Source organism: Myroides sp. WP-1, assembly GCF_014145635.1.
In the GTDB taxonomy this organism is placed as follows: Bacteria; Bacteroidota; Bacteroidia; order Flavobacteriales; family Flavobacteriaceae; genus Flavobacterium.
Map to the genome: position 1 here is coordinate 1 of NZ_JACHTC010000005.1, position 57,671 is coordinate 57,671.

Below are 57,671 nucleotides of genomic sequence, written 5' to 3' on the forward strand. Positions count from 1 at the left end.
AAAACCCACATAGGTTCCATAAATAAAATCTCCTAGTTTTCTTTTCGAGACATTGATTTCTAAAGGAGGTAACCACTCCAACATACTAAGAAAAGCTCCACATGTTTCACATACTTTTGCGACTCCTGTTTGATAATTCATTTCCCTTTGTTCTCCATAGGCAAATTCTGAATTCTCGAATAAATTATTTTTTATTATAAAATAGGGCATCATCATTCTATTAAATTAACGTTTGGTATTCTATTTTTCAGCCAAGGTTGTTGATGGAGATTATGAAGGTATCTATCAAATTGTATAGGTGTTGCTGAAGGATTACTTTGAAGCCATTTAACAACTGTTGCATCATATTCCCTATGCCAAGTTTGATATCCTCTATGAGACGCATCATCTGAAGCTTTATAAATATATTTAGCATTCATTCTGCTATAATCAAATGCATTCTTCAAGGTAGGGTGGTTATTTAAAACTCTTGTTATTCTATTCCCTAGTAAATGATGAGCTTGTCCGGTAGCTATCGTACTTTTCCCACCCCCACCAACGGTAATTTCATCTAAAACCGTATTGGGAATAGTAAGTGGACCTCCCTGAATACCACCATCGACTACCGATAAAGGTACAACTTTTGTTGTACTATTTTTCACTTGATTGGTATAGTTCAAATCGGGAACGCTCTTTGCGTTTGTGGCAGTACTGAGATTTACTTCCGTTTCTTGCGAGACAACACCTGCGGGGTTGATCGTTACAGGCAGTGGATGTGCGATAGGTGCAGCACCTGTCCAAAAGTTTCGTCCATTCAATAGGGCAAGTATACCGTTAGAGAGGCCTCCTAATACACCTCCGAACCCAACACTGGTATAAAAATCTTTTGCAGAGATCATGGGATCGCCTAAATAGAAGGAATTACCTAAAGAAGTTATCCCCACTTGAGTTGCTGTTCCAATGATACCAGATCCCATTCCTGCGAGAGCTCCTCCAGCAGCACCTCCCATTAACCCAAAAGCCACACCACCAGTAAGCATTGCTACTGCTCCTCCTGTTGCTCCGATACCAAAGGCTAGGAGTCCGTCCTTATCCATTTTAAAACCGTGGATGCCCCAGTTAATCACTCCTCCAACTACAGCCGCTATAATAATTGGCACAAAGAGGAGTTCTCCATCCTGATCAATATAGACTAACGGGTTATTCCACACATAGCCGTAGCGATTAAAATTTTGCGTGTAAGTGATGTCTTGTACAAAATTATCTGGTGCTAAGAAGCGATGCACCGTTGGATCGTATAAACGTCCATTCATTTGCACTAAAGACACCCCTTGCAAATGCTCATGCCCCGTGAATCCTCTGTCTAAAACGGTCAATCGGTTGCGCTCATTTCCTTGCCCATCTTCGGCAATTACCAAATTTCCCCAAGCGTCAAAATGGCGCTTTTCAACCAGCTCTCCTCTTGCATTGGAAATCGCCAAAATGCTACCTAAATAATCTCGATGAAAAAAATGGTGTACCAAGCGATTATCTCCTTTCTCCATTTTGGCTATTACTGTTGCGGAATACGCATCGCCATCGAGATAGAAAACGAGGTCGATTTGATCTGCCTCAATATCGTAATTAACCTCAATGGATCCATCGGCTGAATAGTAGCGTCTAAAAGGACTCTGTTCCTTACTTGCGGCCAAATCTCCGTGGTACATCACACTCCTTTGATTCAGCGGATTATAATCAAAGTAGATATTTTCCTTTCCCTCTTCTTTAATCCAAACTGGTTTTTTAAAAGCATTGTACAGGACTTGCTGTGTAGGATGTACTTGACCATACGCATGAGCTTCGGGATTTAAATCAATTGAAGCTACTTGATACGAACTTTCGCTAGGATATTTGTATGTTCCGATTTCATTGCTGAGAATACGTCCTTTGCTATCATACTCTTGGGTTTCTTGGATACCTTCTCTATTGGTGAAGGAAGTCACTCGATCTAACTGATCGTAAGTAAATGTTTCCGTTCGATTGAACATTCCATTTGTTCTACTCAACAGATTTCCTCTTTGAACATCGAATTGATTCGTTAATTGATACAAATCTATACTGTGAAAGTCTTTTAGTTTATGTCGTATCAAATAGCCATAAGCATCGTAGGTATTGTTAATTTTCAATCCGTTTCCCAGTTCGATTTGGGTTAATTGACCATAGGCATTAGCCTCTACTTTGGTAATTAGTTTTAAACCAGTGGCAACATCAACTACCTCACTGTGAAAGCCATTTTTATACTGATGACTGATCTTAGTTTCCTTTGTTCTTCCGTGGGTTTGTACTCCTATAGTTTCTTCGAATTCCCTTCCGAACGCATTAAAAGTCAACTGTTTGATAAACGTCGCCACTGGAGTTGTTTCTGTTGTTTTGATCAATCGATGCAAGGTATCATACACATAATCATAGGTATAACGATCGTCATTTACTGTTGCGGTTATGTTGTCAAGTAGTTTGCTCCCTTCCGCATAGGTATAGGTGATTTGCGTATTGGTTTGCTCACCTGTTGTGTTTTTTTGGATGAGTTTCCCTACTGGATCCAGAGTAATTGTCGTTATTCCTTTAGGGGTTGTTTCTTTAATTAGCTCCCCTAACGCATTATACTCATAGGTATACGTTCCTGCAGAAGGGTCAATTAACTTGGTTTTTCTTCCCCAACCATCTTGTTCTAGAGACACAACAGCTCCATCATACGCGGTTGATTTTAAATTGCCATTGGAGAAATACGCATAGTTAATTTCACCTCCTGCATCTTTTCTAGTCACAACATCACCTGCGGAATTGATTCTTGTTTCTTTGATCGACACTCCATCATCAACTTTTGTAGTGGTAACGGTATAGGTTGTTGAAATGGTTTTGTCTTTGCTGCTTGTTGTTTTATATACTCTACCTCGTTTGTCATATTCTATAGTATTCCACAACGGCAAAATTGTCCTATCATAGGGTTCACTTTCTTTAATCAAACGATTAAAGACATCGTATTCAAAAGACTTCCAAACCAAGTCATTTCGAATATCAATAAAAGCACTTTGCGTCTTATTTCCACGCGTATCGTATGTTTCTCTCTGCCATCCACCTTCTCCATCTTGGGTTGTAATTTCAAAACCCTGATCCGTTTTAACGTACTCTGTTTGAGTTGTTTTTCCGAGAAAATTTGTTACTCCCGTGGGTTGTCCCCAATTGTTATAGGTATATGTTGTTGTACGTCCAAATACGTCTGTTGTTTCAGTTAAGAGTCCTCGAAAACTTTGGTATTTATAGGTTGTTTTCAACCCCTCAACATCTGTTTCTTCTGTCAGAAAACGTCCAAAATATCCATATTTATACCCTTGTTTACGTTCGGGTAAATCGCCTGCTTTAACGATTTTCTCAACTACATTACCATACGTATCATATCTGTTTTTTTCAACGATAGAATCCGAAGTATTATTTCCTTTTTTAATCGCTAGTATTACTCTTCCTTTATCATCATAGCCATAGCGTTCTTCTGTTGTAAATTCCTCTTCTCCTGTTCGGATTTGCGTTTGTTTAGACGCTGTAATGCGACTTCTGAAATAATTGGCTTCTGTATCGTTACTATAAGCATATGTTATTGCTGTTGTTTCTGTTTTATCCGTAATTGTACGAGGACCACTTGGTTTTGCTACGGCCAAATTGCGTTTGTACACTGAAGACTCCTGTACAATATCATTAAAGGCATTGTAGGTATTGGTCGTTTCCTTTATGAAAGAATCAGCAATCGCCATTCCTTCCATCACTTGATTCACTACCTTAGTCAGTTGAGGAATAAATACCTTATCTGCGGTAACCTGTGTATGATAGGTATAATTTGTAATGGTTTCGTATGCTTTAACAGCAGTAATTCCGCTAGGAGATGGTTCTTCTATAAACGCTTGCCATTGATTACCTGTAATCACACTTTCTCTCTTCAACAACCCTCTGTTTTGCACTTCCATTTCTTGGATCTTCTTAAACATATTTTCTGTTGTGTCGTACCAATTGGTGCGTACAACTCCTTTAAAACCTAAAAATCCAAGTCCCTGAAGATCTATAACAGGCGATGCGTAAGCGAAGGTTTGTTTAAGTGCTGTAGCTTGATTATTTGTTACTTGTATCGACGTAACGAGATAAGTATTGAGTAAAGTATTGGGTTCTATCAAGGGATATTTTTCCTTAACAGTCGAGTACTTCATAAAAGAAGGGAAATCTGTTTGATCTTCTGGATTTTCATTTTTCACCCCATATTGTCCATACGTTAGGTGATAGGTGTCATCTCCTTGTTGAATGGAGGTAATCAATCTGTTTTTGGCTTGATTATACCGGTATTCAAACGTATACATCCCTTGGTTAATGAATAGCCCCATTCGAAAACTATTGGTGGTATAAGCCACTTTACTAAAAGGAGATAGGTAAATAGGAATGGGAATGTATTGAATCGCTTCGTCTTCTGATTGAATGGGCTTAAATACCGAATCAGTAGAATAGGCATCTATTACAGCAGCCGTATTAAAAACGGAATTCCCTTCATTTTTGACAAAATCAATCATAAAGAGCGTACCTCCCTTTTTAAACCCTTCGTGATCTTTGGGAACAACGAAATATCGAAATTCGATCATATCTGTTTTCCCGTCGTTATTAAAGTCCGCCGCAATGTGATTGACATATTCTAAAACGGGAAAATTGTTGTTGTAGTGATCCGTAGTTACATAATCTTTGAAAGTATAAAATCCTCCTTTTACTTCTACTCGTTCAAATCCAGTTCCTGTGCAATAAAATATCCAATTAGCCCCTCCCTCTGCAGATAGCATGACATCTGTTTTTCCATCGCCATTAAAATCTCCTACATGAACTTGATTACCTATGCGAATATGCGTGTTTTCATAGTCAAACACTTGGGTAAACGCTGTTCCTGTATAAGTATACAGTGTCATTTTTGTATCGTTCATGACTAAGACATCCGTCTTACTACTACCTAAAAAATTACCTGTAACTACTTTGGTGTCTTCCTTGTAATCTCTTATAAATCCCGAATCCGTAGGTTGTGTTGTATTTTCATTTAAATCGAGTAAATAAGCATCCCCTCCAGGTAGATTGATTTCTTCATAACTTATGGATTGCGTAGTACAATTAGGTATTCTAAAATCAGCTGGTTTTTGAATTGCTAAAATATCGGTTAGTCCATCACCATTAAAGTCTCCACTGTAATAGTCATTAGGCAATGTAAAGTCATAGGATTGATGACAATTTTCTGGTGTAGGCTGAATTTTAAACCTAGGAAAATTATAACTTCGAGTAAATTCACTTTTGATCATTCCGTCCATCAATGATCGAGCTTGAAAAACATAGCCTGATATTTCCAGCCATCCTTCATAAGATAAAACTTCGTTAGTGGTACTTTTTAACTGAATGGGATAAACCGCATCGAAAACTGCGCCAGTACCAACATTGTGGTGTGCATACGTTCCCTCTTGTTCAGCTGAAGAATAGTATACCCAATATTCTTTACGATCTTTTTTATAGACTAAATAGTCTAAACTGCCATCGCCGTCAAAATCACCACTAATTGCTCCAAACTTATTCGCTGTTACATCTCCTTGTAGATTTGTGGGAATTTCACGTTGTAATACTGTCGTGTTTTCAGATTCGCTTTCTTCTTTATAGCTTAAAAGAATAGGTTGTAATTCTTTTGTATCAAATCCATTGTATTCTTTAATGCTCTTCAACAACTTAAAATGTAAAGGTGTTGTTAAGTAGTCTAAAAAGTATCTTCTAAATAATACACCTTCACTTTTTACTTCTATTTGACTGAGGTAATCTAAGTTTTCAAATTTTTCGCCACCTACATAAAAAGTTTGCTGACCAGCCTCCAACGTTTGATAGACAAATTCAATTTCATTTTCATATGCTGCATAAATGGGATCAAGAGTTGTTGAGAATTGTTGCAAATCTCCTTCTTCTATAGTAGGTAAAAAATCGCGAATACGCGAAACATATTGAATTGAAGAAATCAACTGCATACCTCCTCTTTCGATATAGTGATACACTATTTTATTTTTGGAAGGATCCTGAGTACTGCTAATTGCAAAGGCTAACTTTGAACGAGAATCAGCTGTTGCTCCATATAGAGAAATACTTCCATCTGGATGTTGCACTTTAAAATAAGCAGGACCATACTTAACGCCATACGGAGAAACGCCATGAGAGGTAATTTTCAAATTGGAGTAGCGTTCGGTTTGATATTCTGCTCCATCTCCACCATACGTTCCTGATTTCAAAAGCAAGCGTTGTCCATCTAAGGTAAATCGATCCGTTTCAGAAAAATTAACCCCACTTATTTCTCCATCATGATATTGGGTTGAGGCAATTCGATTAATTGTAGAAACGCCCGCAACAGCCCACCCTAATCCGACTACTCCGTTCCCTGCTTGACTATTATACACAAAACTGAGTTGAGGTGTTAAAGCATTTACTCCTTTTGCAACTTGAAGAGGAATCGTGTACAGAGCACCTCCTGTTGGTCCTACCTCTAATTGTCCCTCTGTTTTACCAATAGGCCATTCATCAGAAGGAAACGACTTGGAATCAATCCTTTCCTCTATTGGTTGTCCATAACACATTAAGGTTGTTAGTATATAAAACAGCCATAGAATATTGTTATACTTCATTTCCCTACTGTTTTATGATTGTACCATTTTCTTTCGTTCCATCAGCATACTGTACAACCATAAAATAAGTCCCCTTAGGTAAGGCTCTTACATCAAATTGGGTTTGTTCCTTTGCAAGCAAATTTTCATTCTTGCGAATCACTTGATAATTGGAGGTATACAAAAAAATCGCAGTAACCTCTTTAACTGTCCTATCCCATAGAATAAACAACACCTCTTGGACGGGATTAGGATAATACTTTAGTTTCGATTTCTCTTTCTGTGCTGTTTCCTTCAATAAGGGTCCTTTATTGATATTTTCCAATAAGGAACGAGAAGTACTACTGTCTTCTACCACTCCTCTATAAATCTGATTCCCTGCTCTATCATAATCAAACACAAGTTGTTCTGGTACAGTTTGCGAAGTTGCATACCACGGAAAAAGAAGTACTAGTAGTTTTACGTTATTCTTCATATCATAATTTTTGGTTAATTATTTAACAAAAACAACAATTAATGCACCAAAAAAATGATAGTACTTTACCAAACTAACTATTCAAATAGATATGTTTGAATAGTTAAATAAAAAGCTAAACAATTAACAATCAAACCTTATATCACCTATTGTCCCCATTGAAAAAGAAGAATAAAAATTCTCAATACATCCTGTTCGCCTATTTAGTTTTGCTCACAGGATATAAACAAAAAAGAGCGCCCCTTAGGACGCTCTTTTGCTATGATTTAGTATGCTTTAATATTGATTTGAATTGCGTTGTGGTTCTTTAGCAACGGGCCATTGTTGCTGTTCTCCTTGGTCATTTGTTGGTAAAACAACCTTTTCTCTAGATACTAATTCCTCTTCTTCACTGGCTTTATAAGCTAAAATAGCCAAGAGAATCGCATTATTTTGAACATCGTCAAATACAATTTTATCTGCTGTATCTCTATTGGTATGCCAGGTATAATTTCCATATCCCCAGCTTAGTGAGCTCATCATAAATCCGGGGATATCCTTACTAACAAAAGACACGTGATCGGATCCACCTCCTGATGGAGAACCTGGGTAATGTGTTTTAAGATCCTTTTTATAAGTCTCTGGTACAGCGGATAACCATCTGCCTAAAAAATCATACGCATGTAAAAATCCTTGTCCTGCAATATTGGCGATACGTCCAGTTCCGTTATCTTGGTTGAAGACCACCTGAATCTTATTTAGCAATTCGGGATGATCCGCGACAAAAGCACGAGAACCGTTTAGCCCTTGTTCTTCACTTCCCCAGTTTCCGATTAAGATAGTACGTTTAGGATTAGGTAAAACCGTTTTTAGGATACGAGCAGCTTCCATCATAGTAATAATTCCCGTTCCGTTATCTGTTGCTCCCGTTCCGCCATCCCAACTATCTAGGTGAGCGGATAAAATTACATATTCGTCTGCTTTTCCTGTTCCTTTTAATTCAGCGATGGTGTTATACGTTTGTGTGGTTCCCAGATTCTTCGATTGTACATTTACGTTGATTCGCGGTGCTTTTCCTCCTTCGGCTAAACGATATAAAAGTCCATAATCTTCTAGGGCAATATCAATGGTTGGTACTTGTGTGGTTTGTGCGCCAAAGATGCGATTCGCCCCCATAATTCCCGTCCAATAAGACATGACCACTCCTGCTGCTCCAGCTTCTTCTAGTACTTTAGGCAATTCTTTTACTGTATATCCTGTATTTTCAATGCGTTGATTCCACGCTTTTTCCGTTGCTACTTTGTCTTTTTTATAGCGCTCATAGGAAGCGTCGGTAGCGTATTCTTTCCATTGATACTCAGGGCGTCCACTCGGTGGCAACTGAGAGATCATCACGTATTTTCCCTTTACAGTAGGCAACCAGGCTTGAAAATCAGCCGAACTTTTAGCATCTACTAATACAATTACTTCTCCTTCAACTCCATTTTTCTTTGTAGCTGGACTCCAAGCTAATTGTGTTCCCTCTAACGATTTAATACGGGGAGCAGTCATCGTAATTTGTGAAGTTCCTCTTTCCCAAGATTTCCATGTTCCATAGGCTTCATTACGCGCTTCCAATCCCATTTGTTCATACGTGTTTTTTACCCAATTGTGCGCTTGCATCATTTGTGGTGTTCCTACTAAACGCGGTCCTATAACATCTAACAATTCAAAAGCATATGTTTGAAGTTGAGAATTTGAGGTTCCCTCCTTTACAATAGCATCTATAATGGGGTCTTGTTGTTGTGCAATACTTAAACTACTCGTAATAAGAGCTATCCCCAATAAACTATGCTTGAGGGTTTGATTAATTGTTGTGGTAAACTTCATTTTTTTTGGTTTTCGTTTGTTTATGGCAAAATACTCGAATATCTACTGACACACAACATTTTTATCGGATAAACCAAATAAAAAAATAGGCGGGATAATCCCGCCTATCTCAACCAAATTAACACATTCACTTCATGAAATGACTTTACGTCATCTCGACTTACTTTATTTTTGTGCTCTTGCTTCTACTCTAAAGGTTTTAACTGTCGTGTATACACGTTGAAACATATCTTTTGTTCTCACCTCAACCTGATGACTCCCCACACTTAAATTTGCTGGAATTCGCGCACTCCATAAATGGGGACTATTTACTGGATTTGATGGTCTTTTCCCGTCAACAAGGGTTTCGGATAAATCGTATTTTTGCACTTTGGCGTACAGCGCAGGATCCAGTGTCACTTCTCGATTCATCTTCTTCCATTCTTGTTGATCAATACGGTATTCTACCTCATCAAATTCAGTTCCCATAAATATATTGGCATAGACATATGAATTCCCACCTTTTTTATCTGCTACGACTTGGGGTAAAAACACTTCCATGCGGTAATCTTCTGATTTTCCAGCTACTTTATAATCCAACTCATAGGTATTATCCTTGACTGATAATATAGCGTATCCCTTAGGAGTACCATCTCGCATGGTCGCTACAGGTACATTTTCTTTATTATATTCTCCAGAATACCAATCTCCAGAAGTGGTTCCTACGTTATATTCGTGAAGTAATTTAGCCTTATTCCACCCCTGTTCTTTTCCGTAGAATTGATGGGTTTGTGTATGCATATGAGCTGATAATAATAAAACGTTGTCAAATTCTGCCAATACATCCAATAGTTCTTGTCTTGCTTTAGCCTCAAAGTGTTTCTCCTCCCCCACATATAAAGGAATATGGAAGGAAACAACGATTAAACGATCTTTATCTACTAGTTTTAAGTTGTTTCGCACAAAGTCCAATTGATCTTTTCGAAATCCTCCCCAATATCCTTTTTGCGTAATAGGATGTGGATATAGAACATCATCCAATACAATGAAATGCGCTTTTCCGTAATTAAAAGCATAATTAGCTGGTCCAAAATTGCGCTCAAAGGTTTCGTCTGAATGAATATCTTCTGTTGCATCGTAATTCATATCGTGATTTCCCAATACATTATACCATGGCAATCCAATCTCTTTCATGACTTCCTTGTAAGGTTGATGTAAACTTAGATCATCACCTACAATATCTCCTAAACTAATTCCAAAAGAAATACCTGCTGTTCGCTCCTTTGCTTCGTCGACAATTGCTCTTTTGTAATATTCCATTTCAGCCATTGTATAAGGTTGTGGATCACCAAAAACAAAGGCTTTAAACTCATTGCTCTCTTCTTGTGGAAGTAACCCAAAGTTGACTTCCTTTGGCAATTTCCCCGTTGGCTCTATTCCTTTATACTTCAAGTGTTTGGGAGATCCTTTTGGCTTGTGCATATAATAATAGCGCGGTAAATTATATTCATCCAATAAAAAACCATAACCCGCAGGCTTGATGACAAAAATAGGATTGTCATCAGACAAGGGCAATTCATATTTACCTTGTGCATCGGTCAAAACGACTTCTGTTCCATTGCTTACGGCTACATTGGCTAATGGTCGTTCTTTTTTTTCTCTTTTGCCATTAGCGTTGGCATCCTCAAAGACATAGCCAATTACTTTCGTTTGAGCCCCTACAACCAAAGAAGTTAAAAGGGCAATACTTACTACAATATTTTTCATTTTTATGTTTATAACTTAATTAATCGATCTGATATTTTAGCTGCAGAAACGTAGTTCCACGAAACGATAGGTTCTCCTAATTGAACGGGTGATTGCCCATACCAAGGTGATTCTTTCCCTGTCAATTGCAACTCATCCGACTCTATTTGTACGTGCGCCCACAATGGATCTTTGTAATATCCCATATTGCGTAAATAAGGGTATTTACTATAAGCTTCTTGTGAAAATGACGTATTATTATAAGGTTCCCCTAGCCATCGATATACGGCACTGTTAATTTGTACATAGTGAATTTCATTGATTACATTGGTATAATCCATATGATGATGTCCTGAAAACACTACTTTCACCTTGGTAAATCCTGCTTTTTTATTGCAATTATCCAATAAGATACGCACCGCTTCTCTATTGTGAACCCCATTGTGATCCAATCCTTGGTGGATAAATACAATGGTAGGCAATGATGTGCTATTGATGTCATATTCTAACCATTCTAATTGTTGCTTGTGGAAATAGGATGGATAGCGAACCCCTTCGTTACCAGGTATTTTCCCATTACCATCTAACACAACAAAGTGATAACCTTTGCGATCAAAGCTGTAATAATTTTGTTTTAGGGAAAAGAAATCCATTATTTGTTCTAAGGATTTACCTTCGTCAAATTCGTGATTTCCAATCACGTGAAAGGTATCCCCTTGAAAAGAATTCCAAATATCTAAAATGATTTGATTCTCCTTTTTAGGAACACAAAAATCCCCCAGTTGAATGATAAAATCTACTTTTTTTCGATTCATTTCATCTACAAAAGCTTGCAATCGCATTGGAGCATCAAAAGTCAAATCCTGATGTAAATCGGTAATAATTCCAAAGCTCAACGTCTCTTTTTTCTTTGCTCCTTCTACCGTATTAGCCTGAATATCAAAAGGAATAGCTGTAGCTAAAGTTCCTAAAGCAACGGCTCTTAAAAATTCACTTCTTTTCATTACTAATTAATCCACCAAATTTTTGAATCCATTTTATCTCCTCCTATACGTTGACTTGCTTCGGAATAATTCGTAGGATTATATACTTTTTGATCCGAATGATAGAGTAAGCGATACGGCATTTTCCCTTCATTTAACATAGAAGAAGTTGTTGGTAATACAGGGAATCCAGTACGTCTATATTCAGCCCATTGTTGGAAATCTGTAAAGTAGAGTGAGATGTATTTTTGCAACATAATTTGCGCCAAACTACCGTCGTATTTTACTATATCTTGTTCTAAATAAGTACCTTCAGCGGGTTTTCCAGTTACGAATAAAATAGCACTTTTTATTCCATTGATATAGTATTGCTCCGCCTGACCGCTATTGTAATAACCGCGTTGGGCTAATTCCGCTTTAATGAATTCCACCTCTGCATGCATTAGGATAGGAATACTCATAGGAGCAACCACTTGTTTATTATTCATATATGAAGGAGAAAATTTAAATTGAGAATTATCTCCTACATAAGCACTTGGTATTCCAACATATCCGATTGGTTTTCCCTCTAGGTCTTTCGCTTCTGTAGCATATACTCCAATACGAGGATCTTTCAACGCGTTGAGATGGTCAATAAAAAAAGCAGAGGCTGACTGATTGGTAGAGAAATCTAGCGCTCTTGACCAAGGTGATAAATTAGGGGTAATTCCTGTTACCTTTAAAGCTGCACTTTGTGTAAAATCACTAATGATGGGGTATTTATCTTCTTGGCTCAACATCGTAACCATTTCTCCAAACGCTTGTGGATATACATTAGAGATTCTCAACAACAAACGCAAGCGAAGTGAATTGGTAAATCGCTGCCAATTTTTAGTATTGTTGTCAAATAAAATCTCTTTTCCGTATAACATGGGATTCGTGTGATTATACAGGGCGTTAGCCTTTTCTAGATCTTGCAACAACGTCATGTAAATCTCTTGCTGGGTATCGTATTTGGGTTTAAGCCCACCTTCATCTCCTTTAGAAGCCTCTGAAAAAGGGATGTCTCCAAATGAATCGGTTAGGTTAGAATACACCCAAGCGCGTAAAGTTAAACCAATGGCTTTATAATTAGCATCGTTGGGATTCGCTTCTGACACGGCTAACATTTCACGGATATTCTTCGCCCATTTATAACTGGCATTCCACTGAGAATTTCCTGTATTATCTAAAATTTCATAGCGGTGTTTTCCTCCATAAAAACTGGGATAAGGCAATTTTACCTGCATGAGTTCTGCTGTGATATCATAGTAATTTCTCACGTTGTTATTTGCCATGTTATAGATAACCTCATTCAATAAGGTACCCGGACTAATTTGATCAATTAAATTGGGATCTGTATTAACTTCTTCAAAATTTTCTGTACAAGAGAGAAAAAAGAAAACTGAAGCAACTAAGTAAATTATTCTTTTCATGTGTGTTGATGCGTATTAAAATTCTACTTTTAAATTAAATCCATACGAAGCGGTAGAAGGCATTTGCCCTGTTTCCATTCCGGGAACAATGACACTTCCATTCATGGTTGCTGCTTCTGGATCATAAATTGGGAAATCGGTAAATGTTTTTAAATCGCGTCCATATACAGTTAGTGTCAAACTTTCTAATCCGATGCGTTTCAATTGTTTCTTCGCAAAAGAATATGACAACGAGATTTCTCTAATTTTCAAGAAAGAAGCATCAAAGGTATTGGACTCGACATTTTGGTATTCATAGTATTTTCTATAGTAATTATCTACGCGAATTGGCGTTGTATTAGGTGAGTAAGTTCCATCGGCATTTAACACCACTCCTTCCCCTATTAATTCTCCTGCTTCACGTCCATTCAGTGTATGTTTCAATTGTCCTGCTTCTGTGGCTTTGTGGTGTGTATGAGAATAAATCTTTCCTCCATATTGACCATCAATTGTAAATCCAAAATTCCAATTCTTATATTTGAAATTATTGACTAATCCCGCTTTCCATTTTGGAGCTACATCACCAATATACTCTGGGTCAGCTCCTAATACAGGAACACCATTATTATATACTATTTGTCCTTCTGGGTTGCGGACAAATTTTCGCCCATATAAAGCTGTTGTTGTTCCTCCCACCTTCGCAATTAATCGTCCATTAACTACTGTTGCCAAAACTTGTTCTTCTAAGTTATCTTTTAACTCTAGTACTTCGTTTTTATTTGTAGACCAGTTGGCAGAGACATTCCATGAAAAATCAGTATTCTTTATTGGCGTTCCATGTAGCACCAACTCCACTCCTTTGTTTCTCACCTTTCCGGCATTGATAACCTGAGAACTAAATCCTTCAGCTATATCCATTGGCAAGACTAAAATCTGATTCTTTGTATCTGAGTTATAGAAAGTCACATCAAATCCCAATCGATTTTGCAACATCTTCATTTCCACTCCTGTTTCCCAACTGGAGGTAATCTCGGGTCTTAAATTTGCATTGTACAACGTGCTTGGCATAACAGCCGAACTTGGAAAATTACTTTGTGCATAATATTTGGATACTTGATATGGATCTGTATCACTTCCTACTTTTGCAAAGGATACTCTGTATTTCAAATAATCAATCGTTTCAGGTAAAACAAACATATCTGATAGAATAGCACTTGCACTTACCGAAGGGTAGAAATACGAATTATTTCCGCTTGGTAGTGTACTAGACCAGTCGTTTCTTGCAGTTACATCCACGAATAAGAAGTTGTTGTACCCCACCGTCATCATTCCATAGGTGCTGTTTACTTTTTTCAAGGCATCAGACGTATTGACAATCGGATTATTCACGCCATTAGACAACTTATACACTCCTGGTACCACTAAAGCATCCACAGATGTTCTGACATTTCGATGGGTATATGACATATGGTTTGCTCCTACCATGACTTGATAATCTAATGCTTCTGAAATTTTATCCTTGTACGTCAATAAGAAATCGGCATTTATTTCTCTACTAGATATATCTTGACGAGCATAGAATCCTTCTGCATGGCGTTTACTTGAGAAGCCGCGTTTGGTCTCTCTGAATTGAGTGAGGTTATTAATGGCTAAACGCCCCATAAAGTCCAATTTATCTGTCAGTTTAACCTCAGCTTTTGCGTTTCCGATAAACTGACTGCTATCTAGAGTATTTTGATCGACATTTGTAATAAAATAAGGATTACTAGACCAAGGTGAAAAAGGGTTTAACTGTTCTCGATCTTCTTTTCCATTTTTCCACATGGGTTTATACCAATTAACATCTACGTTGGGCAATAAGAACATCATGAAATAAGCCAATGACCCGTTATTATATCCCAAAACGGGTAAGTTATCACTCTTCCTGTTGTTGTAATTCATCACTGTGGATAATTTAACGCGATCTGAAATCTGGTAATTTCCATTGAATGAAGCCCCGTATTTTTTATACCCCGTATTGGGAACAATCCACTTATTATCTGTGTGTGAAATATTCAATCGCATGGATCCTTTGTCGTTTCCACCTTGAAAAGCGATAGCATTATTAACCGTTACTCCTGTTTCAAAGAAATCTTTTCTGTTGTTTTTATAAGGCCTCCATAAAGTACGTTCTGGAGTTTGTCCTTGAGTAGCAGGGTCATATTGATAAAAATATTGATCTTGAAATTTAGGTCCCCAAGCTTCTGGGTGATTTCCAGTATCTGGGCCATCAGCTGAATTTCCAAAAGAGTAGTATGGATTTCCATTCTTGTCAAAATACCCTCCTGATCCTTGTCCATATTCATATTGATAATCGGGCCACTTATTAATTACATCAAAAGCTATTGAGCTATTATAAGCAATGCCAAAACGATCGTTTTTCTTTCCTGATTTTGTCGTGATGATTAAAGCACCATTTGCTGCTCTAGAACCGTATAATGCCGCAGCTGTTGGTCCTTTTAAAACCGTTACACTTTCAATATCATCTTGATTCAAATCAGAAATAGCATTTCCATTATCTACGGGAGAATCATTTCCAAAAGCTGCGGTATTATACCCATTGGAATTAATTTCTTGATCCATCGGCACTCCATCAATAACGATTAACGCGTAGTTTTTGCTAGCGTCTAAAGAGGTATTTCCCCTCAATTGAATGCGTTGAGAATTAATTGGTCCCGTTCCTCCTGATGCAATATTCAATCCGGCTACTTTTCCCTTTAATCCACTCGACCAGTTATTAGCTACTGCAGTAGATAACTTTTCCGCATTAACCGTCTCTTGCGCATACCCTAAACGCTTCTCCTCTCGTTTGATTCCCAATGCGGTTACCACTACCTCATCTAAACTCGTCTGATCATCTTGTAAAACAATGTTTAAATTTTGTGCAGCTCTAACCACTTGTGTTTTATAACCTATAAATGAAATCTCTAAATCATCTACCCCTAGATTAACCGTTATACTAAATGCTCCATTGATATCTGTAGCAACTCCTTTATTGGTTCCCTTAATCACAACAGTAGCCCCAGGAATAGTGAAACCATCTTTATCTTTCACCACTCCTTTAATCTGTTGATAATTTTGTTGTTCTTTCACTGAAATCGTAGTACCTGAGATCTGATATGTAAGTCCATATTCACTTGAAACCTCATCAAGTACATCCGTAATTTTTCTGTCTTTTACGGCTATAGCAATTTTTTTATTGGTTTTCAATACATCGTCAGAAGCTACAACTGTATAATTGGTTTGTTTTTTAACGTCTTCAAATACTTCCTCAATGGACAATCCATCTACATAAGAAGGAAGAGACTTCTCGTCTTTTTGTGCGTGTACACTCAGACTGAACGTACTGCTCAACGTTAGGACATACATCCATGTTGGGTAGGATTTACTCCTACGTTTTACTAATTTTCGGTACATTTTATTATCTTTGGTTTTTAGTTAATCAATATTCTTTTGATAATTAATGGAATACACCTGTTTATAGCTGCAACTATAAGCAGGTTTTTTTATTTCTATTTTACACTTATTGCTATGGTTCCATCTGCTTTTTGAGCATAATTAATACCATACAAAAAATTCAGACTGTTGAGTATTTCCTCTATACTATTGTATTTAAAATCTCCCGTAATTGTCAACGTTGGTACTTCCTGTCCCTCCCAAATTATCTTTCTATTTAACCTTCTATTAAGTACGTGAATGACCTCTTGAATAGTAGCTTTTCTGAATTTTAGATGGCCTCGATGCCATTGATCCAAATCTTTTTCTTCCATCGCATAGGATACAAATTGTTGTTTTGAAGTTTGAAAATCTACTTTCTCATTGGCTCTCAAGATTACGTTCTTTGATTGCTCCGCATTGCTTACTTCTACCTTTCCTTCATGTACACTTACACTTATAGTTTCTCCACTCACATCATTGACGTTGAATTTTGTTCCCAATACTTTTACATGTAAATTTTTACTTTCTACTCGAAAAGGTTGTTGAGGGTGTGTTCGCTTCACTTCAAAAAAGGCTTCACCTTGTAAATAAACGAGGCGTTGATCTTCATCGAATTTACTAGGGTATTGGATGGAACTCCCTCCACTGAGATAGACTAAGGTAGAATCACTTAGATGAAAGACGAGTTGTTCTCCTTTTTGTGCTTGCTGGGTGATCCACTGTGGATCTGTTTTTACAAAAAAGAAAAAATATAGTACACCTACACTGGCCAAACAAGCAGCAAGTGAAGTATAACGCAAGAAATACGTTTGAAATATTGAAGGTTTTGTTTTGGAAGAGATGGTGCGATGCAGTCGATGGTATAACGCTTTATCGCGTTTTACTTCTTCTGCGGTGATTCCATCCACTTGAAGAGCATTGAAAAATTGATTGACCACAGCTCGTTCGGATACTGAAGCTGTTTCTTTGTTGTATTTAGCTAATAGCGTTTTAAATTTCTTATACATTATAGTCTTGTGATCTAGTACTATAATGAAGTACGCTAAAGGGTGGTTTTCCCCTATGCTAAAATTAAGGCTTAATCATTCCTTAAAACACATAATATTTAGGTAATATTACTCCATAGGAGTAGAAGAATAGCGCCAGAAATATCGGCTACATAAGGCGTAGATTCTTTGAGCATTCGCAGTGCTTTCGTAATTTGATTTTCAACCGTACTCTCCGTAATACCCAAACATTGGGCAATGTCTTTGTAGGTACGCTGTTCATAAAAACGCATTTTAAAAATCAACAGACAACGATCAGGAAGAATAGCTAAAGCTGTTTTTTCGATTTCATCTAAGAGCATCGCTTTCACTTCATCGTATTGGGCATCCTCTAAATCGGGAATGAGCGTTGCTAGTTTTTCCACCTGAACGGAATCAAACCGGCGATTACCCAAGGCTTTTGCACATTGATTTCTCGTTGCCTGAAATAAATAAGCACGTGGCAATTCGGCAGAGACTTGCCTATTCCAAAAGTCGATAAATACTTCTTGTACAATATCCTCTGCAACGGCTTTGTCTCGCATTACATTATAGGCAAAACTATATAGTTCAGCCCAATGTTTTTGAAAGATCCGATCAAAATCAGCGTTATGGCTTACCATTTGTATATGAATTAATAAATTTATTCAAACAAATGTAGCGGTAAAGAGCACGTTGAATTTTAATTCACTGTTAAGTTTTAGTAATTCCTAAGCACCCATTTACTCATAATACTCATATTCAAAAAAAGTTGTACTATATGTTTGATTATATTCATCATACACCTCTTTTTCAATAATATTACCCTGAGAATCAAATACTTTATTTTTAAAAGTTAGTACCTGAGTATCTCCATAAGGTTGAAGTGTTTGCTGTTTAAACTGAATTTCATATCCCTTTGTGTCATATTGATGAAGAGATTTCGTTTCAAATACAATATTCCCATCTTCTTTGTTGGTGATGGTTAAATGAATTTCTTTCACTTGTGCTTGAGGAGTAAACAACAACAGCATGGTTCCTTTATTCTTCGGTTTATTAAAATACGTGTAGGTAAATTCACAAGTATTATTCTTAGACCATTGCTGAACAATTTCAGTAGCTTTCGTTCCATTTGCATTCAAACTCAAGCTGTGGCGTATATTATTTTGATACTCAAAAAACTGAAGCTCTCCTATTTTGGTATAGACCATAGGGACTGATTCTTTCTCTTCTTGTACGCCGATATAAATCTCTTTCAACGTAAAAAACCCTCGTTTATCAAAATGTACGATTTGTTTTTTCGCTTCTTTTCCTTCACTAGGATAGTCTATACTAGTTAGTGTCTTTACTTTACCTTTGACATTTTCCATCTGCCAATCCGTCAAAACTTGCGCCTGACTTTGGTTATATCCGAACCATACGAAAAGAAGAAATAGATAGTGCTTCATCATTGTTTAAACTTTTATCAAAACTCAAGCTAATCGTTTTTTAGCTCCTGCAGTAAAAATACATTTTTTACTAAAAAAAGAAACAGAAAGAAGACGTAATCTATTATCTGATTCTAACTTAATTGCGAAACAAATTAAAGAGTTGTTTTTTATTTGAAGGAATAACTATCGAGATTTCTAAGCAAAGCCATTTGTAATTACAATGTTGGCAATAGTTCTATCTCAATCTTTCGCCCCATTTAGAAGCTGTATCTTTGCGCGGAATTTTTATATTTTTTTACAATGAAAAACCTGAAAGGAATTTTGTTCGCCTTAATTTCCTCTGGTACATTTGGATTGGTTCCGTTGTTTTCGCTACCACTACTTGTACCGAGTTTGCGACCAGAAGGAGTGGCGGCTATCGGCATACCGACCATTCTATTTTATCGATTTTTGTTTTCATCCGCTACCATGGGTGCTGTTTGTATCTACAAAAAAACAAGTTTAAAAATTTCTATTAAGGATTTAGCAGTCGTCTTTTTCTTGGCTTTGTTGTATGCCGCTACCGCCAAGTTTTTGGTTGACTCTTACGAATATATTGCTAGCGGATTGGCAACAACCGTTCATTTTTTATATCCTCTTTTCGTTAGTATTGTTATGATTCTCTTCTTTAAAGAAAGAAAATCAACGGTATTGATTGTAGCCTCTATCCTCTCACTGCTTGGTGTTGGTATGATGTGTTGGCACGGAGAAGCTTCTCCTGCTCTTTTCAAAGGATTGATCTTATCTGCTTTGACCATCTTTACTTATGGACTTTATATCGTGGGGTTAAACAAATCAAGAATTTCTAATATGAACTTTGATTCTCTAACTTTTTACGTCTTATTGATGGGGTGTTTGATTTTTCTTTTTTACGCTTTATTAACAACGGGAATCGATACCATCACACTCAGAGCCGATTGGATGAATTTGATTTTATTGGGATTCTTTGCAACATTTATCTCGGATTTGTGTTTGGTTTTAGCTGTGAAACACGCAGGCTCAACCATTACTTCTATCTTAGGATCTATGGAACCTGTGGTAGCCGTCGTAGTGGGAACACTTTTCTTTGGTGAATTCTTTAGTTGGATGTCGGCCCTTGGTTTGTTCTTCGTGCTACTTTCCGTTACCTTGGTTATTGCTTTTACAAAACAAAATGCTACATAAAACAAAAAAGTCTTTAGTACAATACTAAAGACTTTTTTTATTTCAACAAGAAAAGTATATTATTTCTTTACATCTACATTGTGTTGACCATGCGCACCATGTCTATGCTCCACTACTTGTAAATTCTCATCTACAAAATAAGCACTTCCGAATCCATTCACATAAGATCCTTTGATTGGTTTTAAATTGAACATGATAAAGTCTTCTAAGTTTCCTAAAACCTCGATTACTTTTCCGTGTCTCTCTCTCAAATCAACCATTGCTTGTTCATATAGAGGATTTTCCTTTTCAACTAGCTCCGCTTCTGTCTCGATAGTCAAACGGTGTCTTGCATATAATTGTTTTGAAGTACTCTCATCTTCTACAAACATAAAAGATACTTTTTTGCGATCTCTTAAGTTCTTCGTATGCTTCGCCATGAAAGAAACTAAAATTTGGAAATCATTCCCAACTCTAGAATAAGGAGCTGTACTTACTAAGGGAGAACCATCTTCGTTTATTGAAGCAATCATCACTGATTTGCACTCGTTGATAAGCTCTTCAACTTTAGGTGCCTTTGGCTTAACTTTGTGTTGATCGAAGTTTGGATTAAGTGTATCTGTACTCATTGTAATTGTATTTATATTGTCGCGCTAAGATACAAAATTATTTAAACTAAATAAAAATAATACATTAATCTGTGTCTTCTAGCTCAAATAAATCTTCAACCTTTACTTGGAGTGTTTTCGCCAATTTTAACGCCAATATCGTGGAAGGAACGTAGCGATTTGACTCAATGGAATGAATGGTTTGCCTTGAGACTTGAATCGCATCAGCCAATTCTTGTTGGGTAAAATAACATCGCACACGTTCTTCTTTTACTTTATTCCGCATCGAAACTATTTTTTATTTTTCGGTATTCTATTTCGTACATTAAATTAATAAAAATCATAATTTTCATCACAGCTCCAGCTGTATTTTCTGCAAATGCGCCAGGTTCAATACAGTTCCATATCGCTTCGATAAATATACTGATAATAAGTAGCAATACACCCCCTGCTAAGGTTTTCAATCGCATTAAAGCGAGCATTTCGTCATCCTCTTTTCGCCTCGTAAAAAAATACATCAACAAACCAAGGTTAATCATGTTCGTTGAAATGGCCTTTGCCGCTTCGCGATACTCCCACAGATAATCTTTAAAGACAAAACTCAGTACGACAGCAGAGATTATAAGTGCTAAGCCAATCCATTTGAATCTACTCGGTAATAAAGGAAATTGTTTCATATTTTCTTCGTTTATTTAGTTGATTCAAATGTAAAACAAACTTTACACTAATGCAAAGTAAACTTTACATAAATGTAAAACAAACTTTACTTTCAGAATTTTATAGTTTTCACACTAGATAATTACATTAATTAGTGTTAATTTTGCAAAAAATTTAGTTAATTAAACATGAAAAAATATTTCATTTTATTAATTTCTTTGGTGCTAAGTCTTACATCTTGTAACCATTCGGATGATGATGCTACACCGGAATCTACTCACGTGTACACCAATAGAGTAGAAATCACTTCTTATCAAGACGAAAAGACTAAGGAAATTGATTATAACCATTTCTTTGAATCTACCTTAGATTTTAAATACAATAAGCTCAACCAGCTTTATGAAATTAACAATGCCATTACCTATAGAAATATATGGAGTATTGATCCAGAAACAGAAACTTTTCCAAATCGTATAATCAATACCACAACCACGCGTTCTTTCAAATACGATGGAAGTAACGAGCGTATTTTGGAAGAAAAAACAGTAAAAGATGGCAAGACTACAATAAACTTTTTTACCTACAATGACGCCAAACAGTTAATAGCCATTCGCAATGACGAAAAAGAAACGGCGTTTAACTACACGACAGCTGGTCAAGTAGAATCTATCACAACCACATATACCAAAGCCATTGAAAACAACTCTGTTCAGAAGTTAACCTTTGACAATAATAATAATCTAGTATCGCTAGAATACATCGATACCTCATCACCATCAACAACGTACTATTTTAAATACAGCGACCTTACAAGTGTTTATGTAGGTAATCCTATCAATTATACATTACGTGGTGAATATAATGACTCACCGTCTATTATTGGGACTGTTCAATTTATTAAAAGCTATGATATAAACTTTTTAGATTACATCGAATTTGTGTACAAGGGCTTTCACTTAGTCTCTGAATTAACAGACATTGATGAATCAGATTATATTTTTCACATACGTTCTATGGAATCTCCTTATAAATATGAGATAAAAAGAACTTTTAAATATGAAAATTTTTACTACAAAAGTTCAATGATCGTAAAATAAAAAGAGGAGGGAATTTGCTTTGCAATTCCCTCCTCTTTTTATTCAACCGTATACCTTACTGTTTCAAAAAGTAATACGAATCCCCAAAGTATTTATTTTGCTGTATATAAGCCGTTTCACCAGCTATATCGATAATCCAATTAAATCGATGAATAAAATCTGCACCGACATAACTTGTGGTTTGATTTTTTATTTCTCCAGTGAATACATTGACAGGTACTGCTGTAAAACGGAAGGAGTCTACTGCAACCACGGGCATCTCAACAATTAAATTCGTCAACTTCTCTCCTGCTGAATTCATCAGCGTTTTTTCGTCTAAACGCGGTAGTAGCTCTGCTAGTTGATTGTCATCTCCCACTTGATTATTGTACAACAGCATGCCAGAAAATCCCGATTGTAAAAGAAACTTTGTTTTGATTTCTTTTTCGTTTAAACGACTTGATATTTCGATAAACAGTCGTCCTTGTTCATGAGTTAAAGGAAGGGCAACAAATCCACTTGTATCAGGTAAATGATCATACAATTCAAACTGCCCTTGATCAAAATTAATTGCAAAAATCTTTCCGTCAAACAACTGTGTTCCGATCTTTCCTTCTGCTCCATTGCCAGTGTATTCTTTATCCCATATCCAGATTTTATTTACGATTATATTTCCAACCTGAATGCGATTGTCTTTACTCAACCCTTCAGGAAAATCAGTTGTATCAAAAACCACAGACTCCACCTTAGTCTTTCGATTAGACGCTAAAGAAGCTTCTCTCATGGCAATCTGGAACATCAACACTACACTATCCCGTTGATTGATTAACCCATCAACCAATATATTGTAATGTTCATTTAAGCGAAAGGGAATTTTTTCCTGACTTTTTACGGTTGAAAAAGAAAACAGGGAAACAACAAAAACAATCAAAAAATTTGTTTTCATACTTTTATTTTATTGGTATCGAAGTCTACTCGATTTCAATCTGATAAATATAATCATCCATCACATAGCCGTTCCCAATATCGAAAGTCTTCGATTCTATGCACTGTAATCCATTGCGTTCATAGAATTCAATCGCTTTAGCATTGTGTTTATTTACTGTTAAATAAACAGAACTTGCATTATGTTGACGAGCAAAATCGAGTACATGGGCTAACATTAACTTCCCTAATCCTCTTTGTTGTTGGTCTGTATCCAAATAAATTTTAGATAAAAATACGCGATTGTCTTCCATCAATTTATAGTCTAGATACCCTAAAACTTTTCCCTCTACCACAAGTAATTCCCATACATATCCTGCTTCAATTTCATTTGTAATTCGTTCGTGACTGTACATCATTGGCAACATATAGTCAATTTGTGCAGGATCTAATAACGGTCCATAAGTTTTTTGCCAAATTTTTTCCGCCAATGGGCGAATTAAATGCATGTTTTCAGGAGTTACAGCCTGATATTCTATTGAGATATTCTCCATTTTCACCTTGTTATATCATGAGATAAAAAAAGCAGTAAATCGAAACTTACTGCTTTCATATAAAAATCAAATATAAAAAACTATGCTTTATAATTTGTTAAGTAATCAACTAAAGTACGGATTCCACTTCCAGTTCCTCCGTTTCCTTTGTAATCTCTAGGTGCATCCATCCAAGCCGGACCTGCAATATCAATATGTACATAAGGTGCTTTGGCGAAATGCTCTAAGAATTTACCTGCTGTGATTGTTCCTGCGAAACGACCACCGATATTTTTCATATCTGCAACACTCGATTTCAACAAGTCTTTGTAATCGTCCCAGAAAGGCAATTGAGCCAAACGTTCATGCACTTTATATCCTGAAGCAATAATTGCTTGCATTGTTTTTTCGTCATTCCCCATAATACAAGAAGCGATATCTCCTGCAACTACTAAAGCAGCACCCGTTAAGGTAGCGGCATCAATAATTACTTCAGGTTCGTATTTTGCTGCAAAAGCAATCGCATCTCCTAAGATCATACGTCCTTCTGCATCCGTATTCAATACTTCTACTGTTGTTCCATCGAACATCGTGATCACATCGCCAGGTGCATAAGCATCTCCTCCTGGGCGGTTATCTGTTGCAGGAATTAATCCAATCACGTGAACGTTTACTTGGTTTAATGCTGCAGCGTAAATTGTTCCCGCCATACAAGCAGCTCCTCCCATATCACTCTTCATCGAATCCATTGATCCTGCTGTCGGTTTCAAACTCAATCCTCCTGTATCGTAAACCACTCCTTTACCTACTAAAACAATTGGCTTTTTATTGATTGGATTCGCAGGTTTGTATTCCATAATTGTAAAAGTAGGTTGCTCTACTGATCCTTTGTTAACAGCCAACAAACCACCCATTCTCAAGGCTTCAATCTCTTTTTTGCCTAATACATTAACCGAAAACTGCGCTTCATTTCCTAGAGCTTCAATCTCTTTTGCTAATTGCGTTGCAGTTAAATAGCTTACAGGCTCATTTACCATCGTACGCGCCCAATAAACAGCTTTGATGGTATTGTTTAAATCACTGATTTGCTTAGTCTCAAAATTTCCTTTTACTTCAATGTTTTCCAACGCATATTGCATGGTTTCTCTTTCTTTGAAATACTTTAAAAATTGGTAGTTTGACAACGCTACACCTTCTGTCAAAGCTAACGTAGATTCGCCATTTCCTACTACCGTTAAAGTAGCTGCTTTTTTATCTAATTGTTTGCGGATGTTGAATCCAGCCAAACGCATTTTTTCTAAATTTGTATTCTCTTTAACGAAGAAGTAGTATTGAGTTCCAATTTTCGCAAAATCCTCTTCTTTTTCACCTGCTTCAAAAGCCTTTACAAAGTCATTCAATAGAGCAGGAACCTCAACAGTGTTGTCATTTCCTAAAACGAAAACAATATTTCCGTTTGATTTAACGTCATTTACAAGTTGTATCATCTTTGTTGTTTTTATAAGTACAAATATACATTTTTTTAGACTTAGCTAAAAATCTCTTGCGAAAAGATTGAGATCATTTCCGAGTAAATTTGATCTTTTATCCCTCAAGTAAAACTAAAATCCACCAATAAATCGGAACGCTTTCTACCCAAAACAAGCTAAAATAAGTACTTCGCTTGGGTGAAGCTAACTGAATAAAAAGTAGGGTAATACTGACAATAATCAAATTATTCCACGCCTGGATGGGTTGAAATCCCACTTTAAAAAATTCAATCACAAAAAAGGGAACCAACAAAAGAGCGAGTAGGATTTTGGTTTTACGCGTACCTAACAGTTGTGGAATGGTTTTCAAATACTTTTCATCATACTGTAAATCGACAATTTCGAATATTCCAATAAGAATCAGAACCAAAATAAAGCGTTGTAAGAACTTGATCCATATATCTAGGGATAGCTCAACATTTGCATTTAGAATGGGGATAATCAGGGTTACTGTTGCCCAACATAAACAGACGATATACACCTTTAGCCCCGACCAATTGCGCAGATTAGGTATGCGTTTGGAAATGGGAACAGCGTATAAAACGGCCAATACCAATAAAGATACGGTTACCAACTGTGCTTGGGTATTTAAAAAGAAAAAACAACCAACCCCCACAAGTAGCGCTAAAAAGCTCATATAGGTAATTGTTTTCATCTTAGGGGACAAGTTGCGACGATGAATCGCCACAAAATCGGCATATTTAATAAAGTTATAGGAAAATAACGTACCTGAAAACGCGAGAAAGGATACGGTCCAATCGAAGGGTAAACGACAAAAATAAAAAGTCATTTGCACCAAGGCGAACACAGCGAAAGAAACGTGTACGCTCGCTTTGAGATAAAAATCAAATCCTGTTGTAAGGGCTTTTCTCATCCTGTTTTTTTGAACCTAAAAAGGCAGAATATTTAGATTAACAAAATTACTAGGAATATACTTAATATATCTCAGATTTATGGTTATTTTTGTATGCTTATACACAACTTATTATTTTGCCCAAATGAAAACAAATGCATTTGCTTTAAGACACATTGGCCCTCGTGCTGAGGACATGGCACAAATGTTCAAAACTGTAAAAGTTGATACTATTGAACAATTAATTGATGAAACTTTTCCAACTTCAATTCGCTTAAAACAAGATTTAGCTCTTGCTCCAGCAATGACAGAATATGAGTATTTATCTTATATTCAAAATTTAGGGAACAAAAACAAAATCTTTCGTTCTTATATTGGATTAGGATACAACGAATCTGTTAGCCCTGCTCCTATTATTCGCAACGTATTTGAAAACGCTGGTTGGTACACGGCTTATACGCCTTACCAAGCTGAAATTGCACAAGGTCGTTTAGAAGCGCTATTAAATTTCCAAACTACAGTAATTGAATTAGCGGGAATGGAAATTGCAAATGCTTCTTTATTAGATGAAGGTACTGCAGCAGCTGAGGCGATGATGTTATTATACGATGTTCGCACGAGAGATCAAAAGAAAAATAAAGCGTTGAAATTCTTCGTTTCTGAAGAAATTTTACCTCAAACTCTTTCTGTATTACAAACGCGTTCAATTCCTTTCGAAATTGAATTAGTAGTAGGAGATCACCAAGCCTTTGATTTCTCAGAAGACTTCTTTGGTGCAATCTTACAATACCCAGGAAAATATGGTCAAGTATATGATTATGCTGACTTCATTAATACAGCTAAAACAAAAGATATCAAAGTAGCCGTTGCGGCAGATATCTTGTCTTTAGTAACATTAACTTCTCCAGGTGAAATGGGAGCTGATGTAGTGGTTGGTACAACACAACGCTTCGGTATTCCATTAGGATTTGGAGGACCTCACGCTGGTTTCTTTACTACGAAAGAAGAGTACAAACGCAGTATGCCTGGTCGTATCATTGGTGTATCTAAAGATGCGGATGGAAACAGAGCTTTGCGTATGGCTTTACAAACACGTGAACAACATATCAAACGCGAAAAAGCAACGTCAAATATTTGTACAGCTCAAGTATTATTAGCTGTTATGGCGAGTTTCTACGCTGTTTACCACGGACCAAATGGCCTTCGTTTTATCGCTAACCAAGTACATGCAAAAGCAAATACTGTAGCAGAAAACCTAGCTAAATTAGGTATCGAACAAACAAATACTGCTTATTTTGACACAATCGTTGTGAAAGCAGACGCTGCAAAAGTGAGACCTATCGCTGAAGCGAACCAAGTAAACTTCTACTACATCGATGCCAATACAATTTCTATCTCTTTAAACGAGACAGTAAATGTAAACGATATCAATACAATCATCGCTATCTTCGCTCAAGCAGTAGGTAAAGAAGCCTTTACTATCACAGCTTTAAATGAAGAAGCAGTAAACTACCCAGCTAAATTAAAACGTACTTCTAAATTCTTAGAGCATGACGTATTTAATAGCTACCACTCTGAAACAGAGTTAATGCGTTATATCAAGCGTTTAGAGCGCAAAGATTTAGCGTTAAACCAATCGATGATTTCATTGGGTTCATGTACAATGAAATTAAATGCCGCTGCTGAAATGTTGCCTTTAAGCAACGGTCAATGGAATAACATTCACCCTTTTGCTCCACTAGACCAAGCACAAGGTTATATTGAAATGTTGAAAGACTTAGAGCATAAATTAAATATTATCACAGGATTTGCTGGAACAACTTTACAGCCAAACTCAGGTGCACAAGGAGAATACGCCGGATTAATGGCTATTCGCGCTTACCACCACTCAAGAGGGGATTTCCAAAGAAATATTGCTTTAATTCCTGCTTCTGCTCACGGAACAAACCCTGCTTCTGCAGCAATGGCTGGAATGAACGTTGTAGTTACGAAAACAACACCAGAAGGAAATATCGATGTGGCTGACTTAAAAGCTAAAGCTGAGTTACACAAAGACAACCTTTCTTGTTTAATGGTTACTTATCCTTCAACTCACGGAGTATACGAATCAGCGATCATGGAAATTACACAAATTATCCACGATAATGGCGGACAAGTATATATGGATGGTGCGAATATGAATGCACAAGTTGGATTTACAAACCCAGCTTCTATTGGTGCTGACGTTTGTCACTTAAACTTACACAAAACATTCGCTATTCCTCACGGAGGAGGTGGACCTGGAGTTGGACCAATCTGTGTGGCTGAACATTTAGTTGAGTTCTTGCCTTCTAACCCTTTAGTGGCTGTAGGTGGTAAAAATGCTATTACTTCTATTTCTTCTGCTCCTTATGGATCTGCTTTAGTATGTTTGATCTCTTACGGTTACATCTCAATGTTGGGAACGGAAGGATTGAAAAAAGTAACACAAACGGCTATCTTGAATGCCAACTATATGAAATCTAGATTAGAAGAGCACTATGCTATTCTATATACAGGTGAAAAAGGACGTGCTGCACACGAAATGATTGTTGACGTTCGCGAATTCAAAGAAAAGGGAATTGAAGTAACTGATATCGCTAAGCGTTTAATCGATTACGGTTTCCACGCACCAACAGTTTCTTTCCCTGTAGCAGGTACTTTAATGATCGAACCAACAGAAAGCGAAAGCTTAGCTGAAATCGATCGTTTCTGTGATGCGATGATCTCTATTCGTCAAGAAATCGAAAATGCAACAATCGAGAATCCAGTAAACGAGTTGAAAAATGCTCCACATACGTTAGCATTATTAACTGCAGATAATTGGGATCTACCTTACTCAAGACAAAAAGCAGCTTATCCATTAGAGTACGTTGCTGAAAACAAATTCTGGCCTACTGTACGTCGTATTGATGACGCTTATGGAGATAGAAACTTAGTTTGTTCTTGTGCACCTATCGAAGCATACCTTGAAAACTAATTCATTGTAATATACTAGAAAAACGCCATCAAAACTGATGGCGTTTTTTTTTGATTACCTTAGGTAATACAATACAAGTAAATTTAAAATTTAAACTGTACCCCAAAATATAGCACTCTTCGTTGAAAATCTTGATAATACACTTGAGTGTAATCTGAGGTATAATATGGTTTTCTTTGATTCTTTCTGTCCAATAAATTTACAATCGAACAGTAAGCAATCAAATAATGCGTTCCTATTGGAAACAATCGATTTACGGTTAGATCCATCCGAAAATACGAGTTCATATGTTCTTTTTTTAAAGATTTCACTTGAGGTATAAATACATTTAAATGAGGTTCATATGCAGTCGCTCCAAGGGGAATATACGTATCACCTGGGTGACTCGTACAGACAATCGAAGCTGTTATGTATTTTGGATTCGAATAAGTCAACTGTACTTTGCTAAATAACGTCCAATCGAGATATTGTTCTTCGTTGATTCTTTGTTCTCGGCTCAAAACAGAATTGGAGATCAACAAGGAAAAAGAGCGATTGAATATATGTGTATAAGACCATTCAAAACCTAAAACCTCCTGATCTGATACTTGTTCCAGTATAGAATGTTGTTCTGTTCCTTTATCTTTTTTCCAATACAAAGCTCCCGTTAGGCTGGTATTCCCTTTTTCATAGTAATAATCAACCGCAAGTTGCTTACTGCTCATTACGTCAATTTGATGATTGTAATAATTTGGAAGGGTATAGCTGTGATACGTTCCTATCCCAACAATAAACCGATGATTGGCATTTACTTTATAAAAAGCAGAAACTTGATGACTCCAATAATCAAATCGCTTCTTGTGGGTTCCTGTATTTTTGCGAATTCCAAAAGACACACCTAGGCGATTACTAAACTTGTAGTCTGTATACAGATACAAAGAACTTGCCTCAAGTTGCCTATTTTCTTGTTGAGCAATTGTGGGATGATCTTCATCCATCGCGTAGTAATAAAACGGCTTTACTTCTTTATAAGCATAGTTGTTTTTTAGAAATGCTGCACCATATTGAAGATTCCAACTGTAGGTAAGGCGATATTTATGGGAAATCCCCAAGTATACCCTTTGCTTTTTCACTTGAGAATCAATGGTTTTAAACTGATAAGATGTCGTACTCCAATCGCCCAAACTCACCAAATTAAACAGGGATTTTGAACGAGTATACTCCAGTGTATTTACCGTAAAAAAACGACTTTGATCTGCCTGTGCATCAGCCTGATACATCAGATTATAACTTTTAGAATCATAACGTTCATCAAGCGCATAACTATAGCTATTAAATACTAATTTTGGAGTGACCTTAACCCTGACATTCAATCCACCATCTTTGGATTGAAAGGAATTTAAATCCTCTAAACTTCGTTTGTTTATTGCTTTAAGTACATCCGAAAACTGCGTATTGGCATAAAACTGAACAAAATCAGTTTTGTTTATTTTTTTATTGATTTGCACTCCCAATGTAGATAATGCTACAACAGCTTGATAAGAATCTCTTTCTATTGCCTTTGAACTTTCGATGGAAACAATTCCTGCACTTGAATTTCCATACGTTAAAGGAGGATTACTCGCATAGACATACTGATTATCGACCATTTCTGCATTAAACAGAGAAAAACTCCCTACGCCATCCTCTTGGGCATGACGAATGGGATTGAATATAGGTGCTCCATTGAGATACACAAGTGATTGATCTGCCCGTGCTCCTCTCAACATAGGAGCAGCACTTTCACTTGTATTGGTTGAAAGTGGCAAAATTGTTATTGCCTTTAATGGATCTCCACTGGAAGCAGGATTAAAATATACGTCCATTTTATTGAGTTGAATACTTGCGTATTTTTCAGCGATCGGATTTGTATTGACAATAACGATTTCTCCTAAAGCTTGAGGTAAAGAATCTGTTGTGCTTTCTTGTGCGTACGAAAACAAACAGCTCCCACTCATTACCACCGTTAATCCGAGTCTCTCAAAACGGAAAAACATAGTAAAAAAACAACAGTAAAGGCGTAGCAAAACAAAACCACGCTCCAGCAATTGACGCACAACTCAGCAAGAAAAAAATACTATACAACAGCTGTTTTAAGGTAATTTTTCCCTTAAAAAAATTAAAAAATTCGAAAGCGGATACGCGAAACAACTGCTCTTGATTCAGCCAATCACTCAATACATAATATCCGTCCGTTTGTGGCAAAAAAACATTCAAATTAAACAAAGAACGAATGAATACAGAGAGTAACATGGAGTAACCTATAAATACCAAAACAGGAACTTGATCTCGAAAACAAACTATACTTCCCAAAATAAACAAGACAAAAAGCACATCAAAAACAAATCCCCCCGCATAAATCAACATTCGATGTCTTCTTTCTTTAACTTGGCGGATAAATAGTTTATTGTAAAACACAGGAATCACAAATAGCAGAAATCCGATACCAAAAACGGAACCTTTACCCCGACAGCGTTTATAGAAATAATAGTGTCCTAGTTCATGAATAACCATACTGAGCAAAGCCCCTAAATAAATAAAAATAAGCAGGTTACTAAAAGCATAAGGAACTAAATACAAGGTTTGCTTATAATGCTCAACAAAAGAAAAAGGATGTGATAGTAAATACAGTAAAATGGCAAAAGCCAAACAGATAAGAGTAAGAAGAACGACATCTTGTACGTTCTTATTTTCTCCTAGTCGCTCTAAACGTCGATGAGTAAAATCTACTATTAAAACTTCCCATATCGCTTTTTTTCGTTTTCCTTTGATCTTAACTATGGGTGTAGGCAATACTGTGGCGGGATCAACTAGAAGTTTCATCTGTAGCGCTAAATCTAGTAACACATCTAACTGTTTTTCAGTGATAAGAATCCGATCTTCAAAGAAATGAATAACCTCACTTTTATTTAAGGTACAACTATAATGAGAAATAATCTCAAATTCTATTTTAGACAGCTTAACCAAAGGCGTAACATCTCTCAGCTGGAGTACTAAATAATCTTCATTTTCCTCCATGTACACAATATCATTGAGTTTCATTCTTCCGTTTTTTTTAGATTGCCAATAGCCATACACAAAAAAGGTTGATGCAACTTACTCTTCAATTCAAGTAACTGATTCAATTGATTGCTCAAAACACCGCCAAAAGCACAACAACCCAGTTCTAAAGCAGCACCTGCTAGGTAAGCTGCATGAACAAATTCGCCAATTTCAATGAGCGATAACACAACTCCAAAATCTTTATACTTAAAAGAGTGTTTATTCAATACAGACGAGAACACAACAAAAGCAGATGTTTGTTCAAAATCTATAGCTGCTGTTGAAGTTTTCATGATCACTTCATAAAATTCATTCATAGATTCCTTTGTCTCCAAAGGTTTAATTAACTCCAATGTAAAATCAACAACATTATAGCGATAAGCTCCGAACGGCAACTCTTGTATTCTATGGTTAATCAGGTATATTTCTGTAGGGTATAAAGCCCCACCTGAGGCGATATTTCTCGAATATTTGGTTATTTCAGTTCCTTTAAAATTAACTATTTCACACCCTGTAAGCGTGTAAAACAGCTGTAAGAAACCACTAATATCTTGTAGTGTTAAAGGCTCTGGAGCAAACACTCGACTGCTTTTTCTCCTCTTGTTGAGTTTATTCAATGCTACAAAAGCAGCAGATGGGTGAAGCACAGAAGGGAGAGAAAAAGTTGGGCAAAATCCAACATCATAACAAGCCTCATGTATTCTTTTTTGGAGTTTTGGATTGCTGTTGATATAACTAATTAAGTTAAACTTATCCCTAGATTCCCTATCATATCGCTTAAACTTAATTTGATCGAGAAAATCTAAAGTCGACGTACTCAACTGATGTTCCGCCAACAAATTTAAAATATCTTCTTGTCTCATAACACTAAAATTGAGTAGAATACTTTTTCTTTACTTCTTCTAGATCCGATGTTCTGCCTTCTAATTCATAATACTGGATCAAAAGTGAATACAACTCTGCACGTCCCCAAGAAGGACTATAGGGGGTTACATCTAATGCATTCGGGCAGGCTAAACCTTGTCGCGCGTACTCCTCTACCTTTTCCATGCCTCCAAACATTTTTGGAGTATGAAAATTATGAGAAGCCAGAACCCAATATGCCCGCATATTTGCCTTATTTAAGGTTAGTGATTTTTGTGCATAAGCAAGAACATTGGAAGAAACCTTACTCAATTTAATTATGTTGACATACTGAATAGAAAAAGAAGTACAAGCAGCTAACAAAGCATAATACTCTGAATTTTCATACGTTTTGGCCTCTAAAATAGTTAAAGCAGCATCAATGGCCTCTTCAGCTTTTTTCTCTTTTTTTACTATAGTTTTGTAGTAAACGGCTTCGTAATAGTGTAAATAGGCTTTCCAATATGCCTTATAAAACCCTTGAAGTTCTACATCGTTTTTTCTTATCGCTTTAGTCAAACCTTGAATATCGTGGTGCTGAAACAATTGGTCAACAATCTTATCCATTCGTTCTTGATAAACTGACTGTTCTTGTGATTCAGTACCAATCGCAGGGCTGAGCAAAAAGTAAGTCTCCCAAGGACACACAACAACACCTCTTGTTGTACTTCCTCTACTCGTTGCGTTCCAGAATAAAATGAGGAGTAACCCCCCTACCGACAGAGGCAGAGGAAATCTATTTTTTAATGATTTCATTGTTTTTAAATTAAGGAAATGGATGAGGAAACTCTGTAAACAAATCCGCTTTCGAATCAAACAATCCGAGATACGGATAATTAAAATCACCTGTTAACAGATGCAGTTGAGGCGTAATTACTTTGATAATCTCAAAACCTAACTGTTTCGTATCAACAGTACTCAAATTGGAAACATACACTTCATTGATTCCCTTTTTCAGTAATTCGCAAGGAGAAAAATTGTTCAGATGATGAGCATGCGTTTCCTCCCAAATACTGGTATAATCACTATCACCAATAACATCCGTTAACAAGGGAACATAGTGTTTCAACTCTGGATAAAGGTTATATATGGCATAGTGTTTTTTAAACGAATCGATTTCAGTAAAATTAAAAGCTCCAATTTTTTCTCTTAGAAGTACATCTTTAAATTGATTAGACGTAAATTCTGTATAGGCAATTCCTTGATAAGCTTCAATAGTCGCTTTGATCAAAGCTTCCCTTTTTTCTAATCGAGAAGCCGCACCAACACTTTGATAGATCTTTCCATTCTTCTTGAATAGAATAAACACAACAAAAGTGGGACAAAAAGCATCTTTACAAAGGTCATAAGAGACAATCTTCACCCGATTATTATCGAATAAATTGCGAATGATCTCATCAGTTTTAAACCTATTTAGAATAAAAGATTGCGCGTACTTTGTATACCTCATTGAACGTTGAGTATACCAGAACTTAGCAAAGGCATCCCGTTCAATACACTCCAATAAACCTCCCTGAATAGCAGTTTCAACAAGCGTGTGACAAGCAGTTCCCGTAGATGTATTTTTATGATACAATCCATCTCCGACAATATTTTCAACGTTTACCATAAAGAAAGGTAAGAGAAGTTCTTCTTTGGTAATGTAGTTTACACTTCGGATCCAATGCGTTTCACTAGTTGCTGTTAAGCGTTTTAGCGCAAAAGTTGGTTGTTGATACTGTTCTTCCGAGAAATACGCAATATTTTGAGGATTAAAACAAGTATAGTTCTGTTTCAATTGCGAATAGCTTCCTGTTATCAGCTCGTTTGAGAGCTGAAAGCTAGAGGCATAACGTTCTAAGTATTCCCCTAATGCTGCAATACTTGCTTGTTCTTTGGTTTGGGATATTCCGCCTCCTAAAATAGTTTCTCGTTGATTGTTCACAACAAATAAATGATCCGAAAAACACACCACTTCATGTAAAAAAGCAGGCATATACAAATTTCGAGGAATTGTCAGTTGCGGTTTATTTAAAAAACCTAACTCACCATATAGTGTACTTGTCATAGTGGATTGTATAGAGATAACGTATTGCAAATTTCACAAGAAGGCGATTTTAACACGCGAAACGACTGGTTGTGATACTGATTAAAATCAATAAAGAGGGCCTTGTCATACAGAACCTTGTTATTGCGCAACAAGATTCGCTTGAGTTCATTGTAAATAAACGAAGTATAAATAGGCAAAGGACCTATAGTAAGTACAGAAATTGGATGATCTTCAAGCCTCTCCTTCGTCCATAAGTGATTAATAAGTAGATCGGGATTAGATAGATTGAAGATCTTTCGCGTCTCAATACAAGTTAAGCAAACCGTATCTTTAAAACTATTCATTAAAGGACCGAGGAGCAATCCGTTTTCATAAAGCTCTACAAACAAAAAATCTGAAGTTCTTCCTTTCTGAAACAAGCTGATCTGTTCTACTGTCTGTGCATTGTAAAAAAAAGGCCCTAGTAACAACGTTAAGGCTACTTTTTCTCTTTTTTCTTCAAATTCAAAATTCACCCCTTCAGACAAATTATAAATCTCCGCAATTTTAATCTGTTCCGGTAATCCTTCAATAAAAGTATTCAACAGGTGTTGTTCCTTACCAAATTCTCCGATAAGATCAATATACACGGGTGGTGACGGGGTAGATTCGAGATGGATAAAGTTATTTTCTGTTAACCAAGATACGATATCTTCTCGCTTTTCTTTTTGCAGGAAAGAAGGGCAACCATCAAACACGAGAGAGTCTAACGGTTTTTCCTCTTGAATAGAAGCTAATACAGCAACCATTGCTGGAGCAGATTTTCCTTTGATTTTCTTTATGGTAGTGGAATCAGATAGTAAAAAATACTCCTCGCTATCCGTTTGTATAATTTTCCATTTTACTTTTGTTGTCATGATATAAGGGGATAAAAAGCCAGTAATACCAATTCATTTCAACTAGTATTACCGGTATTAATACTAACAGCAACAGCAACAGCTGCAGCAGGCGTAAACATCCATTTCGCTAGACATAGGAACTGACATAGACGAAATCTCTTTGGTTTCAATTGTTTCGATAGTGAGTTGTAATTCTTTCATTTTGTTATAAAATTAAATTGGTTAAATCAAGCTAAGTTTTGAGACTTTACTCGGTTATTTCGGTCTATCTCTCAATTGAGAGAATATATAAAACACCTTCGCGAATGGTTTTTATCCACAAACAATTCACACTCGAGTATTTCCTATTTGAAATACAAAAACGAGGAATAACTTTGTCCTTAAAAAACGAATTGATACAATAGACAAGAGATAAGTCTTGGGAGAAATAAATTAACTGATTGTTTACTTGCAACAACCCCGTTAATGAAGCTTACCGTGTTTAATGTACATAAAAATGATCATGTGATCTGAATTGTCGCTGATTTTGCAGGATCAAACAGGGAGATAAATACATCTTACCTCAGCGACAAATTAAAAGTAAATAAAAAAAACATAGGTCGTGCTATCGCACGCATAAACACTTTGATATTTTAACGAAAAAACATCAAACAAATTGATTATTATATCACTTTTTATCATTTGTTTGGTCTCAATTATCTTATTCTTGAATTCGATATCTTCGAATCAAAAAATAAATTCCACTTAAAACCAAAAGTGCATAACAAATCAATTCCACGTGGATATACCCAAAAAAATCAAATAGGTTTAACACAAGTACAATTGTAATTAACAACACTAAACCTTTAACTAACTTATCCATTTATATAAAATTGAAATTAATTTCCCTTTACCTGAAATAACTTCTTTCAAACCCATTTAGGTTTTTCCTTCTAAGGTTACGAACCCAAAAAACATTATTTATGTTGAATACATATAACAACAAAAAACATTCCACTTTTACACTACCAATTTCTAAAAACTAAAAAAGAATTTAAATTTTAACCTAATTAAACACTACATGCCTAAATAAAAACAAATAAAATTCACAAAATAGAAAAATTAAACTAAAAACACACTTAATAAACTAAGTTTTGATGTTTTTAATTAAAATACACATAAAGTGTAAAAAAAGTTTTTTTTATTCTGATGTTCTCATTTTTAGTTGATCGGTTGTTGGTTAAGGCATTTTGGGAGATACAAATTCTCGTTTAAAGAAAGTATAGTTTCCTTTCGAAAAAGCCATTGATAACTTTTGTGAGAGGCGGAGAGAAATAGTGTATAACGAAGATTTTTAACTAGTTTAGAAAAATCTACCGATACCCCATCACTCATAACCGATAACTTTTTTAATACAGAGTTATGAATCTCCACTTCACTGCGATTTCCTCTTTATATTTATTTGATTTTCGTAATTTTACATGCTCCACAAAAACAGCACTACAAATGAGTAAAGATCTAGAAACCATTGCCGATTATTACAAAGAGAGAGCTTCTGCTTCTCTTTCGCAAAACTATGCCTTTAACATCAAGGAATACAAAACTGGGACATCTCATTTTAACATCAACATGCGTAAATACTGTAGTTTTACCACACCGTATAATCGACGAGACTTTTACAAGGTTGGTTTGATCATTGGCCGAGGTGAATTGCATTATGGTTCTCATTCTATCACGATTGATCAACCAGCCTTATTTCTGCCTTGCCCAACTACTCCGTATTCTTGGACGTGTATTGAAAAAAAACAAGAGGGATATTTCTGTCTATTTAACTATGAATTCTTTACTGAAAATCGAAATTTAGAATCGTTTAAAAAAACGTCTCTATTCAAAGAATGGGGAAAGCCTTTAATCTTTCTAACCCCAGACCAATTGGAGGTTGCTCATCTCTATTTCCAACAGATGTATGCGATGGCTCAATCTGATTATCCCTTGAAAGACGAGGTTATTCGAAACTTATTAGCCCTTCTCTTACATCAAGTACTTCAGTTAAAAGTCGAAGATGTTGCTTTAGAAGATCAAAATGCATCCATGCGTCTTTTTCGGTTATTCGACCAATTACTCAACAAACAGTTTCCTTTAGATTCTCCTGCATATCCCTTACTCTTACGCAGACCAATCGAATTTGCTCAAAGACTTAATGTACATGTCAATCACCTCAATTCTTCGATCAAATCTGCAACTGGAAAAACGACTTCTCAACACATTGCAGATCGCGTTCTACTTGAGGCTAAAAATCTATTGATCAACACGGATTGGGACATTGCTCAAGTCGGTTATACGTTGGGATTTGAACAACCCTCTCATTTTACGCACTTTTTTAAAAAACACCTCCAAGTAACTCCCTTACAATACAGAACTCATCGATAAAATTCTTTGATTTATACAATTATACCTTTGGCTTTTTTAAGGTATGTAGCTTTCGCTTCTTTTACATTTGTAGCCATTAAAACAACAATTCATCTTATGCTTAGAGAAGCTACAAACCAAAGAAAAAAGCTAGCCACAATTCTAGCATTTAGTTCAATTCCCCTTTCTGGATTTGTAACGGATATCTATTTACCCTCTTTTCCTTCTATGGCTAATGACTTAGCAATTACAGAAAAAGAGGTTCAACTCACCTTAACCTGTTATTTATTGAGCTATGGAATTTCTCAACTTTTTATTGGCAGTGTACTGGATAGTATAGGTCGTTATAAACCGCGTTTAATTGCCTTGCTGTTTATCGCCTTATCGAGTACACTTATTGCATTTACCAATGACATCTTATTCATCTGTTTATTGCGCATTATACAAGGAATTGCCATCTCTGTTTTAGTAATTGCAACCCGTGCCATATTCATGGATATTTACGAAGAAAAACAACGCATTCACTACTTGAGTTACTTTACAGTAGTTTGGTCTTGTGGTCCGATATTAGCGCCTTTCTTAGGAGGATATCTCGATGCACTGTTTTCTTGGCATGCAAATTTTTACTTTTTATCCTTCTACGCGTTATTGCTCTTTGTTCTGGACCTATTAATCAGTGGAGAGAGCATTGCAGAGAAGAAGAAATTTAATTTCAAGCAAACACTTCAAGTGTACCAAACAATGCTGAGCAATAAAAACTTCATCATGGGAATTTTTATTTTGGGTATGAGTTATTCTATTGTAATGATTTTCAATATAGCTGGTCCATTTCTAATTGAAAACACCTTCAATAAAAATTCAATTGTCATAGGTTATTGTACTCTTATATTGGGGTTTTCTTGGATGCTTGGTGGACTAATTGGCAAAAAGAGAATGCACCTCGCTTTTAAACCGCGTATCACGCAACCTATATATGCACAATTAGCCCTAGTACTTGTTTTGGTAAGTGCGAGCTATTACATTGAGAATTTATATCTTTTGATGTTTGGATTATTTTTAATTCACATCTGTTCGGGTACGTTATTCAACAACTTCTTTACCTCGACAATGCTATCCTTTCCAAATAATTCAGGTACAGCTGGAGGTTTAATGGGTGGACTAACCTATGTAATTACCTCTTTTACAAGTTTTGTAATTTCATCATCTGGTGCCATTAATACTCAATTCCAATTGAGTATTCGCTATACTGTTTTAATCTTTTGTTTGTTGTTGTTGATTCTCTATGTGGTACAACTCAACAAAAAAACACAATAGTCAAACGAAAAAAAAGATCATTTTACGTGGAAATACGTACCTTTGCAGCCGCTTAGCTTTATCGAAGCTAAGCGGTTTTTTTATTTAATAATCTGTATTGCCTATTATGGGACTAAACAATAAGTTTCTAGGTTTCTCCGCAGCTATCTTTGCTGCTGCACTTTGGGGTGTTTCAGGAGCATTTGCTCAATTCTTGTTCAACGAGAAAAATTTCAATGCCGAATGGCTCGTAACAGTTCGTCTCTTAATTTCTGGTAGTATTATGCTGTCATTAGGAATCCTTAAAGGCGATAAAGATGTATGGAACATATGGAAAAACAAAAAATATACTTCGCAATTAGTTATTTTTAGTTTTCTAGGCATGCTCTTAGTGCAGTATTCTTATTTCATCACTATTTTTCACTCCAACGCTGCGACAGCAACGGTTTTACAGTATATTGGTCCTGTTTTTATTGCCATTTACTTGGCATTACGCTTGAAAAAATGGCCAAAACCAATTGAAATTTTAGCTATCGGATTAGCCATGTTAGGGACATTTCTCCTTGTTACTCATGGTGATATCAACAGTCTAACAATCACACCTACGGCTCTTGTATGGGGGATCATCTCCGCCATAGCCTTAGCAGCCTATACTATCTTACCTGTACATTTGCTGAAAGAATATAGTCCTATTGTTATCATTGGTTGGAGTATGCTAATTGCAGGAACGGGAATGGCAATTGTTTATCCTCCTACAAATTTTCCTGGAATATGGGATATGGAAACCTTTTGGGCAGTAGCTTTTATTATCCTTTTCGGAACTTTAATTTCTTTTTATATCTTCTTAGATGCCATCAATAATATCGGTCCTCAACGAGCAAGTCTACTCGCTTGTGCTGAACCTTTATCTGCAACGTTAATTGCCGTTTTTTACTTTGGTGTTCAATTTGAATTTTTAGATTGGTTGGGAAGTAGCTGTATTATTTTCACTATCTTATTGCTGACGAAAATTAAGAAAAAAGAAATTCCCGAAAATTAGTGCCAATAGCGTTTAAGCAACAGGATAAAACGCTGTTGAATTAAAGCTACCCACGACGTCTTAAAAATTAAGAAGACTCCACAAATCAAGATAAACCCAACGCGAATAACTAAGGTTAGCAGATTACTGTGGTTTAACACTGGGATAAAATAACCTACAATAAGAATGAATAACATACTGCTAAATAACTTGCCGAACTGTAAGTCAAAAGGCCATAATTTCATTTTGAGGTAAATGTAAATTACTTTCCCAAAATTAAACAACGTCAAACTGAGTAAAGAAGCTAATCCCACACCCAAAATACCATAAGTTGTTTGGGTTAAAAACCAATAGTTCATTCCAACATTTAACACCATTAAAAAGAGAATTGATATCAAATTAAAACGGTAGTACTTGGAATAAGAAATTATTTCGGAGTTAAATCCCGTTGACATATTAATTACGCCATTCATTCCCAACAAATAAATAATTGGAATGGAAGGTGCTAGTTTTTCATATGTTGGCAGTAATTTAAATAACGGTTCTATCCCAACAACCACACAAGAGAAAAACAACATACCAATAAAAAACATCACACGAGCAACTTCTTTATACTTCTCGTTGAGTTTTTTAAGCTGTACGTTTTTAATCAAATCTGAAATAACAGGTGCATACAAAGCAAAAACACCAGTAGCAGGAATAGCTAATGTTGAAGCCAAAGTAACGCCAATATTATACGTCCCATTGGCTTCATATGAAATGAAATAAGGTATCATGAGCGAATCCACTCGAAAGGCAAAAAAAGAACCAAAACTCCCTGCAAAAGCAAATAAGCTATAAGCATAGTAGTCTTTTTTCTTTACTTGATCAAACAAATCGCTATAATTCTTGCTCAATCTATATGGATATAGTTTATAGATGTAGCTCCCTATCACAACTGTTATTATACCATAGCTCAAAATGTAAAAAACCAACCCTTGATCAATAGTAATTGATGTGTAGATGGCAAGTAAAAATATACTTGGCAAGGCTATTTTAGGAATGATTTTTTCAAAAAAAGTAGGGAAAGATATTTTCTGCAAATTGGTAGCCTGTCTTCGAAATAACTCAATATACGCCATTGCAACTGCCAAAGGAAAAGCATATGCCACATACGCAAAAGACGAATCGCGATAAAACAAGCCAATCACCACTAAGGCAAGTCCAACACATACACCCAATTTTGCAAGGGAAATCAAACTGTAACTAAAAAGTTTTTGTTGCAATTTTTCAGTTAATTGCGGGTAAAAATTAATCAATGCATGTGTACTTCCCAACACAATAATGGGATATATGATTTGAGCACAGGCATCGACAAAACGAATAATACCCAACATTTCCTTGTCTTGGGGATAAATCAAAACTGTTGAAACTACTCCAATCAATACCCCTACGTAATTGATTAAAGTAAATAAAAAAGCTTGTTTGGTTGAAATACCATTCCCCATGATATGTGTTTCCTTGATTCGTTCTTACAAATATACTGGCTATTCTATGCTTAACTACATTTTTTTATATTTTTGTGTGTCAAGATCGAGAAGAAACATCCTTCTTCCTCCTTCACTTGTGTAAATATTCAATTCCATGAAGTACATTGCGATTATTCCTGCTTACAATGAAGCAAACTATATTGAAAAGACCTTGCAAAGTTTAGCAACGCAAAGCGTACTTCCCACCTGGGTGATAGTCGTCAACGACGGATCTACGGATCAAACGGCTACTCTCGTTGAAGCTTTTACCAAGCAACACGAATGGTTACATTTCTGTACCAAAGAATCACAAGCAATTCACTTACCGGGAAGCAAGGTCATTCAAGCTTTTAATTACGGCTTGAAGCAACTACCCAAAGAAGTTTCCTATGACTATATTGTAAAGTTAGATGCAGATTTAATCCTTCCTTCTACTTACTTTGAATCCATCAGTCATGAATTTCAACGCGATCCTAAATTAGGCATGGCAGGAGGTGTAGCCTTAATAGAAAAACACAACCAATGGGTTGTGGAAAACCTCACCGGTAAAGATCATGTTCGAGGAGCATTCAAAGCGTATCGCAAAGCGTGTTTCGAACAAATTGGGGGGCTTCAACCGGCTATGGGATGGGATACTGTGGATGAATTACTTTGTAGATATTACAATTGGAAGATTCTCGTTCGTCAAGATTTGCAAATTAAGCACTTAAAACCAACAGGAGCTCAATACGATAAAACAGCAAGGTACAAACAAGGAGAAGCCTTTTACCGCTTGCATTATGGTTTCTTAATTACCCTTATTGCCAGTGTAAAACTAGCTTCCAAAAAAAACAAACCCCTATTATTTCTCGATTATATCAAAGGATATTTCAAAGCAAAGACTAGAAAAGAGCCTTATTTAGTCAATGAAGAACAGGGGAAATTTATCCGTCAATACCGCTGGAACAAAATAAAGTCTAAACTGTTTTAGTACTTTTTTAAATTTATAAACCTGAAAAATCATTTGTAATTGGTAATTTAGCCGATATTTATTTTTTATGATTAAAACTGGATTAACAAATATTGGTCAATACTTTATTATGCTAAAAGAAATTTTTAGTAAAATGACCAAATGGAAAGTAATGAAAGAACTAATATTCAAAGAAATAGACGATCTAATCATCGGATCTTTGGGTATTGTATGCTTCTTATCTTTCTTCGTTGGAGGTGTTGTTGCTATTCAAACAGCCTTAAACTTAACCAATCCTTTAATTCCGAAATACCTTATTGGATTTGCAACCAGACAATCTGTTATATTAGAATTTGCACCAACATTCATCTCGATCATTATGGCGGGAAAAATGGGTTCTTTTATTACATCAAGTATCGGAACCATGCGTGTAACAGAACAAATTGACGCCTTAGAGGTAATGGGAGTGAGTTCATTAAACTACCTTGTTTTTCCTAAAATGGTGGCGGTACTTTTATATCCTTTCGTAATTGGTATCAGTATGTTTTTGGGTATTTTAGGTGGATGGTTTGGTGGTGTAATGGGAAATTTTGTAACCTCTGAGCAATTTATCGTTGGATTACAAGATACTTTTATTCCTTTTCACATCACCTATGCTTTTATAAAAACAACACTTTTTGGTTTCCTTTTAGCAACGATTCCTTCTTTCTTTGGCTATTATATGAAAGGTGGTGCACTAGAAGTAGGAAAGGCGAGTACAACAGCTTTCGTATGGACCAGTGTTGCCATTATCCTTACAAACTATATATTAACCTCTCTACTTTTAAGCAATTAACAAGATGATTAAAGTAACCAACATAGAAAAGTCTTTTAATGGTTCCATGGTTTTGAAAGGTATTTCTACAACATTCGAAACAGGAAAAACCAATTTAATCATTGGACAAAGTGGATCAGGAAAAACGGTATTCTTAAAAACACTTTTAGGAATTCACGCACATGACAATGGACAGATTCTTTTTGATGGACGAGATTATGCAGATATGAACAAAAACCAACGTCGTGATCTACGTACGGAAATCGGAATGGTTTTTCAAGGAAGTGCTCTTTTTGATTCCATGACAGTAGAAGAGAATATTGCCTTCCCTATGCGCATGTTCACCAATAAGAGCGATAAAGAAATTATGCACCGCGTAAATGAGGTAATTGACCGTGTCAAATTGATTAACGCCAACAAAAAGAAACCTTCTGAAATATCAGGGGGAATGCAGAAAAGGGTTGCTATTGCACGTGCAATCGTAAATAATCCAAAGTATTTATTTTGTGATGAACCCAACTCTGGACTGGATCCAAAAACAGCAATCGTTATCGATAACCTGATTCAAGAAATCACACACGAATACGATATTACAACTGTAATTAACACCCACGATATGAACTCTGTTTTGGAAATTGGCGAACATATCGTCTTCTTAAAAAACGGTGTCTTAGCTTGGTCAGGAACGAATAAAGAAATTATACAAACAGACAATGAAGATGTTGTAGACTTCGTCTACTCCTCTGAACTTTTTCAAATGGTTCGAGATGCCATGCGTCACATTGGCTCAACTAAAAAATAAAAAAAAGCCGAAGCAAATGCTTCGGCTTTTTTTTATGGGGTTCGTTGATTGTTGTTTGTTGTTTGTTTGTTTGTTTGTTGTTTGTTTGTTTGTTTGTTTGTTTGTTTGTTTGTTGTTTGTTGTTCGTTTGTTGTTCGTTTGTTGAGATGATGAAATCGGAACGCAGTGCAGATTCATCGAACACAAAAAACAATATAAACTCGGTGAGATATATTCATCGAACACCAAAACCATTATGAACTAAGTGAGATAGATGGTGAGATTTGTTTAAAGAAATACCTTCTTATTTTAGAAAAATCTACCGATACCTCATAACCGATCACTGATAACATATTCTCCTCTCTCCATTCTTGTTTTAGATTAAGTAAATTTCGTCTTTGATGAAGTAACTTTGAGTATAAATAAAAAGGATATGAAAACAAAAAATATTGAACAAATCGCAGCACCAAGACCTGCACATTTTGTAGGTGATGGTTTTAGAGTACACAACTTTATTCCAGGTGTTCCAGGAATGAGCATGCAACGCATGGATCCCTTTATTATGTTTGATTACAACGCTAAATATCACTTTGGACCAAGTGAAATTCCAAGAGGAGTTGGTGTTCATCCACACAAGGGGTTTGAAACGGTTACGATAGCCTATAAAGGGCGCGTAGAACACGGAGACAGCAGCGGAGGTGGTGGAGTTATTGGTGAAGGAGATGTACAATGGATGACTGCAGCTTCAGGTGTATTACACAAAGAGTTTCACGAAACAGAATGGAGCAAAACAGGGGGTGAATTCCAAATGGTTCAATTATGGGTTAATCTTCCTGCAGAAGCAAAAAAAGGTCAACCGAAATATCAAGCCATTGAGCATGCACAAATGCCTCATTACAATCTAACGGACGGAAGAGGTTTTATAGAGGTAATTGCAGGAGAATATCAAGGTGTAAAAGGTCCGGCAACTACCTTCACTCCAATCCATATGTCAAACCTAAAAGCGCAAGTTGGAGCAAACGTCACTTACGAATTTCCAACTACCTACAACACGTTATTATTGGTTGTAGAAGGACGCATTAAAGTCAACGGTTCAGAAGTACAACAAGATCACGTTGCGGTTATGGCACACGACGGAGAGCAATTCTCAGTAGAAGTAATCGACGATGCTGTTGTACTTGTCCTTGCGGGGTTGCCTATAAAAGAGCCTATTGCACATTACGGTCCCTTTGTCATGAATACACAAGAGGAATTACTACAAGCTTTTGACGATTTTAATACAGGTAAATTCGGAACTTGGAATTAATCTCCTTTCAGAGGTGTTGCTGAGCAACACCTTTTTTTGTGTTTTATTTTCTCAATTTGTGAATTCTATTACATTTGCAAATAAAAATATATGCGCAATAAAATTATAATAACGAGTTTACTTCTTGGAATATGTATTGCATGTAATTCCAAAAACACCAAACCAGAGGAGCAACAACAACCAGCGTTAGTCAATCAAACTACTCAAGCTGAAACTATAGCGAAAACTACTCCAGAAGAAGAGATTAAACTTATCGGTACTTCACCCGAATTATATGCCGAATCAGAAGAGAAGATGCTCAATATGTTGAATGAACCTGATCAGATGCGTTTGCAAAAAGCGATCCAGATTGTTTCGAACAAAATAGGAGAATCCGAAGATTTATACACAGAAGAAGATGATATTGACTACGATAAATGGAACGCCATTTTTTTCAAACAAGTTCATGGGCTCACATTTACAGGAATCACAAACCTAGCAGAACAAATCTTACAAGAGATTAAAAATAAAAATATTCTTCATTTACAGGAAGAAATAGCGGATTTAAAAACAAATCCTACGGAAAACCAGGAAGAATCAATGTCTTTTTTACAAGAAGAGCTCCAAAAAGCGAAACAATTACCTACTACAATAGACACATATGTTTATTCAGAAGAGTGTTTTCTTTAATAATCGAATTTTTTTCTTTAATTTTTATAAGAATATCTCAACAAAAGAAAGAGTCAATTTAAAATCAGTGATTTTTTCTGTTTTTATTTGTTAATAAATTAGTTTTATATTATATTTGACTATAGATTTTAAAATAAAAAGTCAATTAGGTAGTTAAATTGTCTTTCTTTTAAGTTTTTTAACTCTGTAAGAAAAATAAAATACAATCCTTTTAGGGATTAAAAGATAAGTTGAAAAAAGAAAAAGTGATGTTGTTAAGTGTAAAAAAGAGTTCCAAAATAATTTGGAACTCTTTTTCATTTTTATGCTAATAACCCTGCTCTTTTCAATAGAGCTTCAGGTGTAGGCTCTTGTCCTCTAAATTTTTTATACAATGTCATGGGATGATCCGTTCCACCTTGAGACAGTACATGATCTTTAAATGCTGTTGCTACTTCTTTGTTGAAGATGCCTTTCTCTTTAAAATACGCAAATGCATCTGCATCTAAAACTTCCGCCCATTTATAGCTGTAATATCCCGATGAATACCCCCCTTGAAAAATATGTGAAAAAGAAGCGCTCATCGCGTTTTCGGCCACGTCTGGATATTGTTGAGTTGCTTTAAATTGTTCTTGCTCAAAAGCTTTTAAATTGGCAATTCCTGTAGGATCTTGTCCATGCCATCCCATATCTAACATACCAAAACTCAACTGTCGAAGGGTTGCCATTCCCTCTAAAAAGGAAGCACTTTCTTTGATTTTTTCGACATATTCCATCGGAATTAATTCGCCTGTTTGATAATGTTTTGCAAACAGCGCTAGCGTTTCTTTTTCATAGCACCAATTCTCTAAAATTTGGCTTGGCAATTCCACAAAATCCCAATATACATTTGTACCTGATAAAGAAGGATAAGTTGTATTGGCTAACATACCATGCAGCGCATGACCAAATTCATGGAATAAAGTTGTCACCTCATTAAAAGTTAACAAAGAGGGCTTGGTTGCTGTTGGTTTGGTAAAATTACACACAATTGAAACATGAGGTCTCACGTTTACGCCATCTAATATATATTGATTTTTAAATGAAGTCATCCAAGCACCATTGCGCTTTCCTTTGCGCGGAAAGAAATCAGTATAAAACACAGCTATAAATGCACCTTTTTCGTCCGTTACTTCAAAAGTACGCACCTCATCGTGGTATTTTTCAATATCGAAAACTTCGGTAAACAAAAGACCATATAGTTTATTTGCTACTTGAAAGGCTCCATCCAAAACATTTTCTAATTGGAAATACGGTTTTAAGATTTCATCGTCTAAACTAAAACGCTCTTGCTTTAATTTTTCGGCATAATAGCTTCCATCCCATTTTTGCAACTGATCTATACCATCTATTTGCTTAGCAAAAGCAGTTAGTTCTTCAAACTCTTTCGCTGCAGCAGGTTTTGCCTTCAGCAATAAATCATTCAAAAAGGCATTTACTTTTGTCGGTGACTGTGCCATGCGTTCTTCTAAAACAAAATCAGCATGTGTTGCATACCCTAAAATAGTAGCGCGTTGATGTCTCAATTTTGCAATGGTCAACACATTTTGTTCGTTGTTAAATTCATTTGCTTTAAACGCTTTTGTTCCCGCTGCTATGGCCAACTCTTTGCGCAAAGCTCTGTTGTCAGCATAAGTCATAAAAGGGATATAACTTGGATAATCCAATGTAAAAATCCACCCATCTTTGCCTTCCTGTTTTGCAAGTGCATGGGCTTCCTCCCTAGCTCCTTCAGGCAATCCTTTGAGGTCCTCTTCCTTGGTAATATGCAATTGGTAATTATGTGTTTCTGCCAATACATTTTCTCCAAATTTTAGCGCCGTTGTAGCCAATTCTGCATCAATAGCACGAACCTTTTTCTTTTGCTCTTCAGAGAGTAATGCCCCATTGCGAACAAAGTTTTTATAACTCTTTGTCAATAGCGTTTGTTGTTCTATCGTTAGCTCCATCTGGTCCATTTGCTCATAAACTGTTTTTACGCGTAAAAACAACTTTTCATTCAGCAAAATATCATTCCCCAGTTCAGATAACAAAGGCGCTACTTCTTGAGCAATTTGCTGCATTTCATCATTGGTTTCTGCAGAATTCAGGTTAAAAAAGATACTAGCTAGAATATCTAAATCCATTCCTGAAAAAGCCAAAGCTTCTATTGTATTAGCAAAAGTTGGAGCTTCTGGATTGGTTGTAATTGTATCAACATCGGCTTTTGACTGTGCGATGGCTTGATCAAATGCTGGTTTGTAATCTGTAATTTTTATTTGAGAAAACGGTGCAGTACCGTGTTTAGTCGTAAAGGGTTTGCCAAAAATAGCCATACTCATCTAATTTTTATTTGTTTTATAAAATTACAACTTTATTAAGCGATTAGGTACAAGAATTTAAGTCTTAACATCCTATTATCATAAAAAAAGGGCCCTTGCAATAAGAGCCCTTTTGTTGTATTGAATAAGCCAAAATTAAGCTTGGATTTCTTCTTGTACTGGTTGAACTGGTAAGTCAGCCTTAGTTAAGAAAGAAGTCACCTCTGCATCCATTTCAGCGATTGTTTTCTTAAACAATTCGAATGCCTCGAATTTATAGATCAACAATGGATCTTTTTGTTCGTGAACAGCTAATTGAACCGATTGTTTTAACTCGTCCATTTTTCGAAGGTGTTTCTTCCACGCCTCATCTAAAATTGACAGTACAACATTCTTTTCAAAATCATCAATTAAACTCATTCCTTGCGTATTATACGCTGTTTCTAAGTTTGTAACAACATTCATTGTTTTCATTCCATCTGTAAATGGCACTACAATACGTTCGAAGTTGTTATCTTGATTTTCGTATACGTTTTTGATTACTTTGAATGCTTCTGCGGCACTGCGTTGTCCTTTTTCACGATACGCAGCAAATGCTTTCTCATACAATCTATTCGCTAACGTAACAACGTCATCTTTATTAAATTGATCTTCTGTTACAACATCGTTAATTCCGAAATTGCGAATCATATCTAAATCAAGATTTTTGAAGTCGTTCGCTAATTTATTGCTTTCGCTAATGCGCTCGCATAAATCGTACATCATATTGGCGATATCTACTTTTAGACGATCTCCAAACAACGCGTGTTTTCTACGTTTATAAATTACTTCACGTTGTGCATTCATCACGTCATCATATTCTAATAAACGCTTACGAATACCGAAGTTATTTTCTTCTACTTTTTTCTGTGCTCTTTCGATTGATTTAGTCATCATCGAATGTTGGATCACTTCTCCTTCTTCTAATCCCATTCTATCCATGATCTTCGCTACGCGTTCTGATCCGAATAAACGCATTAGGTTATCCTCTAATGACACGTAAAATTGAGAACTTCCTGGATCTCCCTGACGTCCTGCACGACCTCTCAACTGACGGTCAACACGTCTTGAATCATGGCGTTCTGTACCAATAATAGCTAAACCTCCTTTGTCTTTTACTTCTTGAGAAAGTTTAATATCCGTACCACGACCTGCCATGTTGGTTGCAATAGTTACAACCCCTGGTTTCCCAGCTTCTTCTACAATTTGAGCCTCTTGTTTGTGTAATTTCGCATTCAATACGTTGTGTTGAATTCCACGCATTTTTAACGATCTACTCAATAACTCAGAAATTTCAACAGAAGTAGTACCAATTAACACTGGACGTCCTGCTTGTGATAATTCCACAACATCGTCAATAACGGCTTTGTATTTTTCACGTACTGAACGGTAAATTTTATCTTCTTTATCCTTACGTGCAATTCCTCTATTAGTTGGAATTTCAACTACGTCTAATTTATAGATTTGCAAGAACTCTCCTGCTTCTGTAATAGCCGTACCTGTCATACCTCCTAACTTTTTGTACATACGGAAGTAGTTTTGTAAGGTAATTGTAGCAAACGTTTGTGTAGCTGCTTCAATTTTTACGTTTTCTTTTGCTTCAATCGCTTGGTGTAATCCGTCAGAATAACGACGACCATCCATAATACGACCCGTTTGCTCATCAACGATTAAGATCTTGTTGTCAATTACAACATATTCTGTATCTTTTTCAAATACAGTATACGCTTTCAACAATTGATTTAATGTGTGAATACGCTCACTTTTTACCCCAAAGTCTTGGAATAAGCGCTCTTTTGCCACAGCTTCTTCTTCTCTAGATAAGTTTTGGCTTTCGATACGTGCTACTTCAGTTCCGATATCTGGTAATACGAAGAAAGTCTCATCTGTATCTTGTGATAAGAACTTAATTCCATTATCTGTCAACTGCACTTGGTTATTTTTCTCTTCAATTACGAAGTACAATGCTTCATCCACCTTATGCATTTCTCTGTTGTTGTCTTGCATGTAGTGATTTTCTGTTTTTTGAAGCAATTGTTTTACTCCTTCTTCACTCAAGAACTTAATAAGCGCCTTGTTCTTAGGTAAGCTTCGGTATGCTCTTAACAATAAGAATCCACCTTCTTTTGTGTTTCCTTCGCGAATTAATTTTCTTGCATCTGCCAAGAAGTTGTTTGCCAATTTACGTTGAATCTCAACTAAGTTAGCCACTTTTGGTTTTAGCTCGTTAAACTCATGGCGGTCACCTTGTGGAACAGGTCCTGAGATAATTAACGGTGTTCTGGCGTCATCCACTAATACTGAATCGACCTCATCGACAATAGCATAGTTGTGAACGCGTTGCACTAATTCTTCTGGCGTATGTGCCATATTATCTCTCAAATAATCGAAACCAAATTCGTTATTTGTTCCATACGTAATATCTGCTGCATAAGCGGCTCTTCTTCCGCTTGAGTTTGGTTGGTGATTGTCAATACAATCTACTGTCATTCCGTGGAACTCAAACAGCGGTGCTTTCCACTGGCTATCCCTTTTTGCAAGGTAGTCATTCACTGTAACTAAGTGTACACCATTTCCTGTTAAAGCATTTAAATACAAAGGTAAAGTTGCAACTAATGTTTTCCCTTCCCCTGTTTGCATCTCAGCGATTTTCCCTTGGTGCAATACGATACCTCCGATTAACTGTACATCGTAGTGGATCATATCCCAAGTTACTTCTTTACCAGCAGCTGACCATTTATTTGCCCAGTTTGCCTTTCCGTCAACAACCGTTACATAGGGTTTACTATCAGCAAACTCCATGTCTTTTTCAGAAGCTGTAACAGTAACCGTTTCATTTTCTTTGAAACGTTTTGCCGTTTCTTTTACCACAGCAAACGCTTCTGGTAGAATATCTAACAATACTTTTTCTGTATTGTCATAAGCTTCTTTTTCTAAGCTATCAATACTCGCGTAAATAGCTTCTCTTTTATCGATATCTTGAGTCTTCTCGATTTCTTCTTTGTACGAAGCGATTTTCGCATCTTGACCGGCTCTAGATTGTTGAATTTTTTCTTTGAAATAGATGGTCTTTGCTCTTAACTCATCATTAGATAAGCTAGATAAAGACGATTCATACGTTTTAATTTTTTCAATTAGAGGTTTTATTTCCTTGATATCTCTTTCCGATTTATCGCCGACAAAAACCTTTAATATAGTATTTATAAGACTCATAGGTTTATATGTTTTTTAACTCTTTTTTCACTTGCTAAATTAAACAAAAAAAAGCCTTGTAGAAGGCTTTTTTCTATATTAATACTCATCCTCGTTCCAAAGATAATCTTCGTCCGTAGGATAGTCTGGCCATATTTCTTCCATAGATTCATAGATTTCTCCTTCATCTTCGATGGATTGTAAGTTTTCTACTACTTCAAGGGGTGCACCTGTTCTAATAGCGTAATCTATCAACTCATCTTTAGTAGCAGGCCATGGAGCATCACTTAAATAAGATGCTAATTCTAATGTCCAATACATCTCTTAACCTTTTTTAAATTTTATTGCAAAAATAAATTTTATTATGAAATAAGCAAGCTTTTTTCATAGTATTTCACTAAGTTTAAAGAACGTCTTGCCTTTTCACAACAAAAAGTCGCAGTTTTCAATGGTCTTCCTTCAATTTTTCGGGTATCCATTTTATTTCTTCTGCTTGTAAATCCAAAGTCAACTTTCGTGCCAACACAAATAGATAGTCAGAAAGTCGGTTGATATACTTCAAAATTTCTTCTTCTACAGGTTCTATTTGGTCTAATTGCACTGACAAACGCTCTGCTCTACGACAAACGCAACGTGCGATATGACAGAATGACACCGTCGGATGACCACCTGGCAAAATAAAATGTGTCATTGGTGGTAGATGCGATTCCATTCGATCAATTTCACTTTCCATACACACCAGTGTATCAGCTGTGATTTTGGGAATATTCAAGCGTTCTTTTCCGTTTTTCAACAGTGCTTTTTGCGGATCTGTTGCCAACATTGCTCCCAAAGTAAAAAGTTGATTTTGAATAGACAGTAAAAATTCCTTCTCAATTTGAGGAATCTCTTGATCGCGAATCATGCCCACATAGGCGTTCAACTCGTCTATCGTGCCATATGCTTCAATTCGAATGTGATTTTTAGGTACGCGAGTTCCGCCAAACAAGGCTGTCGTTCCTTCATCACCAGTTTTGGTGTAGATTTTCATTTTTTACTTGTTAGATCCAACAAGCAAAATACAATACTTTGATCGAACTACAACAGGTTTCCCTTATTTTATTCGTTCATCGCTTTCAATCACTCCATCGCGTAGACGTATAATACGATGCGCGTGTTCTGCAATATCTTCTTCGTGGGTTACCAGAATAACCGTATTGCCTTTGCTGTGAATTTCATCGAATAACGCCATGATTTCAATCGAAGTCTTCGTATCTAAGTTACCCGTTGGTTCATCCGCTAGAATAATAGAAGGATTATTCACTAGAGCCCGAGCAACAGCCACGCGTTGTCTTTGTCCTCCAGATAGTTGATTAGGGTGGTGATCCATACGATCGCCTAGTCCTACCATATGCAACACATCTGAAGCGCGTTTGTTGCGATCTTCTTTCGATCTACCTGCGTAAATCATGGGTAAGGCAACATTGTCTAAAGCTGTCGTACGGGGCATTAAATTAAAAGTTTGAAAAACAAATCCGATATCTTTATTTCGAATTTCTGCCAACTGATCGTCATCTAATCGACTGACGTCTTTATTATTTAAGCTATAGTAGCCTGATGTTGGCGTATCTAAACAACCGAGAATATTCATCAATGTAGATTTACCAGAACCCGAAGGTCCCATCAAAGCGACGTAATCCCCACGTTCAATCTGTAAATTCACACCTTTTAAAACCTTGACCGTTTCAGATCCCATTTTAAAATCGCGTTTAATATCTTTGATATCGATAATTAATTCTTTAGACATAATCCTCGTATTTTCTTTTCTATAAGTGTCTAAAAGCGTTCTTTTGTTACACGCGCAACAAGCGAAAAACTCGATCTGGGTGTAAACGCAATTTAAACTGTTGCTTCAATTGCTCCTTTCGCTTAAAAGCCACTCCAAAATAATAGAAATCTAAAGTTACAATCATTTCTTCGGATGCGATCACTTCTTGCCAATATTTTTCGATGGATGCTTCTTTTCTCCTACGATCAATTATCCAAATCGAATTATTGCGCATGCTTTGAGCAACTGTTTGAACTTCTGGCCAAGCTTTTGCATCTTTTCCTTGAAAGAGAATTGCCTCATAGCACTTGTCTGAATCCACCTGATAAGATTCTACAGAAATCGACATCTTTACTTCTTCAGGAATACGACCATCCAAAGTAGCAAGTTGCTGGGAGTCAAAATACACCAATAGACGAGTAAAGAATTGCTCTTTTCTCGACTGTCCTTTCCAACGCTCATCGACAGGATAAAGTCCACGTGTCAATAGATTAAACACAAAAGGCGAATGAGTGCCGTGTTCATTGTAAGCAGAAAACCAAAAGCGAAGATAATCGAGGATCATGTTGTAACCAGTTGTTTTTTACGGTAAAAAAAATCTTACTCAACAAAGGTAATTTTTACTTTTCGCTTTCTATATAACTAAATGAAATATTTTGCTTAGCTTTAAATTCTAACCTATATAAAATTTATCACACAAAATGAGAAGTATTTTTATTGCCATTTTCTGTATTTTTTTCCTGTCCTGTTCTTCTGATAATCAAGTAACAGACAAAAAACAATCCAAGGAAATTCTCTCCATGATATACAATGACAAGCTTTTAGATTTCAAAGAAGTCCGCCAAGGGAAATTCACAAACACAGATAGAGAACTTATCGGGTTCTTTATAGAATCCGAAATAATCATCGATTCTACTCACAAAAATAAGTTTCTTATGCTTTTTAAGACAGATTTCATTTCTCACATTGAATTTGAAGGAATCGAATTTTCTCCTTTTAAGCCCAATCCTGTGAATCCTAATACAACTTTTGCTTATGTTTATCAATATACTTTACCCGAATACAATTCTCCTTTTACGATCAACCTAAAAATTGAAAATGGACGAATTATAGGTGACTTTGAGGGATACGTTCACCGATCCAATGACCCAAATGACATGAAGTATATAGATCCAATATACTTATCTAATGGAAAAATAGATATAGAACTACCAAATTTTAAGTAAAAGAACAAATGATCTTATTTAGAAAAAAACTCAGTTAATAGTGTGTAATATAGTTTGATCATAAAAATTAGTGAAATAGCACTATTTTTTATTACATTAAGTTAATGTAACTTTGTATTCGTTATTATTAACTTTATTTTACTATAAATTTTAACTTATGAAAAAAATTACCTTATGTTTATTTGCACTATTTACTTTTAGTGGAGTTGCATTCGCTCAAACCCCAAATGTTAAATATGGGGCAAAGGCTGGTTTAAATTTTGCTAATATTTCTGATTTATCTGGTTCGTCTAATAAGACAGGATTTCACATAGGAGGTGTAGCAGAAATTTTTATCAATGAAAAATTCTCTATTCAACCCGAACTTTTGTATTCAACTCAAGGAGCAAAATATGATGTTGATATTGACTTTGAGAATATCATGGTGAATGCTAAAAGCACGATAAAATTAAATTACTTAAACATTCCAATTATGGCAAAATATTATGTCATGGATGGATTAAGTCTCCAAGCAGGACCACAAATTGGTATAAATTTAGCAGCAGAACAGGAAGTAAAGGCTTTAGGTCAAAAAATGACTGTAAAAATAAAAGACAACACAAACGCAATAGACTTTGGTTTAAATTTTGGTGCTGGTTATGAACTACCTGTAGGTGTTTTCTTCGATGCCAGATACAATTTAGGTCTTACCAAGATTATTGATGAGGGCGAAACTTCTAAACATAGGGTATTCCAAGTTTCTATTGGTTACAAATTTTAATCATAGATAGAAGATATTTATCAAAAAAGAGTCACTCAATTGGGTGACTCTTTTTTATACTACACAATACGAATAAACGAATTGTCTCTTTTTATCGCGTTTGAATTTGATAAATTATTCAACTAACAATCAAGAGTGGTAAAGCTTGTACGACTATTGTACAGCAAAGGGCGAATGGTTTTATTTACTCTTTTTGTTTTATTTTAATCAATATCTCTTCGACTTTTTTATATATTATTGGAGTTTTTTTAATTAAGAAATTCACTATTCCAATAAAAGTAAAACTGATTTTTGTAAAATCATTTAAAACAACTAAGACTTCAATAAAATTTCTCATAGTATTTCATTTAAAATTAAGTGTAAATAAAAGACTTAGAAATTTTCTTTTTGTGACAGGTATTTTACTTCTATAGGATGATGGCAGAAGGTAGACGCTTGCCCCTTGAGAAAGGTTGATCATGGTAGCACCTGGCCACTAAATTATGCGGAATGATGTAGGAAGTAGAGAGCCAAATCTCACTCTTGATACAAATGTTTATGCTTTTAAAAATGCTGTTTTGTTTCAGTATTACGGGAATCTACAAGACGACAATAGACCAGAACGGAAATTCAAAACAGAAAACAGAAGTTACTTCTTTTTTGATGCAGTAAAAGTTGATGCGGTTTTCGTTTCCGTTTATTTAAAAGCAGATATAGAGAGTCAGTATGTTTTTTCCGTCCACTATATACTAGCTGATCAAAAGTATTTTTCTACTTATATTATTTCTCTAAATTTTTAATCATCGTGTTCTAAAGTAATGATTTGCATCCGTGATAAAATTAAGATTACCTCGCTTATATCATACATGACAATCCACTTAAAAAAGCCAACCTATTTTCAAACAAACTTTCATTTATATTAGTTGGACTTCTAACTCAGCTTACTAGAGTAATAGATTCATAATAAGAAAGTAAAAGGTATAATCCCTGTAAGGTCCACAACTCACATTTCGTATTTTTTTGTTGGCACTAGTTTGTTACTTCTCTAAAAAGTTATGATAAGGCGAGTTTGCTAAAATTATTCAGTAATAATATCCAATAATTTATTATTGTTATTAGACAGTATTTTCATGCTAACAACTATTTCTTTTAGTTCATATATTTCATGTTGTTGATTAGCAATCATTGTAATTAAACTTTCAGAAACCGAAACAAGACTATTTATTTTTCTCTATTTTTCTTTATCTTTTTTACCAATATGATAAACACCATTATAGCACCAGGTATCGAAATTGCAGCAGCTATACCTTGTAACATATCTGTCCATAAAGGGGAGGACCTCGATTAAAAAAATCTA

At 35.9% G+C, this 57,671-nt stretch carries 44 protein-coding genes and 1 pseudogene; 14 read left to right on the top strand and 31 right to left on the bottom strand.

Features of this window, described 5'->3' with window-relative positions; genetic code table 11:
• From H4K33_RS06430 to H4K33_RS06480, 11 genes are all read right to left on the bottom strand, one after another.
• A partial coding sequence (locus H4K33_RS06430) for a hypothetical protein (RefSeq protein WP_182647649.1) occupies positions 1 to 210 on the bottom strand: 210 nt, incomplete at its 3' end.
• A gap of 2 nt (positions 211 to 212) precedes the next feature.
• Positions 213 to 6,683, bottom strand: a complete 6,471-nt coding sequence (locus tag H4K33_RS06435) for an RHS repeat-associated core domain-containing protein (protein WP_182647650.1) — start codon at positions 6,681 to 6,683, stop codon at positions 213 to 215.
• A gap of 4 nt (positions 6,684 to 6,687) precedes the next feature.
• Positions 6,688 to 7,137 carry a T9SS type A sorting domain-containing protein gene (locus H4K33_RS06440; protein WP_182647651.1) on the bottom strand — a complete coding sequence of 150 codons (450 nt, stop codon included), beginning with the start codon at positions 7,135 to 7,137 and terminating at the stop codon, positions 6,688 to 6,690.
• A 276-nt stretch (positions 7,138 to 7,413) separates the two neighbouring features.
• Positions 7,414 to 8,985, bottom strand: a complete 1,572-nt coding sequence (locus tag H4K33_RS06445; protein WP_182647652.1) for a M20/M25/M40 family metallo-hydrolase — start codon at positions 8,983 to 8,985, stop codon at positions 7,414 to 7,416.
• 165 nt (positions 8,986 to 9,150) lie between these two features.
• Positions 9,151 to 10,731, bottom strand: coding sequence for a calcineurin-like phosphoesterase family protein (locus H4K33_RS06450; protein WP_182647653.1), 1,581 nt, complete (start codon positions 10,729 to 10,731; stop codon positions 9,151 to 9,153).
• Between the two features lie 8 nt (positions 10,732 to 10,739).
• A complete protein-coding gene (locus H4K33_RS06455; protein WP_182647654.1) occupies positions 10,740 to 11,714 on the bottom strand; it encodes a metallophosphoesterase in 975 nt (324 codons plus the stop codon).
• Between the two features lie 2 nt (positions 11,715 to 11,716).
• On the bottom strand, positions 11,717 to 13,147 hold the full coding sequence (locus H4K33_RS06460; RefSeq protein WP_182647655.1) for a SusD/RagB family nutrient-binding outer membrane lipoprotein: 1,431 nt from the start codon (positions 13,145 to 13,147) through the stop codon (positions 11,717 to 11,719).
• A gap of 15 nt (positions 13,148 to 13,162) precedes the next feature.
• Positions 13,163 to 16,582, bottom strand: a complete 3,420-nt coding sequence (locus H4K33_RS06465) for a SusC/RagA family TonB-linked outer membrane protein (RefSeq protein WP_182647656.1) — start codon at positions 16,580 to 16,582, stop codon at positions 13,163 to 13,165.
• Positions 16,583 to 16,677: 95 nt separating this feature from the next.
• Complete coding sequence (locus tag H4K33_RS06470; protein WP_182647657.1) at positions 16,678 to 17,610, bottom strand: FecR family protein; 933 nt, start codon at positions 17,608 to 17,610, stop codon at positions 16,678 to 16,680.
• Between the two features lie 98 nt (positions 17,611 to 17,708).
• Positions 17,709 to 18,251: an RNA polymerase sigma factor gene (locus H4K33_RS06475; protein WP_182647658.1), complete on the bottom strand. Its 543-nt coding sequence runs from the start codon at positions 18,249 to 18,251 to the stop codon at positions 17,709 to 17,711.
• 99 nt (positions 18,252 to 18,350) lie between these two features.
• A complete protein-coding gene (locus tag H4K33_RS06480; protein WP_182647659.1) occupies positions 18,351 to 19,058 on the bottom strand; it encodes a hypothetical protein in 708 nt (235 codons plus the stop codon).
• 279 nt (positions 19,059 to 19,337) lie between these two features.
• Here H4K33_RS06480 and H4K33_RS06485 point away from each other — a divergent pair, with 279 nt between their 5' ends.
• Positions 19,338 to 20,240, top strand: coding sequence for a DMT family transporter (locus H4K33_RS06485; RefSeq protein WP_182647660.1), 903 nt, complete (start codon positions 19,338 to 19,340; stop codon positions 20,238 to 20,240).
• 59 nt (positions 20,241 to 20,299) lie between these two features.
• Here H4K33_RS06485 and H4K33_RS06490 read toward each other — a convergent pair whose 3' ends face one another.
• From H4K33_RS06490 to H4K33_RS06500, 3 genes are all read right to left on the bottom strand, one after another.
• Positions 20,300 to 20,848, bottom strand: coding sequence for a HugZ family protein (locus H4K33_RS06490; protein ID WP_182647661.1), 549 nt, complete (start codon positions 20,846 to 20,848; stop codon positions 20,300 to 20,302).
• A 64-nt stretch (positions 20,849 to 20,912) separates the two neighbouring features.
• Positions 20,913 to 21,113 (bottom strand): helix-turn-helix transcriptional regulator, encoded by a 201-nt coding sequence (locus H4K33_RS06495; protein ID WP_182647662.1) that lies wholly within the window; start codon positions 21,111 to 21,113, stop codon positions 20,913 to 20,915.
• Entirely contained in the window at positions 21,103 to 21,504 is a 402-nt protein-coding gene (locus H4K33_RS06500; RefSeq protein ID WP_182647663.1) for a hypothetical protein, read from the bottom strand. Before H4K33_RS06500 ends, H4K33_RS06495 begins: the two co-directional genes overlap by 11 nt.
• Positions 21,505 to 21,672: 168 nt before the next feature.
• Between H4K33_RS06500 and H4K33_RS06505 the strand changes: the two genes are divergently transcribed.
• Complete coding sequence (locus H4K33_RS06505) at positions 21,673 to 22,581, top strand: hypothetical protein (RefSeq protein WP_182647664.1); 909 nt, start codon at positions 21,673 to 21,675, stop codon at positions 22,579 to 22,581.
• 55 nt (positions 22,582 to 22,636) lie between these two features.
• On the opposite strand, the gene H4K33_RS06510 is transcribed toward H4K33_RS06505, so the two are convergent.
• The 4 genes from H4K33_RS06510 to H4K33_RS06525 all read right to left on the bottom strand — a co-directional run bounded on the left by H4K33_RS06510 (position 22,637) and on the right by H4K33_RS06525 (position 26,420).
• On the bottom strand, positions 22,637 to 23,506 hold the full coding sequence (locus tag H4K33_RS06510) for a hypothetical protein (RefSeq protein WP_182647665.1): 870 nt from the start codon (positions 23,504 to 23,506) through the stop codon (positions 22,637 to 22,639).
• Between the two features lie 25 nt (positions 23,507 to 23,531).
• Entirely contained in the window at positions 23,532 to 24,038 is a 507-nt protein-coding gene (locus tag H4K33_RS06515) for a GNAT family N-acetyltransferase (protein WP_182647666.1), read from the bottom strand.
• Between the two features lie 80 nt (positions 24,039 to 24,118).
• On the bottom strand, positions 24,119 to 25,504 hold the full coding sequence (locus H4K33_RS06520; RefSeq protein ID WP_182647667.1) for a M17 family metallopeptidase: 1,386 nt from the start codon (positions 25,502 to 25,504) through the stop codon (positions 24,119 to 24,121).
• A gap of 97 nt (positions 25,505 to 25,601) precedes the next feature.
• The gene (locus H4K33_RS06525) at positions 25,602 to 26,420 is read right to left on the bottom strand and encodes a hypothetical protein (protein ID WP_182647668.1); all 819 of its coding nucleotides are present in this window, start codon (positions 26,418 to 26,420) and stop codon (positions 25,602 to 25,604) included.
• Between the two features lie 124 nt (positions 26,421 to 26,544).
• Between H4K33_RS06525 and gcvP the strand changes: the two genes are divergently transcribed.
• Positions 26,545 to 29,397, top strand: a complete 2,853-nt coding sequence (gcvP, locus tag H4K33_RS06530) for an aminomethyl-transferring glycine dehydrogenase (RefSeq protein ID WP_182647669.1) — start codon at positions 26,545 to 26,547, stop codon at positions 29,395 to 29,397.
• An 83-nt stretch (positions 29,398 to 29,480) separates the two neighbouring features.
• Here gcvP and H4K33_RS06535 read toward each other — a convergent pair whose 3' ends face one another.
• The 6 genes from H4K33_RS06535 to H4K33_RS06560 are packed head-to-tail and all read right to left on the bottom strand — an operon-like array spanning position 29,481 to position 36,285.
• Complete coding sequence (locus H4K33_RS06535) at positions 29,481 to 31,373, bottom strand: TonB-dependent receptor (RefSeq protein WP_255493596.1); 1,893 nt, start codon at positions 31,371 to 31,373, stop codon at positions 29,481 to 29,483.
• Between the two features lie 22 nt (positions 31,374 to 31,395).
• Positions 31,396 to 32,457, bottom strand: coding sequence for a hypothetical protein (locus H4K33_RS06540; RefSeq protein WP_182647671.1), 1,062 nt, complete (start codon positions 32,455 to 32,457; stop codon positions 31,396 to 31,398).
• Positions 32,454 to 33,320 carry a SagB family peptide dehydrogenase gene (locus H4K33_RS06545; protein WP_182647672.1) on the bottom strand — a complete coding sequence of 289 codons (867 nt, stop codon included), beginning with the start codon at positions 33,318 to 33,320 and terminating at the stop codon, positions 32,454 to 32,456. Before H4K33_RS06545 ends, H4K33_RS06540 begins: the two co-directional genes overlap by 4 nt.
• Positions 33,321 to 33,324: 4 nt before the next feature.
• Complete coding sequence (locus tag H4K33_RS06550; RefSeq protein WP_182647673.1) at positions 33,325 to 34,116, bottom strand: hypothetical protein; 792 nt, start codon at positions 34,114 to 34,116, stop codon at positions 33,325 to 33,327.
• Positions 34,117 to 34,126: 10 nt separating this feature from the next.
• Positions 34,127 to 35,407, bottom strand: coding sequence for a YcaO-like family protein (locus H4K33_RS06555; protein WP_182647674.1), 1,281 nt, complete (start codon positions 35,405 to 35,407; stop codon positions 34,127 to 34,129).
• Entirely contained in the window at positions 35,404 to 36,285 is an 882-nt protein-coding gene (locus tag H4K33_RS06560; protein ID WP_182647675.1) for a hypothetical protein, read from the bottom strand. The genes H4K33_RS06555 and H4K33_RS06560 overlap by 4 nt, the downstream gene beginning before the upstream one ends.
• 1,467 nt (positions 36,286 to 37,752) lie before the next feature.
• On the opposite strand from H4K33_RS06560, the gene H4K33_RS06565 reads away from it, so the two are divergent.
• From H4K33_RS06565 to H4K33_RS06575, 3 genes are all read left to right on the top strand, one after another.
• Positions 37,753 to 38,676: an AraC family transcriptional regulator gene (locus H4K33_RS06565; RefSeq protein ID WP_182647676.1), complete on the top strand. Its 924-nt coding sequence runs from the start codon at positions 37,753 to 37,755 to the stop codon at positions 38,674 to 38,676.
• Positions 38,677 to 38,772: 96 nt separating this feature from the next.
• Positions 38,773 to 39,969, top strand: a complete 1,197-nt coding sequence (locus H4K33_RS06570; protein WP_182647677.1) for an MFS transporter — start codon at positions 38,773 to 38,775, stop codon at positions 39,967 to 39,969.
• 106 nt (positions 39,970 to 40,075) lie between these two features.
• Positions 40,076 to 40,987 carry a DMT family transporter gene (locus H4K33_RS06575; RefSeq protein ID WP_182647678.1) on the top strand — a complete coding sequence of 304 codons (912 nt, stop codon included), beginning with the start codon at positions 40,076 to 40,078 and terminating at the stop codon, positions 40,985 to 40,987.
• On the opposite strand, the gene H4K33_RS06580 is transcribed toward H4K33_RS06575, so the two are convergent.
• Positions 40,984 to 42,453 carry a lipopolysaccharide biosynthesis protein gene (locus H4K33_RS06580; protein ID WP_182647679.1) on the bottom strand — a complete coding sequence of 490 codons (1,470 nt, stop codon included), beginning with the start codon at positions 42,451 to 42,453 and terminating at the stop codon, positions 40,984 to 40,986. The genes H4K33_RS06575 and H4K33_RS06580 overlap by 4 nt on opposite strands.
• A gap of 136 nt (positions 42,454 to 42,589) precedes the next feature.
• On the opposite strand from H4K33_RS06580, the gene H4K33_RS06585 reads away from it, so the two are divergent.
• The 5 genes from H4K33_RS06585 to H4K33_RS06605 all read left to right on the top strand — a co-directional run bounded on the left by H4K33_RS06585 (position 42,590) and on the right by H4K33_RS06605 (position 46,993).
• Positions 42,590 to 43,444: a glycosyltransferase family A protein gene (locus H4K33_RS06585; protein WP_182647680.1), complete on the top strand. Its 855-nt coding sequence runs from the start codon at positions 42,590 to 42,592 to the stop codon at positions 43,442 to 43,444.
• A gap of 67 nt (positions 43,445 to 43,511) precedes the next feature.
• Positions 43,512 to 44,258, top strand: a complete 747-nt coding sequence (locus tag H4K33_RS06590) for an ABC transporter permease (protein WP_182647681.1) — start codon at positions 43,512 to 43,514, stop codon at positions 44,256 to 44,258.
• A gap of 4 nt (positions 44,259 to 44,262) precedes the next feature.
• Positions 44,263 to 45,039, top strand: a complete 777-nt coding sequence (locus H4K33_RS06595; RefSeq protein ID WP_182647682.1) for an ABC transporter ATP-binding protein — start codon at positions 44,263 to 44,265, stop codon at positions 45,037 to 45,039.
• 412 nt (positions 45,040 to 45,451) lie between these two features.
• The gene (locus H4K33_RS06600; protein ID WP_182647683.1) at positions 45,452 to 46,324 is read left to right on the top strand and encodes a pirin family protein; all 873 of its coding nucleotides are present in this window, start codon (positions 45,452 to 45,454) and stop codon (positions 46,322 to 46,324) included.
• 90 nt (positions 46,325 to 46,414) lie between these two features.
• Positions 46,415 to 46,993: a hypothetical protein gene (locus H4K33_RS06605; protein ID WP_182647684.1), complete on the top strand. Its 579-nt coding sequence runs from the start codon at positions 46,415 to 46,417 to the stop codon at positions 46,991 to 46,993.
• A gap of 302 nt (positions 46,994 to 47,295) precedes the next feature.
• Here the strand turns inward: H4K33_RS06605 and H4K33_RS06610 are convergent, their stop codons facing one another.
• From H4K33_RS06610 to H4K33_RS06635, 6 genes and pseudogenes are all read right to left on the bottom strand, one after another.
• A complete protein-coding gene (locus H4K33_RS06610; protein ID WP_182647685.1) occupies positions 47,296 to 49,326 on the bottom strand; it encodes a M3 family metallopeptidase in 2,031 nt (676 codons plus the stop codon).
• A gap of 168 nt (positions 49,327 to 49,494) precedes the next feature.
• Positions 49,495 to 52,563, bottom strand: a pseudogene (gene secA / locus H4K33_RS06615) (preprotein translocase subunit SecA); the annotation flags it as partial.
• A gap of 78 nt (positions 52,564 to 52,641) precedes the next feature.
• Positions 52,642 to 52,863, bottom strand: a complete 222-nt coding sequence (locus H4K33_RS06620) for a DUF2795 domain-containing protein (protein ID WP_002986941.1) — start codon at positions 52,861 to 52,863, stop codon at positions 52,642 to 52,644.
• A gap of 124 nt (positions 52,864 to 52,987) precedes the next feature.
• Positions 52,988 to 53,572: a cob(I)yrinic acid a,c-diamide adenosyltransferase gene (locus H4K33_RS06625; RefSeq protein WP_182647687.1), complete on the bottom strand. Its 585-nt coding sequence runs from the start codon at positions 53,570 to 53,572 to the stop codon at positions 52,988 to 52,990.
• Between the two features lie 63 nt (positions 53,573 to 53,635).
• Positions 53,636 to 54,328: an ABC transporter ATP-binding protein gene (locus tag H4K33_RS06630; RefSeq protein ID WP_182647688.1), complete on the bottom strand. Its 693-nt coding sequence runs from the start codon at positions 54,326 to 54,328 to the stop codon at positions 53,636 to 53,638.
• A gap of 46 nt (positions 54,329 to 54,374) precedes the next feature.
• Positions 54,375 to 54,914, bottom strand: a complete 540-nt coding sequence (locus tag H4K33_RS06635; protein WP_182647689.1) for a hypothetical protein — start codon at positions 54,912 to 54,914, stop codon at positions 54,375 to 54,377.
• 136 nt (positions 54,915 to 55,050) lie between these two features.
• Here H4K33_RS06635 and H4K33_RS06640 point away from each other — a divergent pair, with 136 nt between their 5' ends.
• The 3 genes from H4K33_RS06640 to H4K33_RS06655 all read left to right on the top strand — a co-directional run bounded on the left by H4K33_RS06640 (position 55,051) and on the right by H4K33_RS06655 (position 57,114).
• Positions 55,051 to 55,575 (top strand): hypothetical protein, encoded by a 525-nt coding sequence (locus tag H4K33_RS06640; RefSeq protein ID WP_182647690.1) that lies wholly within the window; start codon positions 55,051 to 55,053, stop codon positions 55,573 to 55,575.
• A 157-nt stretch (positions 55,576 to 55,732) separates the two neighbouring features.
• Positions 55,733 to 56,335, top strand: coding sequence for a porin family protein (locus tag H4K33_RS06645; protein ID WP_182647691.1), 603 nt, complete (start codon positions 55,733 to 55,735; stop codon positions 56,333 to 56,335).
• 482 nt (positions 56,336 to 56,817) lie between these two features.
• Positions 56,818 to 57,114, top strand: coding sequence for a hypothetical protein (locus tag H4K33_RS06655; RefSeq protein ID WP_182647693.1), 297 nt, complete (start codon positions 56,818 to 56,820; stop codon positions 57,112 to 57,114).
• Positions 57,115 to 57,671 lie beyond the last annotated feature (557 nt).

What these genes read in the sequence shown, in the direction of transcription:
- H4K33_RS06435 (WP_182647650.1), bottom strand. Translation starts at nt 6,683, where the DNA reads ATGAAGTATAACAATATTCTATGGCTGTTTTATATACTAACAACCTTA.
- H4K33_RS06440 (WP_182647651.1), bottom strand. Translation starts at nt 7,137, where the DNA reads ATGAAGAATAACGTAAAACTACTAGTACTTCTTTTTCCGTGGTATGCA.
- H4K33_RS06445 (WP_182647652.1), bottom strand. Translation starts at nt 8,985, where the DNA reads ATGAAGTTTACCACAACAATTAATCAAACCCTCAAGCATAGTTTATTG.
- H4K33_RS06450 (WP_182647653.1), bottom strand. Translation starts at nt 10,731, where the DNA reads ATGAAAAATATTGTAGTAAGTATTGCCCTTTTAACTTCTTTGGTTGTA.
- H4K33_RS06455 (WP_182647654.1), bottom strand. Translation starts at nt 11,714, where the DNA reads ATGAAAAGAAGTGAATTTTTAAGAGCCGTTGCTTTAGGAACTTTAGCT.
- H4K33_RS06460 (WP_182647655.1), bottom strand. Translation starts at nt 13,147, where the DNA reads ATGAAAAGAATAATTTACTTAGTTGCTTCAGTTTTCTTTTTTCTCTCT.
- H4K33_RS06465 (WP_182647656.1), bottom strand. Translation starts at nt 16,582, where the DNA reads ATGTACCGAAAATTAGTAAAACGTAGGAGTAAATCCTACCCAACATGG.
- H4K33_RS06470 (WP_182647657.1), bottom strand. Translation starts at nt 17,610, where the DNA reads ATGTATAAGAAATTTAAAACGCTATTAGCTAAATACAACAAAGAAACA.
- H4K33_RS06475 (WP_182647658.1), bottom strand. Translation starts at nt 18,251, where the DNA reads ATGGTAAGCCATAACGCTGATTTTGATCGGATCTTTCAAAAACATTGG.
- H4K33_RS06480 (WP_182647659.1), bottom strand. Translation starts at nt 19,058, where the DNA reads ATGATGAAGCACTATCTATTTCTTCTTTTCGTATGGTTCGGATATAAC.
- H4K33_RS06485 (WP_182647660.1), top strand. Translation starts at nt 19,338, where the DNA reads ATGAAAAACCTGAAAGGAATTTTGTTCGCCTTAATTTCCTCTGGTACA.
- H4K33_RS06490 (WP_182647661.1), bottom strand. Translation starts at nt 20,848, where the DNA reads ATGAGTACAGATACACTTAATCCAAACTTCGATCAACACAAAGTTAAG.
- H4K33_RS06495 (WP_182647662.1), bottom strand. Translation starts at nt 21,113, where the DNA reads ATGCGGAATAAAGTAAAAGAAGAACGTGTGCGATGTTATTTTACCCAA.
- H4K33_RS06500 (WP_182647663.1), bottom strand. Translation starts at nt 21,504, where the DNA reads ATGAAACAATTTCCTTTATTACCGAGTAGATTCAAATGGATTGGCTTA.
- H4K33_RS06505 (WP_182647664.1), top strand. Translation starts at nt 21,673, where the DNA reads ATGAAAAAATATTTCATTTTATTAATTTCTTTGGTGCTAAGTCTTACA.
- H4K33_RS06510 (WP_182647665.1), bottom strand. Translation starts at nt 23,506, where the DNA reads ATGAAAACAAATTTTTTGATTGTTTTTGTTGTTTCCCTGTTTTCTTTT.
- H4K33_RS06515 (WP_182647666.1), bottom strand. Translation starts at nt 24,038, where the DNA reads ATGGAGAATATCTCAATAGAATATCAGGCTGTAACTCCTGAAAACATG.
- H4K33_RS06520 (WP_182647667.1), bottom strand. Translation starts at nt 25,504, where the DNA reads ATGATACAACTTGTAAATGACGTTAAATCAAACGGAAATATTGTTTTC.
- H4K33_RS06525 (WP_182647668.1), bottom strand. Translation starts at nt 26,420, where the DNA reads ATGAGAAAAGCCCTTACAACAGGATTTGATTTTTATCTCAAAGCGAGC.
- gcvP (WP_182647669.1), top strand. Translation starts at nt 26,545, where the DNA reads ATGAAAACAAATGCATTTGCTTTAAGACACATTGGCCCTCGTGCTGAG.
- H4K33_RS06535 (WP_255493596.1), bottom strand. Translation starts at nt 31,373, where the DNA reads ATGAGTGGGAGCTGTTTGTTTTCGTACGCACAAGAAAGCACAACAGAT.
- H4K33_RS06540 (WP_182647671.1), bottom strand. Translation starts at nt 32,457, where the DNA reads ATGAAACTCAATGATATTGTGTACATGGAGGAAAATGAAGATTATTTA.
- H4K33_RS06545 (WP_182647672.1), bottom strand. Translation starts at nt 33,320, where the DNA reads ATGAGACAAGAAGATATTTTAAATTTGTTGGCGGAACATCAGTTGAGT.
- H4K33_RS06550 (WP_182647673.1), bottom strand. Translation starts at nt 34,116, where the DNA reads ATGAAATCATTAAAAAATAGATTTCCTCTGCCTCTGTCGGTAGGGGGG.
- H4K33_RS06555 (WP_182647674.1), bottom strand. Translation starts at nt 35,407, where the DNA reads ATGACAAGTACACTATATGGTGAGTTAGGTTTTTTAAATAAACCGCAA.
- H4K33_RS06560 (WP_182647675.1), bottom strand. Translation starts at nt 36,285, where the DNA reads ATGACAACAAAAGTAAAATGGAAAATTATACAAACGGATAGCGAGGAG.
- H4K33_RS06565 (WP_182647676.1), top strand. Translation starts at nt 37,753, where the DNA reads ATGAGTAAAGATCTAGAAACCATTGCCGATTATTACAAAGAGAGAGCT.
- H4K33_RS06570 (WP_182647677.1), top strand. Translation starts at nt 38,773, where the DNA reads ATGCTTAGAGAAGCTACAAACCAAAGAAAAAAGCTAGCCACAATTCTA.
- H4K33_RS06575 (WP_182647678.1), top strand. Translation starts at nt 40,076, where the DNA reads ATGGGACTAAACAATAAGTTTCTAGGTTTCTCCGCAGCTATCTTTGCT.
- H4K33_RS06580 (WP_182647679.1), bottom strand. Translation starts at nt 42,453, where the DNA reads ATGGGGAATGGTATTTCAACCAAACAAGCTTTTTTATTTACTTTAATC.
- H4K33_RS06585 (WP_182647680.1), top strand. Translation starts at nt 42,590, where the DNA reads ATGAAGTACATTGCGATTATTCCTGCTTACAATGAAGCAAACTATATT.
- H4K33_RS06590 (WP_182647681.1), top strand. Translation starts at nt 43,512, where the DNA reads ATGATTAAAACTGGATTAACAAATATTGGTCAATACTTTATTATGCTA.
- H4K33_RS06595 (WP_182647682.1), top strand. Translation starts at nt 44,263, where the DNA reads ATGATTAAAGTAACCAACATAGAAAAGTCTTTTAATGGTTCCATGGTT.
- H4K33_RS06600 (WP_182647683.1), top strand. Translation starts at nt 45,452, where the DNA reads ATGAAAACAAAAAATATTGAACAAATCGCAGCACCAAGACCTGCACAT.
- H4K33_RS06605 (WP_182647684.1), top strand. Translation starts at nt 46,415, where the DNA reads ATGCGCAATAAAATTATAATAACGAGTTTACTTCTTGGAATATGTATT.
- H4K33_RS06610 (WP_182647685.1), bottom strand. Translation starts at nt 49,326, where the DNA reads ATGGCTATTTTTGGCAAACCCTTTACGACTAAACACGGTACTGCACCG.
- H4K33_RS06620 (WP_002986941.1), bottom strand. Translation starts at nt 52,863, where the DNA reads ATGTATTGGACATTAGAATTAGCATCTTATTTAAGTGATGCTCCATGG.
- H4K33_RS06625 (WP_182647687.1), bottom strand. Translation starts at nt 53,572, where the DNA reads ATGAAAATCTACACCAAAACTGGTGATGAAGGAACGACAGCCTTGTTT.
- H4K33_RS06630 (WP_182647688.1), bottom strand. Translation starts at nt 54,328, where the DNA reads ATGTCTAAAGAATTAATTATCGATATCAAAGATATTAAACGCGATTTT.
- H4K33_RS06635 (WP_182647689.1), bottom strand. Translation starts at nt 54,914, where the DNA reads ATGATCCTCGATTATCTTCGCTTTTGGTTTTCTGCTTACAATGAACAC.
- H4K33_RS06640 (WP_182647690.1), top strand. Translation starts at nt 55,051, where the DNA reads ATGAGAAGTATTTTTATTGCCATTTTCTGTATTTTTTTCCTGTCCTGT.
- H4K33_RS06645 (WP_182647691.1), top strand. Translation starts at nt 55,733, where the DNA reads ATGAAAAAAATTACCTTATGTTTATTTGCACTATTTACTTTTAGTGGA.
- H4K33_RS06655 (WP_182647693.1), top strand. Translation starts at nt 56,818, where the DNA reads ATGCGGAATGATGTAGGAAGTAGAGAGCCAAATCTCACTCTTGATACA.